Consider the following 55678-nt stretch of genomic DNA (forward strand, 5'->3'; position numbering starts at 1 on the left):
TAGACCGGCGCGAACGCCGACACCGCGAACTGCGGCACCACCAGCAGCGCGCTCGCCCCGTGCACCCGCCAAAGCGTCGCGTGCCGGTACGGCGACGGCGGCTTCTCGCCGGAAACCGGGGCGGGCGGGCGCGGCGGGTCCGTCACCAGCCACGCCACCAGCAGCGCCACCACGATCGCCAGCCCGGCCGGCAGCAGGATCGCCGCCCGGAAGCCGAAGTGCGCGGCCAGCGGCGGCAGGCCAAGGGCGGCCACGCCCACGCCGAGCGGCTGGGCCGTCTGGCGGATCCCCATCGCCACGCCCCGCTCGGACTTCGCGAACCAGCCCATCACGACGCGACCGCTCGCCGCGTTCACCGAAGCCGTACAGGCGCCGGCGGCCAGAAACACCCCAAAGAGCAGCCCGACCGGGTGACTCCCCAACCCGGCGTACACCAGGAGTAACCCTGAGACGCCCAAGCCGAGGGCCATGACGAGGCGCTCCCCGTAACGGTCCGCAGCCGCGCCCCACACGATCAGGGTGAACAACAACCCGATGCTGGGCGCCGCGACGACCGTGCCGGCTTCGGCCAGCGTCAGCCCCTCGGCGGCCCGCATGGCCGGGACCAGGAACGGGATGCCGTACAGGAACGAACAGCTCGCCGTCTGCGCCGCGAGGCCGAGCGCGAGGATGAGCCAACGTCGTCGACTGACATGCTGCTCGCTCGCGACCTGCGCCATCTTCGTCACCGTCTCAAATAATGAGAAGTTATTCCTACATAGTGAACGATAGTTGGCACGGCTAAGGACCGCAAGCGAGTTGCGGTCCGAAGCGGGAGGGTCAGGTCAGCGCGGCGTACCCGGGCTTGATCACGTCGTCGATCAGCGCGAGCCGGGCATCGAAATCGATGAACGCGGATTTCATCGCGTTGATGGTGAACCAGCGGAAGTCGGCGATACCATAGCCGAACGTCTCGTGCAGCGCGGCGAATTCGCTGGTCATCGTGCATCCGCTCATCAGCCGGTTGTCCGTGTTCACGGTCACCCGGAAGCGCAGCTTGGCGAGCAGCCCGATGGGGTGCTCGGCGATCGAGCGGACCGTGCCTGTTTGGACGTTCGACGTCGGGCAGATCTCCAGGGGGATGCGGCGGTCCCGGACATACGCGGCCAACCGTCCAAGGTGGACCGTGCCGTCCGCGTCGGTCTTGATGTCCTCGGCGATGCGCACGCCGTGCCCGAGCCGCTCGGCGCCGCAGTGCTGAATCGCTTCCCAAATGGACGGCAAACCGAATGCTTCACCCGCGTGAATGGTGAAGTGCGCATTGTTCTGCCGCAGGTATTCGAACGCGTCGAGATTGCGGGTCGGCGGGAATCCGTCCTCGGGACCGGCGATGTCGAACCCGGCGACGCCGGCGTCGCGGTAGCGGACGGCCAGGTTCGCGATCTCGAGCGCCCGGGCGTGCTGGCGCATCGCGCAGAGCAACGTCGCGACGCGGATGGTGCCGCCGTTCGCGGCCACCCGGCGGGTGCCCTCGGTGAACCCCGCCTGGACAGCCTCAACCACCGCATCGAGTGACAGTCCGCGTTCGACGAACAACTCCGGTGCGTAGCGCACCTCCGCGTAGACGACACCGTCGGCGGCCAGGTCCTCCACCGCCTCCGCGGCCACCCTGACCAGCGCTTCCTCCGTCTGCATCACCCCGCAGGTGTGCGCGAAGGTCTCGAGGTAGGAAACGAGGGAGCCGGAGTCGGCCGCACGGCGGAACCAGGTGCCCAGCTCGGCCGGGTCGGTGGTGGGCAGAGCGGCGTAGCCGGTCGCGTCGGCGAGCTCGGCGACGGTCGCCGGGCGCAGGCCGCCGTCGAGGTGGTCGTGCAGCAGCACCTTGGGCGCGCGGCGGAGTGTCTCGGTGGGCAGAACAGGGCTTTCGTCAGGCATCCCCCAACGGTAACCTCGTTGTCATTCCCCTACATGGCCGTAACTCTCCGGCTCGGGCTAACCCTCAGCGTCGAGGATCATGTCCCGAATCGGCCATCCGGGGGCAGCCTGCGCAATAGCCTCTTCACGGGGGCCATACAGACAGCAATTTTTGCAATCGATAAGCTTCGTGGCACGTCCCTCCATTTCCCCGCCGACGAAGGACACACAGCAGTGACCACTGACAACCACATTGCCGCCCCGTCCTTCGACCGGATGCGCAACATGCTGGTGCGCGCGGCCGAAGTGCGTGAGAGCGAGCAGCAGCAGATCTTCGACGCGCTCGACGACATCTACGCCCGCCTCGCGCCGGTGGACTCGCTGGGCGCGGTCCGCAAGCGGCTGTCCGAGATGCCCGACCGCACCGAGGTCAGCGTCCTGGCCGAGCGCCTCGACGAGACGATGTCGCGCCTCGAGGCCCAGGACGCGGCGATCGCCGCCCTGACCCGCGCGGTCGAGAGCATCGTCGACAAGCTCGCCAAGCCCTTCGCCCAGCTCGACGGCCGCCTCGACGGCGTCGCCGCGCGCTTCGAGGGTGTCGCGGGCCGGATGGACGGGCTCGAGGACAAGCTCCAGAACATCCACCGCCGGCTCGACGAGCTGGGCGGCCACCTCGACAAGCAGGACGCGAAGCTCGACTCGCTGCCGCAGTCGGTGCACGGCCCGGTCCGCGAGCGGATCGAGCAGGCCGAGGCCACGCTGCGCGACCGCGTCGACCACGCCGACCACGAGCTGCGGAACAAGATCGACGAGCTGAGCCGCGTCACGCAGGAGCGGGTCGGCGAGCTGGGCCGCACGACGCACGAGCGGATCGACGCCAACACCGAGGCGCTCAAGGTCGCGCTGACCGAGACCGGCGAGATGGTCGACGCGTCCGACCGGCTGGAGAACCTGGGCAACCGGCTCGAAACGGTCACCACCCGCCTGGACGACCTGGCCGGCCGCCTCGACAAGGTGGAGGACGGCTTCCTGTCCGGCATCGGCGACCTCGACGGCGCGCTCAAGAGCGGCCTGGCCAAGGTCGAGGGCACGCTGTCGAAGCAGCCGGACACCGACTCGGTGGACACGCTGGTCCGCAGGAGCAACGACGAGAGCGTCCGCCGCATCGGCGGCCAGCTCGACGAGGCGATGGCGACGTTCGCGGAGCTGATGCTCGGCGGCGGCCCGGCGGTCCAGCAGATCGCCCCGCCCCCGCCGGCCCCGCGCCAGCCGCGCCGCAGCTCCCGCAACGGCCGCGCCCCCAAGCCGGCCGACGTCAAGGCGAAGCCCGAAGGTTCGGAAGAAGCCACGGAGTAGGACCCACGCGTGAAGAGGCCCCCGCCGGATCCCGGCGGGGGCCTTCTCGTATCGGCGTGATCCGGCTTCCGATGTCACTCGATCAGGTGATCATCTTCGCGATGAGCGTCACATCGCCGCTAACTCCGGATCGTCTCCACGACGATCGGGCCCGGCTCGGGTGCCGCATCAGCGATCGAGAAGCCGCCTTCGAGGGCGGCCAGGGCCGCAGGGACCGCGTCGGGGGTGTCCGTGTGCAGCTCGAGGAGCGGGTCACCGGCCGACACCCGGTCGCCCGGCTTGGCCAGGCACAGAATGCCCGCCGCGGCCTGGACCGGGTCCTCCTTGCGGGCTCGTCCGGCACCCAGCCGCCACGCCGCGACACCCACCGCGTACGCGTCCAGCGAAGCCAGCACCCCCGAAGAAGGCGCGACGACCGTGTGGACGTGCGCAGGAGAAGGCAACGGCGCCGCAGGGTCGCCGCCCTGGGCCGAGATCATCCGGCACCAGACCTCGTACGCCTCCCCCGACGCCAGCACCGCCGCCGGATCGGCGGAGATACCGGCGAGAGCCAGCATCTCGCTCGCCAAAGCCACCGTCAGCGAGACCACATCCCCGGGGCCACCGCCCTGGAGCACCTCGACCGACTCCGCGACCTCCACCGCGTTCCCGACCGCCCGGCCCAGCGGGACGTTCATGTCGGTCAGCAACGCCGTCGTCGGGACGCCGTGATCGGCGCCGATCGAGGTCAACGCAGAAGCCAGCGAGCGGGCTTGACCAAGCGACTTCATGAACGCGCCCGACCCGAACTTCACGTCTAGGACCAGCCCCGACGCGCCCTCCGCGATCTTCTTGCTCATGATCGAGCTGGCGATCAGCGGGATCGACTCCACGGTCGACGTGACGTCCCGCAGCGCGTACAGCTTCTTGTCCGCCGGTGCCAGCCCGGATGTCGCCGCGCAAACCACCGCGCCGACGTCTTCCAGCTGCGCCTGAATTTCCGAAGTGGACAGTGCGGCCCGCCAGCCCGGGATCGACTCCAGCTTGTCGAGCGTCCCGCCGGTGTGCCCGAGCCCGCGGCCGGACAGCTGCGGCACCGCCGCGCCGCACGCCGCCACGAGCGGCGCCAGCGGCAGCGTGATCTTGTCGCCGACCCCGCCCGTCGAGTGCTTGTCCACCGTCGGCCGCGAGACGTCCAAAGACAGCCGCTCGCCCGACGCGATCATCGCGCGGGTCCACCGCGAGATCTCCGCCGAGGTCATCCCGCGCAGGAAGATCGCCATGGCCAGCGCCGACATCTGCTCCTCGGCGACCTCACCGCGGGTGTAGGCGTCGACGACCCAGTCGATCTGCTCGTCGGACAGCGTGCCCCCGTCCCGTTTCGTCCGGATGACGTCGACCGCCGCGAACGTGCTCACGGCAGGTCGTCCGGACCGAAGGCGTCCGGCAGGACGTCGGACATCGGCAGGATCCCGCTGGGCGTGTCCACCAGGCACGAAGACCCGCCCAGCTCGAACAGGATCTGCCGGCAGCGCCCGCACGGCATCAGCAGGTCACCGGCACCGGACCGGCAGGCGACGGCGACCAGGCGGCCGCCGCCGGACAGCCGCAGCTGCCCGGCCATCGTGCACTCGGCGCACAGTCCCAGCCCGTAGGAGGCGTTCTCCACGTTGCACCCGGTCACGACCCGGCCGTCGTCGACGATCCCGGCCACCCCGACGTGCAGGCCCGAATAAGGCGCGTAGGCGTGGGAAGCCGCCTCGATCGCCCGGGAACGCAGCGCGTCCCAATCCACAGTAGACACTCAGTCCTCACCCCGTCGGTACGGCTGCCCGTCGGCCTTCGGCGGCCGCAGCCGCTGCGAAGCCACCGCGAGCACGATCAGCGTCACGAAGTGCGCGGTGTACGGGATCAGGTCCGACGGCAGCGTGTCGTTCGACCAGTAGATCGCGTACAGCACACCCGCGCCGACGACGCCGAGCCCGGCCGCGATCCACTGCCGCCGGAACAGCTGCACGACGACGATCACGGCGACCAGGATCACCGCGCCGTACAGCAGCGCGAGCACCGCTTCGCCGCCGCCGGCCAGCTGGAGGCCGTCCGCGTAGCCGAACAGCGCCGCGCCGCCGAGCAGGCCGCCCGGGCGCCAGTTGCCGAAGATCATCGCCGCGAGACCGATGTACCCGCGGCCGTTCGTCTGGTTCTCCAGGTAGTCCGCGCCGCCGCGCAGCAGCACCAGCGAGGCGCCACCCATGCCGGCGAACGCGCCCGAGATGATCACGGCGACGTACTTGTGCAGGTAGACGTTCACGCCGAGGGACTCGGCCGCCACCGGGTTCTCGCCGCACGAGCGCAGCCGCAGGCCGAACCGGGTCTTCCAGAGCACCCAGAAGCTCACCGGCACCAGGATGATCGCCAGCATCGTCAGCGGCGCCACCTCGGTGACCAGCCCGCGCAGGATGCCGGCGACGTCCGAGATGCCGACGCGCTGCTGCTTCTCCAGGTCGCCCAGCCAGTCCGAGAGGAACGTGGCCGAGTAGGTGTCGAACTTCGGCACCACCGGCGACTGCCGCGGGTTGCCGGAGATCGGCGCGAAGATCAGGTTGGCCAGGTACTTCGTGACGCCCAGGCCGAGCAGGTTGATCGCGACACCGGAGACGATGTGGTTGACGTTGAACGTCACCGTCGCCACCGCGTGCAGCAGCCCGCCCAGCGCGCCGAACACGATCGCGGAGATCAGGCCGGTCCACACGCCGCCGTTGTACGAACCCCAGGCCGCGCCCCAGGTGCCGAGGATCATCATGCCCTCGAGCCCGATGTTGACCACGCCCGCGCGCTCGGCCCAGAGGCCGCCCAGCGCGCAGAGCAGGATCGGCAGGGCCAGGCGCAACGCCGTCGAAGCGGTGTTGGACGACGTCAGCGCGGCGACGCCGGTGGAGTACGACGCGGTCGAGATGACGGCGATGGCGACCACGGCCCAGATGACCCCGCGCAGCCAGCCGGGGATCCGGCCCCGGCGCTGACGCCGCACCGGCATGGTCGAGCCGGATTCGGGAGCGACGTCGGTGATCACACCGCACCCCCTTCGGCGACCGAGGAACCCTTGCGGCCGGCGAGCGCGCGCCCGACCCGGCGTTGTTCGGCCGCGAGGTCGGCCCGGCGCACGATCTCGTACGCCACGACGACCGACAGCACGATGATGCCCTGCATGATCGTCGCGATCTCCTTGGACACGTTGATCTGCTCCAGCGACACCGCGGAGGTGTCGAGGAACGCCCACAGCAGCGCGCCGAGCGCGATGCCGCCGGGGTGGTTGCGGCCGAGCAGCGCGACCGCGATGCCGGTGAAGCCGTACATCTGGGTCGCGGTGATGCCGTAGGTGTAGTCGCGGCCGAGCAGTTCCGGCATGGCGACCAGGCCGGCGACGCCACCGGAGAGCACCATCGCGATCAGCGTCATCTTCTTGGCGTTGACCCCGCCCGCGGCGGCCGCGGTGGTGGACTCGCCGGACGCCTTGAGCTCGAAGCCGAACCGCGTGCGGTTGAGCATGAACCAGTAGGCCGCGCCGATGATCGCGGCGATGACCACGAACCCGAACAGCGTGCCGGAGCCGAGCGGGATGCCCGGGATCCGGCCCGACGGCTCGATCACGCGGGTGCCGATGTTGTTGCCGGTCTGGACGCCGAACTGGTCGGCGTTGATCAGGTAGGCGATGATCCCGGCGACGATCGCGTTGAGCATGATCGTCGAGATGACCTCGCTGACCCCGCGCGTCACCTTGAGGACCGCCGGGATCGCCGCGTAGGTCATGCCCGCGACGATCGCGACCAGCAGGATCGCGAGCACGTGGATGACCGGCGGCAGCTTCATCGCGCCGCCGGCGATGGCGGCGACTACGGCGGCGAACCGGTACTGGCCCTCGACACCGATGTTGAACAGGTTCATCTGGAAGCCGATGGCCACCGCGAGCCCGGACAGGTAGTAGACGGTCGCCAGGTTCACCGTGTCGACCGCGGTCGAGCCCTTGAACATCTGGCTGATCATCGTGCCGTAGGCCTGCAGCGGGTCCGCGCCCGAGATGATCAGCGCGATCGCCGACAGCAGCACGGCGAACACGATCGCCAGCAGCGGCGGCAGCAGTTTCGTGCGCCAGGAAGTCACTCTTCTTCACCCTCCCCGGCGCCGGTCATCGCCGAGCCCAGGTCCTGCGGCGTCACGGTGGCGGGGTCGGCCTCGCTCACGAGGCGCCCGCGCAGCATGACCCGGATCGTGTCGGACAGGCCGATCAGCTCGTCGAGGTCGGCGGAGATCAGCAGCACGGCGAGGCCGGCGGCGCGGGCCTGGCGGATCTGCTCCCAGATCAGCGCCTGCGCACCGACGTCGACGCCGCGGGTCGGGTGCGAGGCCACCAGCAGCACCGGCCGGCCCGACAGCTCGCGTCCGACGATCAGCTTCTGCTGGTTGCCGCCCGAGAGCGCCGCGGCCGGGACGTCGATGCCCGGCGTGCGGACGTCGTAGTCGCGGACGATCCGCTCGGTGTCGGCGCGGGCGCCCGCGATGTCGAGCAGCTGGCCCTTCGAGACCGGCTCGCGGGTCTGGTAGCCGAGGATCCGGTTGACCCACAACGGTTGCGTGAGCAGCAGGCTGTGCCGGGTGCGGTCCTCGGCGATGTAGCCGATGCCGGCCTCGCGCCGGGCGAGGGTGCCCGTCTTGGTGATGTCCCGGGCCCGCCCCTCGGCGTCGACCAGCTCGATCGTGCCGCCGGTCGGCTTCCGCATGCCCATGATGGTCTCGACGAGCTCGGTCTGGCCGTTGCCCTCGACACCGGCGATGCCGAGCACCTCGCCCGCGTGCACGGTGAAGGTGACGTCGTCGAGCGCGTTGCGGTCCGAACCCTCGGCGCCGAGCGTCAGCCCGGTCAGGCGCAGCACGTCCCGGTCGGTGACGGTGGACTCGCGGGTCTCGGGGCTGGGCAGCTCGGAGCCGACCATCATCTCCGCGAGCTCGCGGGAGGTGATGGTCTTCGGGTCGGCGGTGCCGACGGTGGTGCCGCGCCGGATCACCGTGACGGTGTCGGCGATCGCGCGGACCTCGTCGAGCTTGTGCGAGATGAACAGGAACGTGTAGCCGCCGGCCTTCATCTCCCGCACGGTCCCGAAGAGCGCGTCGACCTCCTGCGGGACCAGTACCGCGGTCGGCTCGTCGAGGATGATGATCTTCGCCCCGCGGTAGAGCACCTTGACGATCTCGACGCGCTGGCGGTCGGCGACGCCGAGTTCCTCCAGCAGCGTCTCCGGCTCGGCGTGCAGGCCGGTCCGCTCGGCGAGCTCGGCCAGCCGCGCGCGGGCGGCGCGGCCGATGCCGTGCAGGCCCTCGGCGCCGAGGAAGACGTTCTCGCCGACGGTGAGGTTGTCGGCGAGCATGAAGTGCTGGTGCACCATGCCGATGCCGGCGCGGATGGCGTCCTGCGGGTTGCGCAGCTTCACCTCTTCGCCGTTGATCGCGATGGTGCCCTCGTCCGGCGGCTGCATGCCGTACAGGATCTTCATCAGGGTGGACTTGCCGGCGCCGTTCTCGCCACAGATGGCGTGCACCTCGCCGGCGGCGACGGTGAGGTTGACGTCGGAGTTGGCCACCACGCCGGGAAAGCGCTTGGTGATCCCGGTCAGCTGGACGGCGGGGGCGCCCCGGTCGGGGACGGCCTCGGCCGGGGCCTCGGCTGTGCTCATGGGTGGGAGAATTCCGTCTCTCGTGTAAACGCGTGAGGGGCCCGGAGGAAAAATCCTCCGAGCCCCGACGCGCACTGAGTTACTTCTGCGGCTTGTCCGAAACGGTGACGGCACCCGAGATGATCTGGGCCTTGTAGCCGTCCAGGACGTCCTTGATGTCGTCGACCTTGCCACCCGAGGTGGCGTAGCCGACGCCGTCGACCTTGAGGTCGAACCGCTTCGGCAGGCCGCTCAGGTCGCCCTTGGCGACGGCCTGCACGTAGTCGAACACCGCGACGTCGACGCGCTTGAGCATGGACGTGATGATGACGTCCTTGTCGGCTTCGACGGTCTTCTGGTTGTACTGGTCGGAGTCGACACCGATGGCCAGCGCGTTGCCCGCCTTCGCGGCGTCGAACACGCCCTTACCCGAGGCACCGGCGGCGTGGTAGATGACGTCCGCGCCCTTGGCGATCTCGGCCGCGGCCTTCGCGTTGCCCTTCGGCGGGTCCTGGAACCCGGAGAAGTCACCGGCCGGGGTCAGGTACTCGTCCTCGATCTTGATCTTGGACGAAACGGTCTTCGCGCCCTGCAGGAAGCCGGCCTCGAACTTCTGGATCAGCGGGGTGTTGACACCGCCGACGAAGCCGACGTGGCAGTTCTTGCTCTTGTACGCGGCGGCGACGCCGGCCAGGAACGAGCCCTGCTCCTCGGCGAAGACCAGCGGCGTCACGTTCGGCAGCTGGATCGAGTCGTCGTCGACGATGGCGAACTTCGTGTTCGGGTACTTGGCCGCGACGACCTTGACCGACGGCGCGTAGGCGAAGCCGACCGCGATGATCGGGTTCAGGCCCGAGGAGGCCATCTGGTCGAGGCGCTGCTGCTTGGCCGACTCGGCCTCGCTGGCGGAGGCGGTGCTCTCGCTGACCGTCGTCACGCCGAGGTCGGACTTCGCCTTGTCGGTACCCGCGGCGGCGGCGTCGTTGAACGACGCGTCACCCCGGCCGCCGACGTCGAAGGCCAGGCCGATCTTCAGCTTGCTGCCGTCGACCTTCGCCCCGGCCGCGGTCGAGCTGCTGGCGGCGGCGGGCGCGGCCGGCGGCTTCTGCGCGGTGACGCAGTCGGAACCGCCCGTCGAGGCCGCGGTGTTGTTCGAGCTGTTACCACCGCCGGAATCCTTGGCGCACCCGGCCAGGGTGAGCACCCCGGCCATGGCCGCGGCGGCCAGCGCGGTTCCACGCATGCGACGCAACGTGTGTCTCCCTCCCCGCTGATCCAGCGGATGGTCAAGGGCACGACCCGGCCCTACTGCCGGGTCGACCGCCAGACCGTACCCGCCGGACCGGAAGGCGCCATAGGAAAGGCACGCTACGTAACACAAACGTTTACTCACGAGTCGCGCGCGCGACGAACTGGACACCCACCGTGATCAAATGACCCACGCGGTGTCGCTTTCGGTCGAGTCCCGGGCGACGGGACGGCCGAAATACCGGTCAACGTGACTCAGTGTGGCAGGCCGACCGAGGAGTGGACTACTCCGATCACCCCTTGAGACGAAGGGCCTTCCCCGCCTTCCGAATCGTTCCAGTGCCCCGTCCCCGCCCGTGCCCACCCGATCGAGCGTCAGCCGGACGAGCGAGGGCGCCGCGAGGGCCCCGCCGCGTCCACAGTGGACGCAGCGCGCTGTGACGGCGCACACAATCGGTGTGTACCCAGGTGTCTGGTCCGTCACAGAGAGGAACCCGGAGGTGAGCCGTCCGTCGGGGGCGGGTCTAGCATCCTTTTCATCCACGCTCGATGACCCTCGATCTCGGCATTGCCGCCGTAGCCGTCCCAGGTGGACGACGACGATGGTGCGGACCTCACGGTCAGGCGGGCACATAGTCAGACGTTGGAGGCCGTTCACCGATGTCCACCACGGCGAGCACCGCCCCAGAGGCGGCGGCGAGCGATCGGGCGGGTGCCTCACGCCGGCAGGGGACCTTCTACCGGGGCGACCCCGGCATGTGGTCCTGGGTGCTGCACCGCATCACCGGCGTGCTCACATTCTTCTTCCTGTTCGTCCACGTGCTCGACACCGCGCTGGTGCGCGTGTCGCCGAACACCTACGACCAGGTCATCGAGACGTACAAGACGCCGATCGTCAACCTCCTGGAGGTCGGCCTGGTCGGCGCGGTGCTGTTCCACGCGCTGAACGGCGTCCGCGTCATGCTGGTCGACTTCTGGTCGAAGGGCCCGAAGTTCCAGAAGACGATGCTCTGGGTCATCGGCGTGGTCTGGGTCGTCGTGATGGTTCCGGGTGCGTTCTTCATGCTGAAGCGCACCGCCGAAATGCTCTTCGGGGGTAACTGACATGGCCGAGTCGCTCACCCTCGACAAGCCGCGTTCGCCGAAGCGCCCCGCGGCGCGCCGGAGCAACTTCGAGCTCTACAGCTGGCTGTTCATGCGGATCTCCGGGATGGCGCTGATCATCCTGGTGCTCGGGCACCTGCTGATCATGAACATCCTCGACGGCGGCGTGCACCGGATCAACTGGGGCTTCGTCGCCGGCCGCTGGGCCTCGCCGTTCTGGCAGTTCTGGGACCTGCTGATGCTGTGGCTGGCCGAGATCCACGGCGGCAACGGCCTGCGCGTCATCATCGACGACTACGCCCGCAAGGACAGCACGCGGTTCTGGCTGAAGATCCTGCTCTACGTCTCGATGGTGCTGATCCTGGCCGTCGGCACGATGGTGATCTTCACCTTCGACCCGAACATGCCCGCGACCTGACAACAGCGTCCGACTCGGAGACTTTTCCATGCAGTTCCACAAGTACGACGTGGTGATCGTCGGCGCCGGCGGCGCCGGGATGCGCGCGGCCATCGAGTCCGGCCAGCGCGCCCGCACCGCGGTCCTCACCAAGCTCTACCCGACCCGGTCCCACACCGGCGCGGCCCAGGGCGGCATGTGCGCCGCGCTGGCGAACGTCGAAGAGGACAACTGGGAGTGGCACACCTTCGACACGGTCAAGGGCGGCGACTACCTCGTCGACCAGGACGCCGCGGAGATCATGGCCAAGGAGGCCATCGACGCGGTGCTCGACCTGGAGAAGATGGGCCTGCCGTTCAACCGGACGCCCGAGGGCAAGATCGACCAGCGCCGGTTCGGCGGCCACACGCGTGACCACGGCAAGGCCGCGGTCCGCCGCGCCTGCTACGCCGCCGACCGCACCGGCCACATGATCCTGCAGACGCTCTACCAGAACTGCGTCAAGTACGGCACGGAGTTCTTCAACGAGTTCTACGTGCTCGACCTGATCCTGTCCGAGGACGACAACGGCAACCCGGTCGCGTCCGGTGTCGTCGCCTACGAGCTGGCCACCGGCGAGCTGCACGTCTTCCAGGCGAAGTCGATCGTGTTCGCCACCGGCGGCGCGGGCAAGATCTTCAAGACGACGTCGAACGCGCACACCCTCACCGGTGACGGCCTCGGCATCATCTTCCGCAAGGGCCTGCCGCTGGAGGACATGGAGTTCTTCCAGTTCCACCCGACCGGCCTCGCGGGCCTCGGGATCCTCATTTCGGAAGCCGTCCGCGGCGAGGGCGGGATCCTGCGCAACGCCTCGGGTGAGCGGTTCATGGAGCGCTACGCCCCCACCATCAAGGACCTCGCGCCGCGCGACATCGTGGCGCGCTCGATGGTGCAGGAAGTGCTGCAGGGCCGGGGTTGCGGCCCGAACAAGGACTACGTCGTCCTCGACGTCACGCACCTGCCGGTCGAGGTCCTCGAGACCAAGCTCCCGGACATCACCGAGTTCTCCCGGACCTACCTGGGCGTCGACCCGGTGAAGGAGCCGGTGCCGGTGTTCCCGACCTGCCACTACGTGATGGGCGGGATCCCGACCAACGTGCACGGCGAAGCGTTGCGGGACAACGAAAACGTCATCCCGGGCCTGTACGCGGCCGGCGAGGTGGCGTGCGTGTCCGTGCACGGCTCGAACCGGCTGGGCACGAACTCGCTGCTCGACATCAACGTGTTCGGCCGCCGCGCCGGCATCGCCGCCGCGGAGTACGCGCTGGCGCACGAGCACGTCGAGCTGCCTTCGGACCCGACGAAGCTGGTGGAGGAGCAGCTCGCGGGCCTGCTGTCGGAGCACGGCGACGAGCGCGTCGCCGACATCCGCAAGGAAATGCAGCAGACGATGGACTCGCACGCGTCGGTGTACCGGACCGAGGACACGCTGAAGCAGGCGCTGACCGACGTCCAGGCGCTGAAGGAGCGGTACCAGCGGATCACGGTGGCGGACAAGGGCAAGCGGTACAACACCGACCTGCTCGAGGCCGTCGAGCTCGGCTTCCTGCTGGAGCTGGCCGAGGTGCTGGTGGTGGGCGCGCTGGCCCGTAAGGAGTCCCGCGGCGGCCACGCCCGCGAGGACTACCCGACCCGCGACGACACGAACTTCATGCGCCACACCATGGCTTACAAGGAGGGCACGGGGCTGTCTTCGGACATCCGGCTCGACTACAAGCCCGTGACCTTCACCCGCTACGAACCGATGGAGCGGAAGTACTGATGACCACCGCTACTGCCGAGTCGGATGTCGCCGCTTCCGACGAGCACACCCCGATCACGGTCACGCTGAAGATCTTGCGGTTCAACCCGGAGGTGGATTCGGAGCCGCACTGGGAGTCCTACGACGTGCCGGCCCAGCGCACCGACCGGCTGCTGAACCTGCTGTTCTACGTCAAGGACTACATCGACGGCACGTTCTCGTTCCGCCGGTCGTGCGCGCACGGCGTGTGCGGGTCCGACGCGATGCAGATCAACGGCATCAACCGCCTGGCGTGCAAGGTCCTGATGAAGGACCTGCTGGAGAAGGACGGCAAGAAGACCACGATCACGATCGCCCCGATCAAGGGCCTGACGACGTTGAAGGACCTCTACGTCGACATGGACCCGTTCTTCGAGGCGTACCGAGCGATCAAGCCGTACCTGATCACCTACGGCAACGAGCCGACGCGCGAGCGCATCCAGTCCCAGGCCGACCGCGACCGCTTCGACGACACGACGAAGTGCATCCTGTGCGCGGCCTGCACATCGTCGTGCCCGGTGTACTGGAACGACGGCTCGTACTTCGGCCCGGCGGCGATCGTCAACGCCCACCGGTTCATCTTCGACTCGCGTGACGAGGGGTCGGAGGAGCGCCTGGACATCCTGAACGACGCCGAAGGCGTGTGGCGCTGCCGGACGACGTTCAACTGCACGGACGCCTGCCCACGAGGAATCCAGGTGACGAAGGCGATCCAGGAAGTGAAGCGCGCACTGCTGTTCAAGCGCGTCTGAGTTCCCACGAGAAAGGCCCTCCGGCGATTCCGCCGGAGGGCCTTTCTGTTGTCCAGGAACAGGCAGCCGGCAGCGCAAGAGGACAACGACGTCACCAGACCTCCCCCGCCCCTCATCCCTGCCTTCTGTTGGCCGCCGATCGGGTTTGTCAAGGCACGCTTTCCCGCCTTGACAAACCCGAGCGGCGGCCGAAAATCCGAACGGAGGGGCGGGGGAGGTCGGACCCGCCGCTTGGCACGGCAGAGCTGAGTTGCGGCAGAGTTGAGTCGCGGCAGAGTTGAGTCGCGGCAGAGCCTCCCCAGGGCTAACCAGCGGCAGACCTCTGCCGTGGCAGAGCAAAGCCGTGGCAGACCTCTGCCGCGGTAAAAGACAAAAGATTTGTCCTCGCCGGACGGGCAGGCTCCGGGATGACCACTTTCTTCGCTGCCACCTCCCGTTCGAGAGGTGGGCCGCTGGGTGGTCATCCCGTCGCCTGAACGAGGCCTATCACTTTGAGCCGGGCCCGCAATGTTGCGTCGCTGTCTCGCGGTGCGCTCTGTGTTGCGGGCCCGGCTCAAAGTGATTTGACGGCCTCAGGCGACGGGATGACCACCCTGCTCCTTTGCTTTGTTGCGTCAGCGGACCGCGTCCAGGGCGTCCACCAGGCCGTGGCCGTAGTACGAATTGTTCTTCGCCGGTCCTGTGCACTCGGTCTCCGTGGCCGTGCACTTCACCACGTCCGCTTCACCTTCGAGGATGCGAGTCAGCAGCCAGGGCGGTGCCCCGCGGAACCGCGACGCCAGCAGCGCCGCCACGCCCGCCGCGTGCGGCGACGCCATCGACGTCCCGCACTTCGAGCCGTACTGGCCGCCGAACACCGTTGATGACAGGGGGCACGCCGGGCCCGCGCCCTCCGGTGGGGTCTGCGAGAAGTCGCCGCCCGGGGCCGTCACGTCGATTTCGCCGTAGTTGCTGAACGACGACTTCGTGCCCGCGTAGCCCACCGATGACACGTTCAGCACCCCGTCGATCGACTTCGGGAGGATGCCGCACGTCGAGTCCACCGGGTGGGGGCGGTTCGGGTCCGTTGTCTGCTTCGTCGTGTCGAAGCCCGAGTTGCCCGCCGCGGCCACGTTCAGCACGCCGTGGTGCGTCGAGTACTCGATCGCGCGCCGGACGGCTTCGTACGCGGCCGCGTCACCCGCCTCGTGCGAGCAGAAGAACATGCCCGGGTCGACGTAGTAGCTGTTGTTCGTCACCGGGAAGCCGTGCTCGGCCGCCCACACGAAGCCGCAGACCGCCGACTCCGGGAAGATGTAGCCGTCGTCGTTGACGACCTTCACCGAGGCCAGCCGCACGCCCGGGGCGATGCCCGTGAAGCCCGCCGCCGGGTCCTTGCCCGCGATCGTGCCCGCCACGTGCGTGCCGTGGTCCGACGTCGTCGGGGCCCAGGACGCCGGGGTCGGGTCCGGCGCGCCCGTCACGCAGCCCGCCGAGGCACGGGGGTCCACCGCGTTGCGCAGCGCCGGGTGCGTCGCGTCGATGCCCGAGTCCAGCACGCCGACCGTCACCGAACGGCTGCCCTGGTAGATCTTGTTCGCTTCCGGCGCGTGGATCGCCTTCATGTCCCACTGCTGGGCCGACAGGTCACCCGCGGCCGCCGTCGAACGCGTGTCCTCCAGCGTCCGGACCGCGCCCAGGGAGCGAGCGGCGACGGCGGAACCGGCCGAAGCCACGTCCCTGCCGCCCGAGTAGGCCCGGTAGACGCCGATCTTCTGCTGGAAGTCCGCGTTGCGCGAGCTGGCGATCGCGACACCGATCGGGGCGTAGTAGGCCACCTTCGTGCCGCACTTGGCCGCCAGTTCCCGGTCGACGGCCGACGCGCGGGTGCCCGGCTGGTACGTCACGACGTAGGTGTAGGGCGTGCTCGTCGTGTCGCAGGCGACCGGCGCGGCCTCCGCGGCCGGGGCCGCCGCGAACAGGCCGCCTCCGACGGCCAGCACCAGCGGGGCCGCCATTCGACGTAAACGGGACATTCCACCTCCAGAGTCAGTGGCGCCAACCTAAACCGGCCCCCGGAACCGCGCCACCGACCAAAGTCAGGAGGAGACCCGCGAAGCGGCTCGCAACCCGCGCCAGCCCAGCACGCCGATGATCGTCCCGAGGACGAACGACACGACCGTCAGCACGGCGTGCACCACGAAGTAGGCGGTGGGCGAGCCGTCGGGGGCCCAGGCCCGGTCGCTGTCCCACAGGTTCTTGGCGAAGGTGATCCAGATGATCCACGACCACACACCGAAGACCAGCAGGAACAGCGAGGTGCCGCGTGACATGCGCATGCCCCTGAGTATGCGATGCGGGCCGCGGCGCTAGATTGCGTGGGTGCACTCCGTTGTCTCCCGGTCGCTCAAGGTCTTCACGACCACGCTCGCCGCCGCCCTCCTGGCCCTGAGCACCCCGGCGCTCTCGGCCGCGGCGCCGCAGCCGGGCCAGTGCGCGAACCACCAGGCTCCCCCGCCGCCGGTCGACACCTCGGAGAAGCCGGCGCCGGGCAAGCAGGTCCCGCCGCCGCTGGCGGTGCCCGCGGTCCCGGTCGGCGGTGACCGGATGGCCGAGTGCGGCCTGATCACCCCGAACGGCGCGCTCAACCCGCCGGACGGCAACACCGCGGCGTCGTGGCTGGTCCAGGACCTCGACACCGGCGCGGTCATCGCGGCGAAGGACCCGCACGCGCGGCAGCGGCCGGCGTCGCTGATCAAGACGCTGCTCGCGCTGGTCGTCGTCACCCAGCTGAAGCCGCAGCAGGTGATCGTCGCGACGAAGGAGGACGCCGAGCAGGAGTGCACCTGCGTCGGCCTCGTCGCCGGCGGCCAGTACACCGTCGACCAGCTGCTGCACGGCCTGCTGATGCACTCGGGCAACGACGTCGCGCACACGCTCGCCACGGCGCTCGGCGGGGTCGACTCCGCGGTGGGGAAGATGAACGCGCTGGCCGCGAAGATCGGCGCGCTCGACACGCGCGCCGCGACGCCGTCGGGCCTGGACGGCCCGGGCATGTCGACCTCGGCCTACGACCTCAGCCTGATCTTCCACTACGCGATGAAGCAGCCGGAGTTCGCGCAGGTCGTCGCGACGAAGAACTTCGAAATCCCGTCGGTCGGCGGCAAGCCCGCCATCCCGATCTGGAACGACAACAAGCTGCTCGGCGTCTACCCCGGCTTCCTCGGCGGCAAGACCGGCTTCACCGACGACGCCCGCCACACCTACGTCGGCGCGGCGCAGCGCAAGGGCAAGCGGCTCGCGGTCGTCATGCTGCGCGCCGAGCAGAAGCCGACCAAGGTCGTCGACCAGGCGGCGAAGCTGCTCGACTACGGCTTCGCGCTGGAGGACGACCACGCCGCGCCGGTCGGCCAGATCACCTACCAGGCGCCGGCCGCGACGTCGTCGGGCAGTAACCCGTCCGTACTGGCCGACGGCGGTACCGGCAACAGCGGCACGTCCGCGGCCGCTGCGGCGGCGAAGGAGGACCCGTTCGGCGTCACCGGCTGGATCATCACGCTGGTGGTGTTCCTGCTCATCGTCGGCGGGTTCGTCGTCGGGCACCAGCGCAAGAAGGCCGCGGGCTAGCGGAAACCGGGCCCCGGCTCCGGCGTCACCCGATCGGTGGCGATCTCGCCGCCGCAGTGCCGGCAGGCCACGACGGCGTCGGCGAGCTCGCCGCAGTCTTTGTGCCGCAACCGGATCGGCGGTCCTTCGGGACCGGCGAGGTACCGATCGCCCCACTGCATGAGCGTGACGACGGCGCCGAACAGCTCCCGCCCGGCCGGGGTCAGCACGTACTCCGGCACCGGGTCGACGCGGTCGAGCACCCCGGCGTCGACGAGCGTCTTCAGCCGCGCGGACAACGTCGGGCGCGGGATGGCCAGGTTGCGCGCGAACTCGCCGTAGCGGCGCACGCCGAAGAAGGTTTCGCGCAGGATGAGCAGGCTCCACCGCTCGCCGACCAGGTCGAGCGCGCGGCCGACCGAGTCCGCCGTGAACCGGTGGCTGAGGCCGGTCACAGCTGGTCCGTCCGGGCCGGGACGCCCAGCAGCAGCTTGCCGGGCAGTTCGTAGCTGGCCGCGTTGACCTGGAAGTGGGCGGTCGCGGTGTGGGCGTCGCGGAACCGGCGCTGCAACGGCGAAGTCTCGTAGATCGCCGCGCCGCCGCCGAGGTCGTACATGCTTTCGGCGACCTTCGCGGCAGTGCGTGTCACGTGCGTGGCGGCCAGGCGAAGACCCAGCTTGAGCGCGTCCGGCACCGGTTCGGTGCCCTGCGCGGCCCGCCAGGCGTCGTCGATGCTGCCGTAGAACAGCAGCCGTGCCGCGCGCAAGGCCGCCTCGGCCTCCGCGACGGCGGCCTGCGTCGCCGAGCGTTCGGCCAGCAACCGGCTGGAGCCCATCGGCTTGCGCGTCGAGGCGAGCTCGACGAGGTCGTCGATCGCGCCGCGGGCGTTGCCGAGCGCGGCGGCCGCGACCGACAGCGCGAAGAAGCCGAAGAGCGGGAACCGGTGCAGCGCCACGGCGTCCGGCGGCGGGCCGCCCATGACGGAGAAGACGCGGTGCTCGGGGACGAACAGCTCGTCGGCGGCGCAGTCGTGGCTGCCGGTGCCGCGCAGCCCGTTGGTGTGCCAGGTGTCGAGCACTTCGAGTCCGGCCTTCGGCAACGCGGCGACGTACAGGGCGCCCTCGTGCACGAACCCGGCGAAGAGCCAATCGGCGTGCGGAATGCCGCTGCAGAACGCCCACCGGCCGGTGACGACGTACCCGCCGTCGGCCTTCCGCCCGGTGCCGCGCGGCGCCCAGACGCCGGCGGCGACCGTGCGCGGGTCTCCGAAGACCTCCTCGGCGCACGTCCGCGGGGCGTACGCCGAGAGCAGGCTGCTCGTCATGGCGATCGAGACGCACCAGCCGGCCGAGGCGTCCCCGCGCGCGATCGTCTCGGCCGTTTCGAGGCTGACGGCGGGCGGCGCTTCGGGACCGCCGAGGTGACCGGGGACGCCGGTCCGGAACAGCTGCGCGTCGGTCAGCTTCGCGACGAGTTCGGGCGGCAAGGCCCGCTCGCGTTCGGTGACCGGGGCGAGGGTCCTGGCGAGGGCGGCACACTCGCGGGCGGCGTCCAGCAGCACGAAACCCCTCCGGTTCAGATTTCTTACCGGTTCAGTTTCTTTACTGTCGCTGCCGGTGTCAAGGTTTCCGGCGCCCCAGCCAGGCGAGCAGCGCGCCGGCGCTGAAGGCCCCCGCGACGGCACCCAGGCCCGGCCCGCGTTGCACGGTGACGTTCTGCTCGAGCAGCACCGGCGGCGGAGGCGCGATGACCGTGCGCTGGTTTTCCTTCGCCGTCGCCGTCCACGCGGTGATGAGCAGGAGGAAGCGGGAGACGAGGTTCGCGAAGACGAGCAGCCCGATGACCGGCCCGAACAGCGCGGCCGACGGCGACTTCGTGACGCTGGCCAGGTAGATCGACCCGACCTGCTGCAGGATGACGAACCCGACGGCGGCGACGACGGCGCCCTTGACGGCACTGCGCAGCGCCACCTGTTCCCGGGGCAGGCGGGCGATCACCCAGATGAAGACGAGGGTGTTCGCGGCGAGGCCGAGGATGATGGTGGCCCCGCGCAGCAGGACGACGGCCCACGTGGCGTGTTCGAGCCCGACGAGTTCGAGCAGGAACTGCCCGACCCCGCTCCCGACGGCGGTCAGCGCGAAGGAGACGACGAGGGCGACGCCGAGCCCGATCAGCGCGAGCAGGTCCTTGAGCGTCTGCTTGACGATCGGCTGCGGCTGTTTTTCCTGGCCCCACTGCGCGGTGAGGGCGTCCCGCAGGTTCGACATCCAGCCGATGCCGGAGTAGAGGGCGATGAGGAGACCGAAGATCCCGATCCCGCCGCCGGAGTCGAGCGCGCCCTTGACGATGCCGTTGACGAGGTCCTTGAGGCCCTCGGGCACGGAGTTGTTGATGCCGTCGGTGATCTTGTGGATGATCGTCTGGTCGTGGTTGACGACGAGCCCGACAACGGCGAACGCCACCATGAACAGCGGAAAGACGGAGAGAACGCTGAAGTAGGTGATGGCGGCGGCGTAGTGGTTGCCGTAACGCTCGGTGAAGGCGTCGTTGGCCCGGATGAGGTGATCGAGCCACGGGTACTTCCGCCGCAACCGCGGAAGCAGCTTTTCCTTCTCTTCGTTCGCCACCGTGAAACGCTAACCACGGCCTCGGCACCCCGCAACGCGAGCGGCTCAGGTGAGGGAGGCGACCCGGGGGCTGGGTCGCTCCTGGGTTGTCCACAGCGCCGGTCGGTTGTGGAGAACCGGGTCGATCCGGGCCGGGAAAACGAGGTTTGTCGGGGGGTGCCGATAAACTGGACTTGGGCACGCCCCCCTGGGAGTGGCGGGGGCTGCTTTCGGGGCCGATGGGGTGCTCTCGGGGCCTGCCCACAGCCGCACATCCTGGGGAACCCGGCACTGGTTCACGACAGTCGGAAGCTCGGGCCGCGCACCACACGGACCGAGGTGCGTTCGCGCCGCCGCCAGCGCTATCTCCCGGGCCAGCGGACCGGCTTCGCCCGGATTCGTGCGCCAGCCGCCGAGCATGGCGCGGATGCGGTCCACGTCCGGCGCGAGGGCCGGTGGGTGGTCGTCGGCGTAGCGCCGGGCGAGCGTCGACTTGCCGCTGCCCGGCGGGCCGTTCAGGAGGATCGGCTTCACCGCACCGGTGACAGGAACCCGATCCGCTGGTACGTCTTCGCCAGCGTCTTCGACGCCACCTCGCGGGCGCGTTCGGCGCCCGCGGCGAGGACCTTGTCGAGCTCGGCGACATCGTCCAAATAGGACTTCGCGCGCTCCTGGATCGGGGTCACCCACTCGACGAAGACCTCGCCGAGGTCCTTCTTGAGGTCGCCGTAGCCCTTGCCCTCGTACGCCGCTTCGAGGTCGGGGATCGTGCGGTCGGTCAGGGCCGAGTAGATGGTCAGCAGGTTCGAGACGCCCGCCTTGTTCTCGGTGTCGAACTTGACCTCGCGGCCGGTGTCGGTGACCGCCGAGCGGATCTTCTTCGCCGAGCGCTTCGGGTCCTCGAGCAGCTCGATGATCCCGTTGACGTTCGACGCCGACTTGCTCATCTTGGCCGTCGGTTCCTGCAGGTCGTAGATCTTCGCGGTGTCCTTGATGATGTACGGCTCGGGCACCACGAACGTCTTGCCGAGCCGGTTGTTGAAGCGCTGGGCGAGGTCGCGGGTCAGCTCCAGGTGCTGGCGCTGGTCCTCGCCGACCGGCACGGCGTCCGCCCGGTACAGCAGGATGTCCGCCGCCTGCAGGATCGGGTACGTGAACAGGCCGACGCTGGAGCGGTCGGAGCCCTGCTTCGCCGACTTGTCCTTGAACTGCGTCATCCGGCCGGCCTCGCCGAAGCCGGTCTGGCACTCCAGGACCCAGCTCAGCTGCGCGTGCTCCGGGACGTGGCTCTGCACGAACAGGGCGCTGCGCTCCGGGTCGATGCCGATGGCGAGCAGCTGCGCGGCCGAGACGCGGGTGCGCTGGCGCAGCACCTTCGGATCCTGCTCAACCGTGATCGCGTGCAGGTCGACCACGCTGTAGAACGTCTCGTGCGTGTCCTGCAGCTTGACCCACTGGCGCAAAGCGCCGAGGTAGTTGCCGAGGTGGAACGAGTCGGCGGTCGGCTGGATCCCGGACAGGACCCGCGGGCGGCGCTCTGCTGCGACGGTCTGCTCTTCGGACACGTCAGGATTCTTCCAGGCCGGGACCACCGGCGGGCGCCGAGGGCCCTCAGGCGTGCGGGCGCTGGGTGAGGAACGGGCGGGTCGGCGTCGCTTCGGGCTCGCCGAGGACGGCTTCGGCCATCGCCGTCACCGGGTCGGGGACCTCCGGCACGGCGGGAGCAGCCTCCGCCAGCCGGGTCTTGCGGCGCTGGCGCAGCACACCGAGCGTCATGCCGACGATGCCGAGCGCGACCGCGACCAGCCCCACCGGGCCGAGCAGGCCGAAGGTCTCCGCGTTGGCGTCGGCCCGCGCTGTCGTCGTGACGGCGGCGAACGCGTTGCCGCCGCCGGCCAGGAGCAAGCCGGCCGGGACGAGCGCGACCACCACGGCCGCGCGGGAACCGCGCAGGGTGGACCGCAACAGGGTTCGACCTGGGTTGCGCACCGGAGTGCCTCCCGCGAGTAACGCTCACCCATCCGAGTGAGACGTTGCGTGCTACTGGTCAGAAAACTACCGAGCGTGTCAAGACCTGTCGGTTCTGATCAACTCGGACACGAGGGTAGCGCTCATTCCGTAATACGCTCCGGGGGCCCCTGCGGTTCACTTCGACCACCCGGTTGAGTGAGACGACTACCACGCGGAGTAGAGCGTGTCCCGAGTGTGTCCGATCGGGTGTCACCCGTTCTCCGCAACTCCGCTCGCGCTGCGACGTGCTCGCGCCGGGAGACCGCTCACCGGATAGTGGTCAGCCGAGCTCGCGGGGAAATCGATGTCGTACGTGGCGGTGACGGGAGCGTGGTCGGACCACCGCTGGTCGTAGGCGGCGGCTCGTTCGACGACGACGTCGACCACCTTTTCGGCGAGGCCCGACGTGGCCAGCTGGCAGTCGATGCGCCAGCCGGAGTCGTTGTCGAAGGCCTGGCCGCGGTAGGACCACCACGTGTACGGGCCGGGGCCGTCCGGGTCGAGCCGGCGCTGGACGTCGGTGTAGCCGGCCTCGGTGTAGACGCGGCCGAGCCAGGCGCGTTCTTCGGGCAGGAAGCCGGAGTTCTTGCGGTTGCCGCGCCAGTTCTTCAGGTCGACGGTGTCGTAGGCGATGTTCCAGTCCCCGACGACGACGGCTTCCCGCCCGCCCGCGGCGGCTTTGGCCCGCAGCTCGCCGAGGTAGGGCAGGAACGCGGTCATGAAGCGTTCCTTTTCGTCCTGGCGTTCGGTGCCGACGTCCCCGCTGGGCAGGTAGAGACTGGCGACGACCACGTTCGGCAGGTGCACTTCGAGGTACCGCCCGCTGTCCTCGAACTCGGGCTCGCCGAAGCCGATCCGCACCTCTTCGGGCTCGACGCGGCTGTAGACGGCAACGCCGTTGCGCCCCTTGAGGGCCGACGGCGCGTGCACGAAGTACCACCCATCGGGTTCGGTGACGGCCGAGGGCAGCTGGCCGGCTTCGGCCCGCACCTCCTGACAGGCGACAACGTCCGCCCGGGTGGCGCCAAGCCACTCGACGAAGCCCTTCTTGGCGGCGGCCCGCAGGCCGTTGACGTTCACGGTGGAGACGGTCAGCACCCGCGGAACGCTACCGCCCAAGGCACGGCGGCCGAGGCAGCGGGCCCAGCGGCCGAGGCAGCGGGCCCAGCGGCCGAGGCACCGGAGTAGCCGGTGCGAGCCGCCATCCCGGCCCGGGCTTCACCCGCACAGCAACCCACGCAGCAACCCACTCTGCGGCCACCCGGCGCCGGTTCGCCACGGATCTCCCCCTCGCGCTCCGACCCCCGTCCGAGCGCGGTCCCCGGGCTCGATCCCCGCCGACCCGACGCAATACGCCACACACCCCGCCGCCCGGGCCACCCACGTCGACCCGCGAGACTCCCCCTGGAGACCCCGCGGACACCCGCGGCCCGCACCGCGATCCAGTTGTCGCCCGCCCCCGGACGTTCCCTCCTCCCCGGCGACCCAACGGTCGCCACCTGCGGTTTGCCGGTGATCACTTCTACCACCCACCACCGACAAAAACGTGGTCGAGGAAACGGCCGGACCCTCCGCGGGGCCGACCGGGGGATCGTCCAGGAGATCAGCAAGCGGAGCCGGCGACGGGCTGGGTGAAAGCCGCGGCCACCCATTTGTCGTCGGCCACCTTGCGGAAGCCGTTCTGCACGCCCGGAACGGCGTCGAACTGGGCGTCACGCAGGTACTTGCCGACGATCTTCGCGTTGCCGTCGGCCGACTCGCGGGCGTTCAGCACATCCGCGGTCACCGTCACCTTGCAGCCGGTGGCCGAAGCTCCCGACGCCTGCTTGCCCGTGTTCATGGCGTACACGATGACGACCAGGACGAGCGCGCCCAAGATGAGCAGAGTCTTCTTCGACATGCCTTCCTCCAACCCGCGAGCCCGTCCCCACGCCAAGGGTAGGCAATCCTTTACCCGAACGGACAGCGCCGGACGCACCAACCACCCGGAGGCGCCAGCGGCTCACGCGGAAGGTGACAACGCGTGAGCAAACGGACGCCCCCTCCCCGGCGAACCGGGAAGGGGGCGTCCGCAGGAAGCAACTCAGCCCTGGGCGATCTTCTTCGCCAGGTTGTCGTCCAGCGTCGCGAGGAACTCCTCGGTCGTCTGCCACGGCTGGTCCTTGCCGATGAGCAGCGCGAGGTCCTTCGTCATCTGGCCGCTCTCGACGGTCTCGACGACGACCTGCTCCAGCGTGTTCGCGAAGCCGATCAGCTCCTGGTTGCCGTCCAGCTTGCCGCGGTGCTCGAGGCCGCGGGTCCAGGCGTAGATCGACGCGATCGGGTTGGTCGACGTCGGCTTGCCCTGCTGGTGCTGGCGGTAGTGCCGGGTCACCGTGCCGTGCGCGGCCTCGGCCTCGACGGTCCGGCCGTCCGGCGTGCGCAGCACCGACGTCATCAGGCCCAGCGAGCCGAAGCCCTGCGCGACCGTGTCGGACTGCACGTCACCGTCGTAGTTCTTGCACGCCCAGACGTAGCCGCCCTCCCACTTCATCGCCGCGGCGACCATGTCGTCGATCAGGCGGTGCTCGTAGGAGATGCCCTTGGCGTCGAAGTCGGCCTTGAACTCGTTCTGGAAGATCTCCTCGAACACGTCCTTGAACTGGCCGTCGTAGGCCTTGAGGATGGTGTTCTTGGTGGAGAGGTAGACCGGCAGGCCGCGGTCCAGGCCGTACTGCAGCGAGGCGCGCGCGAAGTCCTCGATGGACTTCTTGAAGTTGTACATCCCCATCGCGACGCCGCCGCCCTCGGGGAACTGCGCGACCTGGAACTCCATCGGCTCGGAGCCGTCGTCCGGGGTGTAGCTGACGGTCAGCTTGCCCGGGCCGGGGACCTTGAAGTTGGTCGCCTTGTACTGGTCGCCGTGGGCGTGGCGGCCGATGATGATCGGCTTCGTCCACGTCGGCACCAGCCGCGGGATGTTCCGGATGACGATCGGCTCGCGGAAGATCACGCCGCCGAGGATGTTGCGGATCGTCCCGTTCGGGGACAGCCACATCTTCTTGAGGCCGAACTCTTCGACGCGCGCCTCGTCCGGGGTGATCGTGGCGCACTTGACGCCGACGCCGTGCTTCTTGATCGCGTTCGCGGAGTCGACCGTGACCTGGTCGTCGGTGCGGTCCCGCTCCTCGATACCCAGGTCGTAGTAGTCCAGGTTCACGTCCAGGTACGGGTGGATCAGCTTGTCCTTGATGAACTGCCAGATGATGCGGGTCATCTCATCGCCGTCGAGTTCGACGACGGTGCCCTGGACCTTGATCTTGGCCATGAGCAGCGGTGCTCCTTCCGCGGATCTTCGCGTTCTTCTCTAAGTCTCGCCGGTAGCGGTACAAGCGTACTGCTTTACCGAGCTGGATGGTTCCAGTAGTGGCCGGTATCAAGTCTCCACCCGCTGTTCGTGGCGCTGGTCACCGGGCGGGTGGCCGATCCGACCGTTCGCCGAGCGATCGTCGCGTCCGGGCGTGAACCAGGGCACGATGCCACCCGTGAATCCATCGAGCGGGAGGTGACGGCCATGTCGACCCATCGGTACGCCGACTACGAAGACGACTACGAGAACGACTACCAGGAGTCCGGCGACCCCGCCGACGGGCTCGGCGAACGGCCGCGCCGGGGGGCCGCGCACGTGGTCAGCGCGCTCGGCGGCCTCGTGCTCACCCCGGTCGCCCTCGGCCTGCTGAGCTGGGGCGGGCTGCGGCAGCAGCAGCTGGTCCAGGCCACGCTGAGCACCAACCGCGACGCACTCGGCATCGCGCTGCTGGCCGGCGGGGCGATCCTGCTGCTGGTCGTCGCGGCACTCGGCGCGCTCTCGGCGGCCGGACCGATCCTCGGCGGGCTGATCTACGGCGTGCTGCCCGGCGTCGCCGCGATGGCCGTGCCCGAGTGGGGGTTCCGGCTGGTCAACCTGATGCCGAAGAGCGACATCGCCTACGGCGTCATGGACTTCCTCTTCATCGGCGGCCTGCTCGGCGTGGGCTTCCTGCTGGTGGGCAGCGGGCTGGCCGCCGCGCTGGTCCGGCGGCGGCGCGAGGCGTGACCCACGCCGGTGGCATCATCGGCGGATGGGACTGTTCACCGTCGCGGAAGCGCGCGACGAACTGGCGCGCCTGCGGCCGGTCCTCGACGAACTGGTGCGCGTCCGCGCCGACGCCGCCGAGCTCGCCGCGTCGCTGCGGCCGGGTGGGCGGGCCACCGGGCTGGGCGGCCTGCCCGAGTGGAAAGCGGCCCAGGCCCGCCTCGACGACCTGATGACGACGGTCCAGCGCACCGGCGCCGAGCTCAAGGGGTTCGCGCCGCTGCTGGTCGACTTCCCGGCCGAACTCGACGGCACCGACGTCCTGCTGTGCTGGCTCGAAGGCGACCGCGAGCTGGGCTGGTACCACCGCGCCGACCTGGGGTTCGCCGGCCGCCGCCCGCTGAAAACCGCTGGTGGGCCCAGCTAGGTTGGGTTCGTGAGCGACGAATCCCGGGCCGCCTTCTTCGACGGCACAGCCGAACGCTACGACGAAGACCCGTTCCACGCCTCCGTGGCCGAAGCCCTGGTCGAGCCGCTGCCGTCCGGGCCGGAACTCGTGCTGGACGTCGCCACCGGGACGGGCTTCGCGGCGTACGCGGCACTGAAGCTGAACCCGGCGCGGGTGCTGGCTGTCGACGTGGCGCCGGCCATGGTCGCGCGGGCCGAGGCGAAGGCACCCGCGCAGGACCCCGGCGGCCGGATCGAGTGGCGCGTCGGGACGGCGGTGCCGATGCCCGTCGAGGACCACACGGCGGACGTCGTGCTGTGCGCGTCCTCGCTGCACTTCCTGGGGGCGGCCGCGTTCGCGGACTGGCTGCGGGTCCTCCGCCCGGGTGGGCGCCTGGCGTTCTCGGTGGTGTCCGGGGCGCGGTTCCAGCCGTCCGGCGGGTTCGCGGAGTACGTGCCGAAGGACCTCACGTTCCCGACCGCCGAAGCCGAGGCGGCGGCGTTGGCGCACGGCTTCGCCGACGTGTCGGCCCGGACGTTCGCCGTCGACACCGGCGACCGGATCCGGAGCGTCTTCCTGGTGCACGCGACGGCCCCGTGACTCAGGCGTGAAAGTGCACCTCGCCGCGGGTGGCGGGGCCGTCCGGGCTGCCGCAGTGCTGAACGAACGTCACGTCGGCGTCGGTCGTGCGGCCGTCGGCGTCCTTGTCCAGCCGGTCGATCGTGAAGTCGGCGTACGCCTCACTGCAGACGTTGCCCATGGTGTAGACGAAGATCCCCGGCGTGGCCTGCGCCTCGTCGCTCTGCCCGCGGAACCGCGCGCCGGTGTACGTGCCGGTGTGCAGGGTCTCCCCCACCGGTGCGCTCAGCTCGACGGTCAGGTACTTCAGCCCTGACGAGACGTCGATCCAGAGTCTGCCGCTGGTGGACTCGAAGACGGCGATCTCGTCGCCCGGCGCCGCGTACTGGGCACTGCCCTCGAGCGGCCAGGCGCCGGCCTCGGAGGTGTAGGCGACCGTCTGCAGCGGGTCCGCCGAGGCGACCGGCGCGAGCGCCGCGCCCAGTCCGGCCGCCGCCGTCAGGACCACGCACGCACGACGAAGTGGACTCACGGAACCTCCCCATCCCGAGCCGCCCTCCGCGGCACTGACGATCATGCTGCCAGTTCACCCCGGCGGGGGATAGAGCCGTTCGACTCAGCGGTGCAGTGAAGCTCCCTTCAGGATCTTGTCCACGCCGTTCTTCGGCCCGTGCACCGCCAGCCCGGCCAGGGCCAGCTTCTCCCCCGGCACCGCCCGCACCGCCGCGCGGTTGTCGGCGTCGTTGCCGGTGTGGAACAGCTCGTCCGTGAAGATCGAAAACCGCAGGCCGCGGCCCAGTGCGCGGCCGTGCGCGGCGGTCAGGACGGCCGCCGTCCCGGAGAAGACCAGCACCGGCTGGCCGAACATCGGCAGGTACTCGGTGCCGTCGGCGTCGGCGTAGGGCTCGCCCATCAGCTCGGGCGTCACGTGGGCGATCCCGCTGACCAGGAACGCGGTGACGTTCAGCCGCTGCCAGGACGCCAGGTCGTCGCGGAGCAGGACGGCGATCTTCGTGTCGAAGGAACTCATGCCGGTCACGATCGCCCGGGCGCGACGTCCGCGTCTTGTACGTTCTTGACATGGCGGACGTCGAAGCCTGGCGACCGGCGGTCCCGGGGATCGCCGAGGTCTTCCACGCGCGCTTCACCACCCACGCCTACCCGCTGCACACGCACGACACGTGGACGCTGCTGATCGTCGACGACGGCGTCATCCGCTACGACCTCGACCGCCACCACCACGGTGCCCTCGGGACGGCGGTGACGCTGCTGCCCCCGAACGTCGCCCACGACGGCCGCGCCGCGACCAGCCACGGCTTCCGCAAACGCGTGCTCTACCTGGACACGCCGGTGCTGGGCGACGATCTGATCGGCGCGGCGGTCGACCGGCCGAGCCTCGCCGACGCCCTCCTGCGCACCCGCATCCACCAGCTCCACGAGTCCCTCGCCGAACCGGGCGACACGCTCGAGGCCGAGAGCCGGCTCGTGCTGGTGGCCGACCGCCTGCGCACCCACCTGGGCCGCCCGGTTTCGCACCCGCCGAAGCGAGGCCTCGCCGACGACCTTCGCGACCTCCTGGACGCGCGCCTGCCGGGAGCGCTGACGCTCGCCGAAGCGGGCGAGACGCTCGGCGCCCACCCGGCGTACCTCGTCCGCTGCTTCGGGGCGCGGTTCGGCCTGCCGCCGCACCGCTACCTCACGGGTCGCCGGGTGGACCGCGCCCGCCGTCTGCTGCTCGACGGCACGCCGGCCGCGCACGTCGCCGCCGCGGCCGGGTTCGCCGACCAGGCCCACCTGACCCGCCACTTCAAGCGCTACCTGGGGACGACGCCGTCCCGCTACGCGAAAACCCGGTGACGGCGTCGTCACGATCCGGATACGGGGTTTCTCGCCAGGCTCGGCGGCCTGCGGTTCCGGTCGTCGTCCCGCGCTGGTCGAGTGGATCCGGGCCGCGACGGCACGGCCCGGCGGCGGTCGACCCTCGGCTGGGTGATGTGGGTGCTGCTGTTCGGCGTCGGCTTCCTCGCCATCGGCGGCGAGTGGGTCCGGATGTGGCAGTCGGAGAAGTGGAACGGGCTGCAGCCGGCGCTGCAGAACTTCCTCATCGCGTGGGAGGCGCTGAGCGCACCTGCCGGAGAAGCAGACTGTGTCAAGATGACGGCATGCTGCGCGAACTGCACCTGACCGGCGACCCGGCGGCCGACAAGCTGCTGAACGACGACCCGTTCGCCCTGCTCGTCGGGATGCTCCTGGACCAGCAGTACCCGATGGAGCACGCCTTCGCCGGCCCGCGGAAGATCGCGGACCGGATGGACGGCTTCTCCCTGGCGAAGATCGCCGCGACCGATGTCGAAACCTTCGTCGAGATGTGCGTGGTGCCGCCGGCGATCCACCGCTACGGCGGCTCGATGGCCCGTCGCGTCCACGCGCTCGCGCAGCACATCATCGAGACCTACGACGGCCGCACCGAGGGCATCTGGCTCGACGGCCGTCCGAAGCCCGACGGTCCCGAAGTCCTGAAGCGGCTGAAGGCCCTGCCGGGGTTCGGCGAGCAGAAGGCCAAGATCTTCCTGGCCCTGCTGGGAAAGCAGCGCGGCATCACCCCGAAGGGCTGGCGCGAGGCGGCCGGCGCGTACGGCGACCGCGGATCGCGCCGGTCGATCGCGGACGTCACCAGCGCCGAAACCCTCGCCCAGGTCCGCGCGTTCAAGAAGGCCGCCAAGGCCGCGGTGAAGGCCGACTAACCACACCCAGACGCGCAGCGGCCCGAAGGCCGCGCGCCGGGCCGGTCCCGAGAAGTCGGACAGGGGTCGCACTCCGGGGTACGGGTGCGGCTGGTCCACGCCCGCGGGCCGAACCCCACGCCGCACACCGGATCGCACCAGGACGCGTTTCCCGCGACCGTCCACTCGAGACTTCTCACAGCAGCCCGGCGAGCTTGTACAGCACCAGACTCCCGGCCACCGCCACGTTCAGGCTGGCGCCGGTGCCGACCATCGGGATCTCGACGACGCTGTCGAGCAGGTCGAGGGCCTCGGGCAGGATCCCGGTCTGCTCGTGGCCGAGCACGGCGATCGTGCGGCCACGGGCGGCGGGCAGGTCGCCCAGCCGGACCGCCTCCTCGGCCAGTTCCACCCCGACCACCTTCGTGCCCGCGGCCCGTTCGCGGGCCAGCCAGCCCGGTGGGTCGTGCACCCAGTGCACGCATGCCGGACGCCGCAACGTGTTCCCCCTCCGCAGCGCTTCGGGCACCCACGGGAACCGCGGCACGGCGAGGCACGCGCCGACGGCGTCACAGGTGCGCAGAAGGGTGCCGAGGTTCACGCCGTGCAACGGCCACAGCGGGGCGGCCACCAGGTGGCCCCAACAGGGATGTGCCTTGCCGCGCCGGGCCTTCCGCAGTTCTCCTGGCGTGCGGACCCGGACCGAAGGGCTCACCGGCGCCGAGGCGCGGCGCCTCCGAATTCGCTGATCATGCCCGGAGTCTAACCCGTTCGCGGGGTCCACGGGACCGGATTCCGCTCCTACCCTGGACACGGAGGTGAAGCCCATGCACGCAGGAGTAGGAGACGAAATCCAGGTGCACGGCCGGACCGTCGGAGCGGCCGAGCAGCGCGGCGAGATCCTCGAAGTCCGGGGCCCCGACGGCGCCCCGCCCTACCTGGTGCGGTTCGCCGACGGGCACGAAGGGCTCGTCTACCCCGGGCCGGACTGCGAAGTCCAGGCCCACGCCGATTAGACCGCCACCGGTTCCCGAGGCTCGCGGACCCGCCCCCACGCCGAGCCCACCAGCAGCAGGGCGACGAGGGTCAGCGCGGCCGCGACCTCGGGCAGCAGCAGCGGCCCACCCGAAGCGAGCACCGCTCCCCCGACGACACCGGACAGGCCGACGCCGAGGTAGATCGCCGACGCGTTGAGCGAGAGCACCAGCCCCGCGTGGCCCGGCGACAGCTCGATCAGGCGGTGCTGCACCGGCGGGTTGAACGACCACGTCGCCAAGCCCCAGACGAACAGCGAGATCCCGGCCGCGATCGGTGTCACCGTCGTCAGCGGCAGCAGCGCCATGACGGCGGTGATGGCCACGGTCACCACGAGCAGCGGCGCCCGCGAGCCCCAGCGGTCGGTCGCCCGGCCGCCCGCGAAGTTGCCGATCGCGCCGCCGACGCCGTAGCAGAAGAGCAGGACCGTCACCGTTGTCCCGTGCACGCCCGCGGTCGCGGCCAGCAGCGGTGACACGAACGTATAGACCATGAACGCGGCGAGGCAGGCGAGCACCGTCGTGGCCAGCATGACGAGCACCCGCGGGTCGCGGCCCGCGGCGAACCGCTCGGCCAGGCCCACGCGCGGCGGCGCGGCCACCGTGGGCAGCGCGAACCGCACGGCCAGCGCGCTGACCAGCGAGAACACCCCGACCAGTGCGAACGCCGTCCGGTAGCCGAGGTGCTGGGAAATGAGACTCCCCAGCGGGACACCGAAGATGAGCGCGACCGTCAGGCCGCCGAAGACCAGCGCGACGGCGCGGCCGCGGCGCTCCGGGGTGGTCAGCTCGGCCGCCACGGCGCTCGCCGCCGGGGTGAACACCGCGGCGCCGACCGCGGTCACCACCCGCGCGACCAGCAGCGAGCCGTAGCCGGGCGCCAGTGCGGCGAACAGGTTGCCGGCGCCGGTGACGGCGAGCGCGGCGACCAGCAGCGTCCGGCGTTCCCAGGTGCCGGTGGCGGCGGCGAAGAGGGGCGAGCCGATCGCGTACGCGATGGCGAACGCGGTCACGAGCTGCGCCGCGGCCGTGGCCGAGACGTGCAGCTCGCCGGTCAGCGCGGGCAGCAGCCCGGCGACGATGTAGCCGCTGGTCCCGACGCCGAAGGCGCCGAAGGCGAGGACCGAGATCCTCGAAGGAGCAGGTGCGGACATGGGTTGAGCCCCCAAGCGAAGCAGGGATTGGTTCGACGAACGTCGTAGTTCGATGGTCACCGTACTACGTCGCCGCGGGAATTTCGACAGGCGTCGTACAAGTCGTACAATGGCCGCATGGCCAAGACCGACACGCTGCCTCCGATCGCCCACCCGGCCCGGGAGGAGATCACCGTCGAAGGCGTGCTCCGCGCCCTCGCCGACCCCGTGCGGCTGGCCATCGTCCGGCAGCTCGCGGCCACCGATCAGGAGATCGCCTGCGGCGGGCTCACGGTTCCGGTGACCAAGTCCACACTCACCCACCACCTGAGCATCCTGCGCCAGGCCGGCGTCGTGGCCGGCCGCCAGGAAGGCACCACGCGGTTCAACTCGTTGCGGCGCAACGATCTCGACACGCTCTTCCCCGGCCTGCTCGACGGTGTCCTGGCCGCTCGGCACTGATTTCCGCGGCCCCCGTGTGGATCGTCACCCGATATCGGGATGACAACCGGGCCCCTCGCTTGTTGGACTGTGCGTAGGCAGCTCACGGCGCTGGGGCCGATCGGCTGTCTTTCTTTTTGCCCACTTACTGAACCGATCCAGATAGTCCGGCTCAGTAATCGTTTACCCACCCAGGAAGGAGTGCCGTGCCCGTCGCGCTGCTCGCGCTCGCCATCGGAGCTTTCGGCATCGGAACCACCGAGTTCGTCATGATGGGCGTGCTGCCCCAGGCGGCCGCCGACTTCGGCGTCGACATCCCGACCGCCGGCTACCTCATCTCCGCCTACGCCCTCGGCGTCGTCGTCGGCGCCCCCCTGCTCACCGCGGTCGCCGTCCGGCTGCCGCGCAAGACCATGCTGCTGGCCATGATGGGCCTGTTCACGCTGGGCAACGGCCTGTTCGCGCTGTCACCCAACCAGGAGTTCGGCGTCGCGTTCCGGTTCCTCGCCGGCCTGCCGCACGGCGCGTTCTTCGGCGCCGGGGCCGTCGTCGCCTCCAGTCTCGTCGGCCAGGGCCAGCGGGCCAAGGCCGTGTCGCTGATGTTCCTCGGCCTGACCCTGGCGAACGTCATCGGCGTGCCGCTGGGCACCCTGCTCGGCCAGCAGGTCGGCTGGCGCGCCACCTTCGCCGTCGTCGCCGTGATCGGGCTGGTCGCCGCCGCGGCCATCGCGAAGCTCGTGCCCCACCAGGGCAAGCCCGCCGAGGCGTCGCTGCGCAACGAGCTCGGCGCGTTCAAGCGCCCGCAGGTGCACCTCGCGCTGGCCATCGTCACGTTCGGGCTGGGCGGCGTGTTCGCCTGCCTGTCCTACATCACGCCGATGCTGACCGACGTCGCCGGCTACTCGCCGTCCAACGTCACACTGCTGCTGTCGCTGGCCGGCGTCGGCATGACCATCGGCAACCTGCTCGGCGGCCAGCTGGCCGACCGCGCGCTGATGCCGGGCCTGTACGCGGCCCTGTTGTCGCTGGCCTGCGTGCTCGGGATCTTCACGATCACCGCGCAGGGCAAGGTCGGCGCGGCCATCACGATCTTCTTCGTCGGCGTCGCCGGGTTCATGATCGGCCCGATGATGCAGGCACGGATCATGGAGAAGGCGGGCGGCACTCCGTCCCTGGTGTCGGCCGCCGTCCAGTCCGCGTTCAACATCGCCAACTCGATCGGGGCCTACCTCGGCGGGCTGGTGATCGCGGGCGGGCTCGGCCTGGTCGCCCCCAACTGGGTCGGCGCCCTGCTCGCGGTGTTCGGCCTGACCCTGGCCGTCGTCTCGGGCACGTTGGACCGTCGCGAAGCGAAGGCCGAACGCCGGGAGCTCGCCCTCGCGTCCTGACCCGAGCGCCCCAAGTGGCCTTGGTTGCGTCTGACGCAACCAAGGCCACTTCGGGGCGCTTCAGGAGCCGAGCGGGCCGCCGACGATCGTGAGGGCCACGTACAGCACGGCTGCGGCCAGCGAAGTGAACGTCACGACGTCGACGAGCCTGCCGCGGATCGCGAGCAGGCCCGCCCTCGCCGGCGGCAGCACCGCCCGCAGCACCGCGGCGAGGAGGAGCGCGGCGCCGATCAGCGCCGCGCCCTCCCGCCAGTGGTACTGGAAGATCCGCAACGCGGCGACGGCGACGACCAGCAGCACCACCGCGAACGGCAGCTGGGCGAACCGGTCCGGCCCGCTCCGGCGGTCGTGGACGTCCCGCCGGTCCTCGGTCATCGTCATCGGCCCTGTACCGAGCGTTCCGCCGCTTCGACGACGTTGCTGACCAGCATCGCCCGGGTCATCGGGCCGACCCCGCCCGGGTTCGGCGAAATCCAGCCGGCGACCTCGGCGACGCCCGGGTGGACGTCCCCGGTCAGCTTGCCGTCCACGTGGGACACGCCCACGTCGAGCACCGCGGCGCCCGGGGCGACCATGTCCGGCGTGATGATCCCCGGCACGCCGGCCGCGGCGACCACGACGTCGGCGCGGCGGACCTCGGCGGCGAGGTCGCGGGTGCCGGTGTGGCAGAGGGTGACGGTGGCGTTCTCGCTGCGGCGGGTCAGCAGCAGGCCCAGCGTGCGGCCCACGGTGATGCCGCGGCCGACGACGGTGACGCGGGCGCCGTTCAGCTCGACGCCGTGGCGCTTGAGCAGCTCGATGATCCCGTACGGCGTGCACGGCAGCGCGCCCTGCTGGCCGAGCACCAGCCGGCCGAGGCTGACCGGGGCCAGGCCGTCGGCGTCCTTCTCCGGGTCGATCCGCTCCAGCACGCGGTTCGCGTCCAGGTGCTTCGGCAGCGGCAGCTGCACGATGTAGCCGTGGCAGGCCGGGTCGGCGTTCAGCTCGTCGATGACGGCTTCGAGCTTCTCCTGGGTGATGTCGGCCGGCAGGTCGCGGCGGATCGAGTTGATCCCGATCTTGCCGCTGTCGGCGTGCTTCATGCGCACGTACGAGTGCGACCCGGGGTCGTCGCCGACCAGGACAGTGCCGAGGCCGGGCGTCACCCCCTTCGCGGCGAGGGCCGCGACGCGGGGTTCGAGCTCCGCGAAAATGGCGTTCTTGGTGGCCTTGCCGTCGAGAATCTTCGCCGTCACGGTCCCCATTCTGGCAAAGCGACCCCCGCGCGTCGCTTCCAGGCGCGGCTGGTCGCAGCCCGTAGAGTGCTCGCTACCCCACTCGGTCCAATCGCGACGATGACCGCGATCAAGCTGTGATCTACTGCACGTCGCATCACCCGAGGTCAGGCGCGGTGCCACCGGGTGAAGCGGCGGCAAAAACCCCATGCGGGGTGCACTCGCGCGCGCGAGCAGTCAAAATGTGCGGGTGGCACAACCGACGACGCAGCTGAACGCGACCGAGCAGGACACCCTGGTCAAGCAGATCGGACTTGCCCTGCTCCGTGCCGCCCCGCGCGACTGGCGCAAGGTCACCGCGGAGTACCGAGCCGTCGGCAGGTACCACGAGCTGACCGGCGAGATCGTGACCGAGGACGGCACGGTGCACGAGTGGCTCGCCACCCACGACATCGCGACCCTGTTCGGCCGGCTCCGCGGCGGCATGTACCGCGACGGCCGCGGAACGTGGTTCAACGCGCGCTACCAGCTCGACCACCCGTCCAGCTACAACCTCGAGTACAACCGCGACGAGCCGGTGTGGAACCTCGCGCCGCCGCCGCAGGCCTACTCCGACGAGCTGCGGATGTTCCCGCGCACCGAGGACAACGTCCCCGAGTGGCTGATCCGGCGGATGTCCGGGCTCGGCCCGGAGCAGCCGGGGCCGCACTTCCGGATCGCCCGGATCTTCGACACCGTCGGCCCGGCGGGCCGCCCGGTGATCAACCGGCCCGACCTCGAGGTCGACGAGCAGGACCGGCTCCTGGAGTACCTGGAGCACGCCCCGCTGGTGGTCCCCGAGCGCGGCTACGACATCGACCGGCTGGCCGCGACGCCCGAAGCGACCGTCCCGGTCGCCTTCCACAGCGACGGCCAGTGGATCTGGCCCGCCGCCGTCAACTTCTACCTGCACAAGTACGGCGTTTCGCCCGAACCGGACCTGGTCGAGCACGTCCGCGCGGTCGGCTTCACGCTGCCGCCGGTGGACGAACCGACGCTGCAGGCCGCCGCCGCGTACCTCACCCGCGGCAACCAGCCGCCGCCGCAGCAGCAGCGCCCGGCCGGGCCGCCGCCCCAGGGCCTCGCGCCCCAGGGTCCGCCGCCCCAGGGTCCGCCGCCGCAGGGCCTGCCGCCGCAAGGTCCGCCGCCGGGTCCGGTCCAGCAGCAGGCGCCCGCGGGGCCGCCGCCCGTCGCGCCCCCGCCCGCACCGCCGCAGCAACAGCAGCACCAGGAACCGCCGGCACCGGTGGAGGCGCCGCTCGCGGCGCAGTCCCCGGCCGAACCGGAAGCGCCGGCCGAAGAGCACGAATACGCCGAGGACGCCCAGTACGCCGAAGAGGGCTACGACGAGCAGGAGTTCGACGACCGCTTCGCCGAAGAGGACCACCAGTACGGCGAAGAGGAGTACGCGCAGCAGCCCGGGCACGCGGCCGGGACGAACGGCTCCTCGCCGGAGCCGGGCCGGGTGCCCGACCTCGAGGAGACCGCGGAGTACGTCCCCGACCAGCCGATCGGGCAGGAGCAGCCGCCGCGTGACGGCGAGCCGTTCCCGCGTCGCGAAGGCGAGCACGCCGCGTTCCAGGCCCCGCGGGAGGACGAACACGCCTTCCAGGCCGAGGCCGAGGAACCGGCGGGCCACCAGGCGGAGGAGCCGTTCGATTCCGGTCCGGCCGACGAGGCCGGGCACGCCTTCGACACCGGCCAGGCGGACGAACCGGCCCACGCCTTCCAGACCGGGCTGCCGGCACGGCACGACGAGGACCCGTCGCACGCGGCCTTCCAGCCATCGCGCCACGAAGACGAGCACGCCTTCCAGCCCGGACAGCAACCGGACCACGAGGACGAGCACGCTTTCCAGCCCGGGCAGCAACCGCAGCACGACGACGAACCGTCGCACGCCGCCTTCCAGCCGCCGCGCCACGAAGACGAGCGCCCCTTCCAGCCGGCGGCCCGTGCGGAAGACGAGCCGTTCCAGCCGCCCCGGCGGGAGCAGCAGCCGGCGTTCGACCCGGGCCCGCCGACGATGATCACCCAGCCCGAGGTGCCGGGCGTGCTGCCGGTGCCCGAGCCGGCCCCGCAGCCCGCCGCCCAGGCCGAACCGCCCCCGCGTCCGGGCCGCCGGGCGCTGCGCCGCGAGACCCCGGACCACCCGGTGCTCGCCGGCCTGCAGGCCAAGCTGGACGAGCTCGATGTGCCCGAGAGCGGCTACAAGCTGGGCGCCCCGGCCGAGCACGGGTGGAGCGTCGAAGAGGTCGAGGACGGCTGGCGCGTCGGCTGGTACGACGGCAAGCTCAGCAACCCGGCGGTGTTCGGCGACGCCGAAGACGCGGCCGCGTTCATGCTCGGCAAGGTGCTGCTCAACCCGGAGGGCCACCTGCCCGCCGAGGAGCCGCCCGCGCCGGAGCCGGAGCCGGAGCCGGAACCCGAGCCCGAACCGGAACCGGCGCCGCAGCGGGTTGTGGCGACCGTGTCGCCCGAGATCGCGACCGGCTCGTACGCGGTCCGCAAGCCCGAGCCCGTGCCGCCGCAGGAACAGACGGCGTTCACCAGCGCGGAGGAGCTCTTCGGCGACCTGGACGACGACGAGCCGCCGGCCCCGCCGCGCCAGCCCGTCCCGCCCGCGCCGGTGCCCGCCGGGCCGCCGGTGGCCCAGCAGGCGGGTCCGCCGCCCGCGCCCCCGGCGCCGCTGCGGCGTGAACCGCCGTCGGCGCCGACCGTCCTGGCCCCGGTGCCGCAGGGTGCGCCGCCGGTGCCGCCACCTGGCCCGGCCGCGCCGCCCGTGCCGCCGCGCCGGGAGGAACCGGCCCGCCCGGCCGTCAACGGCGGTGGGGGCGGTGGAGGCGGTGGCCAGCAGCAGTGGCCGATCGGCCCGCTGGCCGGCGAGCCGCCGCTGACGCTGTTCCGCGGCAAGGAGCTGCGCGAGCTGCCCGCGGGCAGCGAGCTGGACCGCTTCGGCGGCCCGAACGGAAACCTGACGTATGCGGCGGGCACGCCGTTCGCCGAGCGGTCCCTGGTGCCCGAGTGGGTGAACCGGCCGTACCACGTCTACCGGGTGCAGCGGCCGCTGGAGACGTTGGCCGGCGTCGCCATCCCGTGGTTCAACCAGCCCGGTGGCGGGTCGGCGTACCTGCTGCCGGCGTCGATCGAGGAACTGCTGGCCGAGGGCGATCTCATCGAACTCGACCCGGGCGAACCCCCGATCGACTGAGTTCCGCTTCGAAGGCCCCGGCGCTGCCGGGGCCTTCGTCGTCTCAGCGGATGACCAGCCCGTGGGCGGCGGCGAAGGCGATGGCGGTCTCGACGTCGACCTCGGCGCCCCGCAGATCCGCCTGGACCAGGGCGTTCGCGTCGAGGCGCGCGCCGCGCAGGTCGGCGCCCTCGAGCTTCGCGCCCTGCAGCCGGGCGCCGGTCAGGTCGCTGCCACGCAGGTCGGCGCCGGTGAGGTCGGCTTCGGTCAGGTTGGCTTCCCGCAGCCGCAGGCCGGACAGCCCGAGCCGGCGCAGCCGCGCCTTCGCCAGCGACGCCAGGGAAAGATCGCATTCGGTGAGCGCGATCCCGCCGAACCCGCTGTCGGCGAAGGACGAGCCGAGCAGCGAGCACGACGTCCAGCGGCTTTCGGCGAGCACCGTCCGGTCGAAGGTGCACGAGCGGAAGGCCGAGGCGTCGTGGCGCGAGCGCGAGAGGTCGGCTTTGCCGAACACGCAGTCGTCGAAGGTGCAGCCGCGGGTCCGCAGCCCGCTCAGGTCCGCCCCGGTGAAGTCGCAGCCGGTGAACCGCCGCTTTTCCCACCACTGCCCGGACAACACCGCTTCGCGGTAGTCCTCCCCCGTCTCCAGCACGGGCCCCAGGGTGCCACACCCGCGGCTAGAGCTTCACACCCTGGACGTAGTTCATCGCCTCGACGTACTCGGGCAGCTGCGCGCGGCGTGCCATCTCGGCTTCGTCCAGGTTCTCGAGACGCGTTTGGATCCACCACAGGTTGCCGAAGGGGTCCCGCACCCGGCCGACGCGGTCGCCGAAGAACAGCACGGTCTGCCGGGTGACCTCGGTCGCGCCCGCTTCGACCGCGCGTCGCTGCGCTTCTTCGCTGTCCGGCACGTAAAGCCGCAGGAACGCCGGAGTCTCCGCCCAGCCGTCCGGCGAGTCGAACGCCATTACGACGGCGTCGCCGATGCGCGCCTCGGCGTGCCCGATCCTGCCGTCTTCGCCCACGATCCGGGCGAGTTCTTCGGCGTCGAAAGCGGCCTTCAGGAAGTCGAGCAGACCGGCGGTGTCGCGCCCGATGATCCACGGCGTGACCGTCGTGTAGCCCTCGGGGACCGGGTTGACCATGTTTCCTCCTCGGTTCGTCGCGGCCGACCGTACGATCGAAATAGGCCGGTTCCTGACCGCTGCATACTGGGTTGCATGGGAGTTCCGCTGCGGCCGGTGGCGGCCCGGTCGGTGTACCGCGAATTCGCGCCGCCGCCCGCGATCGCGGACGTCGTCGCGTGCGGCTGGCACGGGCGCACCGGCTGGGCGCGGCCGCTGCGCGTGCTGCCCGACGGCTGCGCGGACCTCGTCTGGGACGGTGCGGCGCTCACCGTGGTCGTCACGGTCGGCGCTCCCCTGCGGCTGTGGGTTCCCGCCTCGGCCACCCGCGTCGGCGTGCGGCTGCGCTGCGGTGCCGCGGCGGCCGTGCTCGGGACGGCCATCCCGGACCTGCCCGCCGTTGTCGGGCTCGGCGAGCTCTGGGGCGCGGACGCCCGGCGCGCCGAAGAACAGCTGGCGGCGGCCGATCCCGTCGCCCAGCGCGGAATCCTCGAAACGCTCGTGGCGCGGCGGAACGCGCAGCCGGATCGGCGGGTGCTCGCCGCCGTGCACGCCCTCGGCGCGACCACCCGCACGTCCGACGTCGCCGTGGGGCTCAGCGAACGCGCGTTGCGGCGGCACTTCGTCCACGCCGTCGGGGCCGGCCCGAAGCAGCTGCACCGCGTCCGCCGGTTCCAGCGGTTCCTGCGTCTCCTCGAGCCACTCGCGGCCGGGCGGGTGTCGCTGGCCGGGGCCGCCGCCGATCTCGGGTACGCCGACCAGTCCCACCTCGGGCGCGAATGCCGCCGCCTCTCCGGTTCTTCGCCCGCCGCGCTCGTGCGGGTGGCCGAAAAGTTCCAGACACCCGCGCCGCCCGCGCGCCATGATCGAGCGCATGTTCCGAGTCACCATCGCCGTGCGCTGTGACGACATCGACGCCAACGGCCACGTCCGCGGCCCGGCCTACCTCGCCTACGCCGACCACGCGCGCTGGGCGTGCCTGCGGGCCGCGGGAATCGACCCGGCCGGGCTGGCCGCGCGCCGGATCGGCCCGGTCAACCTCGAGACGACCGTCCGGTTCCACCGCGAGCTGCCCCCGTCCGGCGAAGTCGCCGTCAGCTGCGATTTCCGTTGGGGCACCGGCAAAACCTCGCGGGTGACGCAGGAGTTCCACACGCCGGACGGCACGCTCGTCGCGTCGGTGACGTCGGTGTCCGGCCTGCTCGACCTCGACCGGCGGCGGCTGCTGCCCGATCCCGGCGCGTACTGGCGGGAGCTGGCCGCGCGCCCCGAGCTGCTCGGCCTCGGCCCGAAAACCGCGTGAGTTCGGCGAAGCCGGTCTCTACGGTGACGAGATGCCCGACCAGCACTACACCGACGCCGGCCTCGCCGCGCTGTACGACGCGATGAACCCGCGGCAGAGCACCGGCGACTTCGCGTTCTACCTGCCGATGATCATGGCCGCCGGGGCCGTCCTCGACGTCGGGTGCGGCACGGGGTCGCTGCTGCACTGGGCGCGCGAATCCGGCCACGAAGGGCGGCTCGTCGGGCTCGACCCGGCCGAGGGCATGCTCGGCCAGGCCCGCCGCCGCGACGATGTCGAGTGGGTGCACGGCGATTTGTCGACTGCGGCCTGGGACAGCGAGTTCGACTTCGCGGTGATGACCGGGCACGCGTTCCAGGTGCTCCTGACCGACGAGGAAGTGCGCACGGCGTTCGCGGCCGTCCGCCGCGCGCTGCGCCCCGGCGGCCGGTTCGGCTTCGAGACGCGCAACCCGGCCGCCCGCGGCTGGGAGCGCTGGACGCCGGCGCAGGTCTGGGAAGCCGGCGACGTGCGGTCGTGGAACGACGCCGGGCCGTTCGAGAACGGGTACGTCCGCTTCACGACGACGTACGAAAGCCCTCGCTGGGAGGCACCGCGATACAGCGAGAGCACGTTGCGCTTCCTCGACGTGCCGGCGCTTTCGCGGTTCATCGAGGAAGCCGGGCTGGTCGTCGACGAGCAGTACGGCTACTGGGACCGCACCCCGGTGACCGGCACGAGCCCCGAGATCATCACGATCGTCCGGCGTCCCCTCACCGGAAGTCCCGCGACTTCGCCTTGATGCGCATCGGCAGCGGCTCGACGCGGTGGGCGAGCACGCTGACCACGCCGTCGGCCTTCTCCACCACCCCGCGGATCAGCAGCGCCGGGCTGCTGCGGGCGACGCGGTGGTAGCGCTGCCACAGGCCGAGCGTGCAGATCACGTTGACCATCCCCGTTTCGTCCTCGATGTTGAGGAAGGTGACGCCGCCCGCGGTCGCCGGGCGCTGCCGGTGCGTGACCGCACCGCCGACCAGCACGCGCGCGCCGTCGTCGAGGTCGGCCAGGCCGCTCGCCGGGACGACGCCGAGCTCGTCGAGGCGGTCGCGGATGAACTCGGTCGGGTAGCTGTCCGGCGACACCCCGGTGGCCCAGACGTCCGCCGCCGCGACGTCGAGCCCGTCCATCCCGGGCAGCACCGGCGCCGGCGCGCCGAGCAGGCCGGGCAGCCGGTCCGGGCGTTCCCCGGCGACCGCACCCGCGGTCCACAGCGCTTGACGGCGATCCCCGCCGAAGCCGGTGAACGCCCCGGCCGTGGCGAGGGCCTCGATCTGCGGCGTGGTCAGCCGCACGCGGCGGGCGACGTCGGCCATGTCGCGGTACTCGCCGTGCTCCGCCCGTTCGGCCACGATCCGTTTCGCGAGGTCCTCCCCGATCTTCCGTACGGTGCTCAGCCCGGTGCGGACGTCGTGGAACTTCCCGGTGCCCGGCTCGAGGGTGGCGTGCGGCAGGCTGCGGTTGATGTCCGGGCCGTGCACGGTGACGCCGTGCCGCCGCGCGTCGGCGACCAGCGACTGCGGCGAGTAGAAGCCCATCGGCTGCGCGCGCAGCAGGCCCGCCAGGAACGCGTCCGGGTGGTAGAACTTGAAGTAGGCACTGGAAAAGACCAGGTGGGCGAAGCTCAGCGCGTGACTCTCCGGGAAGCCGAAGTTCGCGAACGCCTTGAGCTTGCCGAAGATCTTCTGCGCGAGGTCGTCGTCGACGCCGTTCGCGGCGGCGCCTTCGAGGAACCGCTGCCGCAGCCGGTCCATCTTCCGGTCCGACCGCTTCGACCCCATCGCGTGCCGCAGCTGGTCGGCCTCGGCCGCGGTGAAGTTCGCGACGTCCAGGGCGATCTGCATCATCTGTTCCTGGAACAGCGGCACGCCCTTGGTCTTGTGCAACGCTTTTTCCAGCAGCGGGTGGTCGTAGGCCCACTTCTCGCGGCCCTGCTTGCGGCGGATGTACGGGTGCACCGAGCCGCCCTGGATCGGGCCCGGCCGGATCAGCGCGACTTCGACGGCGAGGTCGTAGAACTCCCGGGGTTGCAGCCGCGGCAGCGTCGCCAGCTGGGCGCGGCTCTCCACCTGGAAGACGCCGATCGCGTCGGCGCGGCACAGCATGTCGTAGACCTTTTCGTCGGCGAGGTCGAGCTCGGCGAGGTCGACCGTTTCGTCCTTGTACTCCGCGACGAGGTCGATCATGTAGTGCAGCGCGGACAGCATGCCGAGGCCGAGCAGGTCGAACTTGACCAGCCCGGCGGCGGCGCAGTCCTCCTTCTCCCACTGGATCACGCTGCGGCCGGCCATCCGCGCCCACTCGACCGGCACGACCTGGCTCACCGGCTCGGCGCACATGACCATCCCGCCGGAGTGGATGCCCAGGTGCCGCGGGAAGTCCTCGAGCGCGAAGGCGAGCTGGAGGACTTCGTCCGGGATGTCGTGGTCGTGGTCCTTCTCGGTGTTCTGCAGCGAACCCCAGCGGTCGATCTGCTTGCTCCAGGCGTCCTGCTGGCCCGGCGAGTAGCCCAGCGCGCGGGCGGCGTCGCGGACGGCGGACCGGGCGCGGTAGGTGATCACGTTCGCCACCTGGGCGGTTCTCAGGCGGCCGTGTTTCTCGAAGACGTACTGGATGGCCTCCTCGCGGCGATCGGACTCGATGTCGAGGTCGATGTCGGGGTAGCCGTCCCGGTCCGGGGCGAGGAAGCGCTCGAAGAGCAGTTCGTAGGCGACGGAGTCGACCTTGGTGATGCCGAGCGCGTAGCAGACGGCCGAGTTCGCGGCCGAGCCGCGGCCCTGGCAGAGGATGTCGTGGTCGCGGCAGAACCGGACGATGTCCCAGACGATCAGGAAGTAGCCGGGGAAGCCGAGCTCTTCGATGATGGCGAGTTCGTGCTCGATCTGCTCTTTGGCTTTTTCCTCGTGCGGCTTGCCGGCGAAGCGCTCCTTCGCGCCTTCTTCGGTCAGCTTCCGCAGGTAGGTGGTTTCGGTGTGGCCCTCCGGGACGTCGAACGGCGGCAGCTCGGGGGCGATCAGCTTCAGCGGGAACGCGCATTCCATGCCGAGCAGCGCGCTGCGCCGGACGGCGCCGGGGTACCGCCGGAAGAGGACGTCCATTTCGGCGCCGCTGCGCAGGAACGCCGTCCCGGCGGCGGGCAGCCAGCCCTCGAGTTCGTCGATCCCCCGCCGGGCCCGGATCGCGGCGAGGGCGTCGGCGAGCGGGGCGCGTTCGGGCCGCGCGTAGTGGGCGGCGGTGGTGGCGACGGTCGGCAGGCCGAGCTCGTCCGCGAGCTGCGTCAGGAGGTCGTTGTGGGTGCTGTCGAGCGGCTGCCGGTGGTCGGTGAGCTCGACGTAGACGTTGTCGTGGCCGAAGCGGTCGGTCAGCTCCTTGAGCTTCCGGGCGGCGGCCGCCGGGCCGTGCGTGACGAGGGCTGAGCGCACCGCGCCTTTGCGGCAGCCCGTCAGCACCACGCACTGCCCGGCGACCTCCTCGGCGACCGCACCGAGGTCGTAGCTCGGCCGTCCCTTTTCGGCCTGGTGGTGGATCTGCCCGGCGGTGATGGCGCGGCAGAGGGCCCGGTAGCCCTGGTCGCCGCGGGCGAGCAGGAGGAGGTGCTCGCCTTCCGGGTCGGGCACGCCGTTCTGCGGACTGGGGAGGCCGAAGCTGAGCTCGGTGCCGAAGACGGTGTCGACCCCGAGTTCCCGCGCGGCCTCGGCAAAGCGCACGACCCCGTACATGCCGTCGTGATCGGTGAGCGCGATGGCGTCCAGCTGCAGGCGCGCGGCCTCTTCGACGAGCTCCTCGGGGTGGCTGGCCCCGTCGAGGAAGCTGAAGTTGGAGTGGCAGTGCAGTTCGGCGTAGGGAACGCGGACGGTCTCGGCGCCGTCGTCGTTCCGCCGGGTGGGGAGGTCCTCGGGCCGCCGGTAGCCGTCGCGGTGCCGGCTCCAGGCGGGGCTGTCACCGTGATCGCCGGGCGGGAGCCCGCCGGCGAGGGTCCGGGCGAGGTCCTTCCACCGGACGGGTGGGTTGTTCCAGCCCATTCACCGACTCCCGGGCTGATCACGGCGCCGCTGTTCGTCGCCTTCGGCGGCGCGGCGGCGACGGTGCCAGTTGGTGGGGTGGTTCCAGCGGGAACGGGCTTCGGCTTCGGTCATGGGGGCCGGTTCCGGCTTGCGGTTCGGCTCCGTGCTTTGGCTGCGGCGGTCGGCAGTGGGGTCGGCCCAGCGAACCTCGGCGCCAGTCATCGAGCTGGCGGTTCGATCGCGGCGGTCGGCGGTGGGGTCGGCCCAGCCAACCTCGGCGCCGGTCACCAAGCCCGAGTCGGCGGCTCGATCGCGGCGGTCAGCGGCGGGGTCGGCCCAGCGAACCTCGGCGCCAGTCATCGAGCCCGAGTCCGAGGCTCGATCGCGGCGGTCAGCGGCGGGGTCGGCCCAGCCAACCTCGGCGCCAGTCATCGAGTCTGCGGCTTGATCGCGGCGATCAGCAGTCGGATCGGCGGCGGTCACGCGCCCCGGCGCCCGGCGATCCGCGTTCGTCGGGTGGTTCCAACGCGAGCGGGCCTCGGCGTCGCTCATCCGGCCTGCGTCCGGCTCCGCGGGGCGGGTCCAGCGCAAGCGGACTTCGACCCCGCTCATGCGGCAGCCGTTCTCCCGCGACGGGCGCGGCACCGGGAGCACGATCACCGGGCAGACCCAGTCGTCGTCGGCGGGCGTCACCGGGAGCCGGCCGCGGACCGTCCACCGGTCGGGCATGGCGGCCTGCTCCTCCGACGCGGGCTCGGGGATCTCGCGCAGCCACTCGCGCTCCTCCGAGGTCCCGTCCGGTGTCGCCCCGGGCTCGGCCCGCAGCCAGTCTCGCAGCTTTCGTGCGTAGTCCTCGTCCATGCTCAGTCGTACACTCCCTCGACCATCCACAGTGGATTTTCCGTGCCCGCGCAGTGCACCAGCACCGCTTCGGGCGGTCCGTCGCCTTCGCCGGCCAGCACGAGCTGCAGCCGCGCCCGTCGCGGGCCCGGCCGCCGTCGGTCGCCCGCCAGCGGCCACGGCCCCGCCCACGCCACGATCTCCCGTCCCGCCGCGCCGGCGATGCTGAGCCGCCGCGGCGTCGACGTCAGCTGGTCACGAGCGGTGATCCCGACCGCCCGGCCGTCGTCGTCGAAGATCTGCGCCGGCACCGGACGGGCGAGGACCGTCGCCGGCGACGGGGACGGCAGCCGCCCCGGCCAGGTCGCCTCCGGCGGCGTCGTCCGCTCGCGCGGGTCGCCCCACGGCACCAGCCGGACCCGGCCCGCGGGGTCGCGGCCGCCGTCGAGCATCGGCGTGACCACGCTTTCGGGCCCGAGCAGGCCCTGGACCCGCACGAACGCCCGGGCCGCCCGCTCGTCGGCCTCGTCCGGACCGCCGTTGCGCCAGAGGTCGAGCTGCAGCGACCGCCCTTCGACGACCTCTTCGGGTTCCAGCCGCAGCCGCACCACACCGGACGTCGGACGTTGTCCGGGTGCGGCGCGGAGCCAGCCCTCGAACTGCCAGCGCACGCGGTCGGCCACGCCGGCGGGCGTCAGCGGTTCGGCGCACCGCCACGCCCGCCCGAGGTGTTCGCCTTCGTCGGTGACGGCGTAGATGCCGAGCCGCGTGCAGGCGAGGCCGTGCCCGGCGAGGGCCGCGCAGAACCGCGTCGCGAGCCCCTTGGCCAGGAACGCGGCGACGTCGACGCGTTCGACGACGGGGTCGAATTCCTCGGCGAGGGAAAGTTCGGGCGGTGGCCGCCGACGCAGCGGAGGCCGTTCGGAACGGCCGCGCGCCAACCGGTGCGCGAGCAGCCCGGCCGCACCGAAGCGGTTGGCGACGTCCCGTTCCGGCAAGGCGGCGAACGCCCCGAGCGTCTTCAGCCCGAGCCGCCGCAGCAGGTCGACGAGCTCCGCACGGTCGGCACCGGGCTGGTCGAGTTCGGTGACCGGAAGCGGAGCGAGGAACTCGGCGGCCCGCCGGGGCGCGACGAACTCCCCGCACCGCGCGGCGAGCGTCGCGGCGAAGAGCCCCTCGGCCACCCCGACCTGACACTCGACCCCGGCCGCGGCGGCGACCTCGTCGAGAAGCCGTTCGACGAGCGCGTGTTCCCCGCCGAAGTAGGAGGCGGCACCGTCGACGGGAACGGCGACGAGCCCGGGCCGCACGACCTCGACCCCGACGACAAGCCCTTCGACCACTCGCGCGACGCCTTCGAAGAGCCGGGCGTCCCGCCCATCATCGGCGGCGAAGACGGCGAGTTCGGGACAGTTCGATTGGGCATCCCGCCGCCGCATCCCCCGCCGCACGCCACTCCGCCGGGCAACGGCGTTGCAGGCAACGACCCGGTTGGCACTGAAGACGCCAACGGGCCGGTCGGCGGCAACCCTGTTGAGGGCGGCAGCCGCGACGGCGGGCCAGTCCGGGCACCACAGGACGAGCATCCGGGCAGGGGTGTCGGTCGTGCCGCGTTGGGCTGGGACGGTCATGTGCCCTCCCGGTCCCGGCCACCGCGCGCAGCCGGGCGCGGGTGAAGGAGCGGTCGACTCCCGTGATTGAAGGGTCGACTCGCGTGATTGGAGAGTCGACTCGCGTGATTGAAGGGTCGACTCCCGTGATTGGAGAGTCGACTCCCGTGATTGAAGGGTCGACTCGCGTGATTGGAGAGTCGACTCGCGTGATTGGAGAGTCGACTCGCGTGATTGGAGAGTCGACTCGCGTGATTGGAGAGTCGACTCGCGTGATTGGAGAGTCGACTCGGGTGCGCGGTAGGGCGAGCCGAAGTGCCAAGCGGTCGCCTCGTGTATTCGAAGGGGCGACACGCGTGACTGGAGGGGCGACACGCGTGATTGGAGGGTCGACACGGTGTGGGGCGCTGGGGTGGGGTCATGCCGTGGCCTCGCGGAGCGAGGGCGCGGGGAGCGCGGGGGTGACCTGGCCTGCGGAGTCCGGGAGATGGAGCTCGGTGGTGGTCGGGCGGGCCGCCGCGCCACGGCCGTGGGCTCGGACCCGCGCCCGGCGGGACTCGAGGTGGCCGTAGCCCTGGGACGGACCCGACCAGGCCTCACGACGGCACGACAGCTCCACGTCCGCGCCCGGCCACGCGCCCGCTGCCAGCAGCACCGCGCCGCGGTGACGGGCGCGGGCCGACAGCCGCCGCGCCATGGCCGGCTGGAGCGTCTCGGGCTGGACCGCCACCACGTCGACGCCGTCCAGCAACGCCGCCACCACCGCCGGAAGGTCCGCTCCCGGGTGTGGGACCAGCGCCAGCCGGGTCAGGTCCACGCCGTACTCGGCCGCCGCCGCCAGCCCCAGCGACGGCATGCCGACCACGGCCGCCCACGACCCGGCGGCGCCGGCCCCCGCCAGCAACGCCAGCAGCAGTGACGTCCCCCCGTGGACCGCCACCGTGCTCCCGCGCCGGAGCCCGGCTTCGGGCAGCAGCCGGGCGAGCGCCGGGACGACCGGGAGCACCCTTCCCGCCGCCCTGGCGCGCTCGGCCCGGGCCCCCACCCGGCTCGCCGTGCTGACCCCGGGCAGGGCCGCCAGCCGGGCCACCGGCGGCTCCACCACAGCAGTCACCGCACGCACCTCCCCACCACGGACTGGGCCGGCCGTCGGGCCTCTCCCAAGAACACGACCGACGGCACTGGTTCGCCGCGGGGAAGGCGGCGGTTCTAGGTCGAACAGGTGTTCGACCTAGAACCAGTCAACCGCGAACCACCGGAGGTGTCAAGTCACCCACTCGTGGCCTACGCGGCCTGGAAAAGCCAGCGCGCAGGAGGGCCACAAACACTCGGGCGGCCACCTCGTCCCCAGGCGACGTGCGCGGAATCCCGGCCCGGCCGCCGCGCGGGTTCACCCCGCCACGGTAATGAAGTTGCCCGCACCCCGGCCGGTCACTAGACACACGAGCGTGGAGCCCATCGACGCCCGCCCCGAAGACGTCCCGGAACTGCTGGTCCTGCAGCGCTGCTGCTGGGTCCAGGAAGCAGTCCTCAACGACACCCTCGACATCCCCGCGCTGCACGAGACCCTCGAAGACGTGCGCGACTGGACGAAGACGTGGTCGGTGTGGGTGCTCCGGGCCGACCACCGGCTGGTCGGCGCCGTCCGCGCCCGGCTCGACGGCGACAGCTGGGAAATCGGCAGGCTGATGGTCGCGCCGGACCTCGCCGGGCGCGGGTTCGGCAGGCGGCTGCTCGCCCACGCCGAAGCGCACGCGCCCGCCGGAACCCGCCGGTTCGCCCTCTTCACCGGCGCGCGCAGCGCCCGCAACATCGCGCTGTACCAGCGGGCCGGCTACCGGCTCACCGAGGCGCCCGCGGCCTCCGGCCACATCCGCGGCGCGGTCTACCTGGAGAAGGACGTCACGCTGCGCGAAAAACCCGGTCCGGCCGCCTGACGCTGCGGCGTCAGGCTAGATTCCCCGGTGGACTTCGGGGGTGACGATGACCGGACCGCGGAGACGGCCGAAGCTGGCGATCGTCGGTGTGCTGGTGGCGGCGGCCGCGACGGCCTGCGGGGTGCCCGGGGCCACGGCCGCGGCCCCGGCACCGACGACCATCGGCGCGGAGTGGCGCTCGTTCCGCGCCGACGTCACCGGCATCCGCCCCGGCTCCGACGACCACAGCCTCCTCGTGCAGATCGCTCTGCCCGGCAAGGACCCCGGCTGCGTCCGGGAACCGCGGATCGAACAGGTCGTGGAGGGCAAGACCGACATCCGTGCCGACGTCGTCTACTCGACCCGTCCCGCGGCGGGCGGCTGCCAGGACAAGGTGTCCGGACAGCTGCGGCTGACGACGGCGGAGCCGATCGCGGACCGGACGGTCATCCTCAACGCCGACACCGGCAACGCCTGGCACAAGCTCGGCGCGGGCTGGAGCCACTGCGACAGCCGGGGCACCTGCGCCCCGCCCGCCGACCACTGCGACCCCGCGTGGATCGGCGCCGCGGTGTCCGCCGCCGGCGCCGACAGCCCGGGCACCACCCGCGCCTGCGACCCGGCCTGGCTGGTCCTGGACCTGCGGAAGCACCAGGGCGAGCCGCCGTCCCGCACCGCGTTCCGCTGGAGCGACGCGGGGTGGACGTCGTTCACGCAGGCGCGGACCGCCGGCTGCGCGGAAATCCTGGCCGCCGAACGGAAGTTCCCGGTCGCGCTCTGCCGGACGCTGCCCGCGCCCGCCTAACGCGGCAGCTTTTTCACGACCTCCGCGGCCACCGCCTGCACGGCGGCGTCGGTCTCTTCCTGCGGCATCGGCGAGTTCGAGAAGAACCCCTTGTCCCAGCCGGACACTTCCACCGTGACGACGTTCGTCCCCTTCAGCACGTGCACCTCGGCGCCGCTGAACGCGCTCTTCGTGACCAGGTGGACGAGCGCCGCCTTCTCGCCGAGGCCGCGCACCTCGATCGGGGCCGTTTCCGGCCGCGTCGGCATGAAGTTGTCCCTCGCCTGTTGCCGCGCGCCTGCTCCGGAGTACTCGACGACCCGGACGCTCATGGTGGCGTCGCGGACGTTCTCGCCGGGTCCCGGCTTGAACCCGCAGCCGACCTGCTTCAGCCCGGGCAGCGGCGACGACGTGCTGACCGGGCTGGTGCCGGCGAAGCTCGGGAAACCCGCCTTGTCCAGCACCGCCGCCGGGACCTGGCACTCGGCGGGCACCGGCGCCGAGGACGGTGCCGCGCCGGTGCTCGCGAAGTAGTCGCTCGCGAAGATGCCGAGCGGGATGCCCGCGCCGAGCAGCACCACGACACCGCCGACGATCCCCAGGATCAGCCCGGTCCGCTTCTTCTTCGGCGGCGGCACCGGCGCGCCGTACCCGGCGGGCGGGTAGCCGGGCGGCGGGTAGCCCGGTGGCGGATACCCGGGCTGCGGCGGATAACCCGGCTGCGGCGGGTACCCGGGCTGCTGCGGGTGGCCCGGGTACCCCTGCTGACCTCGGCCGTACGGCGGTTGCTGCATCGAGCCCTCCCTCTCGAAGCGCGGGTCAGTGCGCGAAGTGCCGCGTCCCCGTCAGGTACATGGTGACGCCCGCCTTCTCCGCGGCCGCGATGACCTCGGCGTCGCGGACCGAGCCGCCGGGCTGCACGATCGCGCGGACCCCCGCCTCGACCAGCACCTCCAGGCCGTCCGGGAACGGGAAGAACGCGTCCGACGCGCCGACCGAACCCTTGGCCCGCTCACCCGCGCGGGCGACCGCGAGCCGCGACGAGTCGACCCGGTTGACCTGGCCCATGCCGACGCCGACGGTGGCGCCGTCGGCGGCCAGCAGGATCGCGTTCGACTTGACCGCGCGCAGCGAGCGCCACGCGAACTCGAGGTCGCGCAGCGTCTGCTCGTCGGCCGCGGTGCCGGTGGCGAGCGTCCAGTTCGCCGGGTCGTCCCCGTCGGCGTCGATCGCGTCGGCGGTCTGCAGCAGGACGCCGCCGGAGATCGGGCGGAACTCGATCGGCGACGCCGGGGCCGCGGGCAGCTTCAGCAGCCGCACGTTCTTCTTGCGCTGCAGGATTTCCAGCGCTTCGGCGTCGAAGTCCGGGGCCAGCACGACCTCGGTGAAGACCTCGGCGATCTGCTCGGCGGCCTCGCGGCTGACCGGCCGGTTCGTCGCGATGACGCCGCCGTAGGCCGAAACCGGGTCGCAGGCGTGGGCCTTCCGGTGGGCCTCGGCGACGTCCGCGCCGACCGCGATGCCACACGGGTTGGCGTGCTTGATGATCGCGACGGCGGGCTCGCTGAAGTCGTACGCGGCGCGGCGCGCGGCGTCGGTGTCGACGTAGTTGTTGTACGACATGGCCTTGCCGTGCAGCTGCTCGGCGTGGGCCAGGCCGGGCCGCTCGCTCTTGTACAGCGCGGCCTTCTGGTGCGGGTTCTCGCCGTAGCGCAGGACGTCGGCGCGTTCCCAGGTGGCGCCGAGGAAGTCCGGGAAGCCGGCGTCGGCAGCGGCCTCGTCGGGGGCGTACGCGCTGGCGAACCACGAAGCGACAGCGGTGTCGTACGCCGCCGTGTGCGCGTACGCCCGGGCCGCGAGGCGCTTGCGGTCTTCGAGGTCGAAGCCGCCTTCGGCGACGCGCTCGAGCACCCAGCCGTAGCGGGCCGGGTCGACGACGACCGCGACGCTGCCGTGGTTCTTCGCCGCCGCGCGGACCATCGCCGGGCCGCCGATGTCGATGTTCTCGACGCAGTCCTCGAAGCTCGCGCCGGAGGCGACGGTCTGCGCGAACGGGTACAGGTTCACGACCAGCAGGTCGAACGCCGCGATGTCGAGCTTGCGCAGCTGCTCGACGTGGTCGGGGTTGCCCTGGTCGGCCAGCAGGCCGGCGTGCACGTTCGGGTGCAGCGTCTTCACCCGGCCGTCCAGCGACTCCGGGAAGCCGGTGACCTGCTCGACCGGCGTGACCGGGACGCCGGCGTCGGCGATGGCCTTCGCCGTCCCGCCGGTGGAGACGATCTCGACGCCGGCCGCGTGCAGGCCGGTCGCGAGGTCCAGGAGGCCCGCCTTGTCCGAGACGCCGATCAGCGCCCGGCGGACCGGGCGCCGTCCCAGGTCAGTGCTCACGAAATGTCACCTTTCGTCCGTCCACGGTGCAGCCACCGCGGCCGAGTCGCTCGATCGTTTCCACCAGCAGCCTGCGTTCGACGGCCTTGATCCGTTCGTGCAGGACGTTTTCGTCGTCGTCGCTTTCCACGACGACCGCCTCCTGGGCGATGATCGGCCCGGTGTCGACCCCGGCGTCCGCGAAGTGCACGGTCGAGCCGGTGACCTTGACGCCGGCGGCGAGCGCGTCGCGGACCGCGTGCATCCCGGGGAAGGACGGCAGCAGCGCCGGGTGCGTGTTGATCACCGTGAACCGGCCGAGGAACTCACTCCCGAGGATCTTCATGAACCCGGCCGAGACGACCAGGTCGGGCCGGTACGCGGCGACGGCCTCGGTCAGCGCCTTGTCCCACGCGGCGCGGTCGGGGTAGTCGGCGACGCGGACGGTGAACGACGGGATGCTGAGGCGCTCGGCGCGGGAGAGGGCTTCGATGCCGGTCCGGTCGGTGCCGACGGCGACGACCTTGGCCGGGAAGCCGGACCGCCCGGTGGCGTCCAGCACCGCCTGCAGCAGGGTGCCGGAGCCCGACGCGAGCACGACGAGCTTCACCGGGGTGGGCAGGTCCAACCGTTGAGACAGAGCGGGCTCCTTGCCGCGGGCGGTGCGCAGCCGGGCGCACGGCGCTTCACCAGGTCACGTAAACCCTAACGGTCGCCCTCGGCCGGCTCGACGTCGCCGCAGGTCTCGGTGCCTCCGGTCACAGCGTCACCGGGTTCCGGAGGTGCGGCCAGGCCGAGTTCGGCGTCGGCCTCGGCGTCGAACTGCGCATCCTCGGCCGAGATCCGCCGGTCCTCTTCGGACCGCTCTGCGGCGGCTTCGAGCTCCTCGACGGCTTCGGACGCTTCTTCGGGGTCGATGTCGTCGGCGTCCTGGAAGGCTTCGTTGTCTTCGAGCGCTTCGGGCGGCGGCGCGGGTGGCTCGTGCTCGCCGGCGAAGAACGCGACGAACGAACCCGGGATGACGATCCAGCAGAACGCGACGACCGAGGCGACGCCGACGGGCACGCTCACCGGGTCGAACGGGCCGTTGCCGAGCCGCCCGCCGGCCAGTGTGCCCAGCACGACGCAGCCGAGCGCGACGACGGCGCCGGCGACCGCCACCGCGCGGATGCGCTGTCCGGGATCGGCGTCGGCCTTGCGCAGCGTCCAGCCGGCCAGCGCGCCGGCCGCCGCGGGCAGCACGAGCAGCGCCGGCCACCAGGCCGCGTGGTGCTCGGGCAGGCCGCCGAGCAGCGGGACGGCGGGCACGGCCCCACCGCGGTAGCCGAACATGCCGACGCTCAGCGGCCCGATCGAGAACCCGGGCCCGGTGATGAAGGACAGCGCAGCCGCCACGGCGTTCGGCAGGTACAGCAGGGAAAGCACGAAGAGCCCGAGACTGGTGCCCAGCCCGGGTTCGTAGGTGTCGGACACCGCCCGCCACGACAGCCCGGTCGCAATGGTGAACACCGCGGCCCCGCAGGCCACCAGGACAGCGAGGCTCATCGCGCCGGCGCGCAGCCCCCGCAGCGCGAGCGGGTCGAGGCGGTCCGCGACGACGTCCGGCAGCCCGCACGACCGGGCGATGCCCGCGCCGGAGGCCGCGGCCGCGAACAGGCCCGGGACGAGGAACGCCGCGATCGGGTTCGCCGTCACCGCCGAGCCCTTCGCGCCGAGTGCGACGGCGAGCCCGGACACCGCGTGCACGCCGGTGATCGTGATCAGCACCGGCCGGCCCTCGCGGAACGAGCGGCAGCCGAGGCGGCGGGCGGCACCGGCCGCCGTCCGCGCGGTCATGGCGACCACGCCCAGCGTCGGCAGGAGGGGCAGCATCCCCAGCGGGTGGCCGCCGAGGCCGAGGCGCACCTGGTGCGCGGCGAGCCAGCCGGGCCCGGCGGCCCGCAGCACACCGGTGGCGGAGAAGGCCGGGTGCCCGGCGGTGAGGGCGATCAGCGCCAGCACGGTCGCGACGGCGGCGTAGCCGGTGACCAGCGGGCCGAGGGCCGCGGCGAGCAGCACCCGCACCCGGGACGCCGGGACGGGGGCGACGCCGGCTTCGGGCTCGCCCACCGCTTCACCCGGCGGCTGGGGGTCGTCGGTGAGCACGTCCATGATCCGCACCCTGACATCCGGACTGCTCCGTCCGGGTGAGCCACGCCGCCGCCGGACGAGGTGGCTCACCCGGTCGGGGCACCGTGGACGCAAAACACCCGCTGTGACACCGAGTGTCACAGCGGGTGGTCGAGAAGAGGTGGCTGCGTCAGTTCGACTTGCCGAAGCCGCCGGGCGGGGTGCCCGGGTTCTCCGGCGGCGGCTGCTGGAAGAACTGGCCCTGCTGCGGGGCGTACGTCGTGGCCTGCTGCCCCGGCGGCGGGGTGGTCGAGGGCGGGTTCGGCGAGCCGTACTGACCCGCCTGCGAGAACGGCGCCGACGCCTCACCGCCCGGCGCGCCCGGTCCCGGACCGTGGCCCGGCTGGCCGAACTGCTGGCCGGACTGGCCGTACTGCTGCTGCTGGCCCGGCTGGCCGTACTGGCCGCCGTAGGACGGTGCGGCGGGCTTCGGCGACGGCGGCTTGATGACGTCGTGCGCGATCAGCAGCGCGCCGACCGCGACCAGCATCTGCAGGATGCCCAGGATCAGGATGACGGTGACGATGCCGGGCGAGGTCTGCATGCCGACCAGCGTGTCCAGGACCTCGAGCGCGCCGAGGACGCTGAACAGCGCCGCGAACGGCAGCGTCCGCGGGCCCTTCGGCAGCGCGTGCATCGCGGCGAGCAGGCCGCCGCCCAGCAGGAACGTCCCGCCGAGGCCGACTTCGCCGTTGTCGGAGAAGCCGAGGAAGTACTGCACGAGGCCGAGGCCGGCGACGACCAGGGCGAGCAGCAGCGGCAGGTTCTGCGTCAGGCCCGCGGCCCCGGAGGGCGCCTGGTGCGAGTGCGGCGGCTGCTGCGCCG

At 71.4% G+C, this 55678-nt stretch carries 56 protein-coding genes and 1 pseudogene (2 of these 57 cut by a window edge); 21 read left to right on the forward strand and 36 right to left on the reverse strand.

From position 1 onward, the window contains the following. Window positions 1-719 carry the 5' portion of an MFS transporter gene (locus tag ACLJOU_RS20305; RefSeq protein ID WP_410569333.1) on the reverse strand. Its footprint begins 478 nt before the window's first position, so only the first 719 of its 1197 coding nucleotides appear in the window; it begins with the start codon at window positions 717-719; the stop codon falls past the left edge of the window. Window positions 720-819: 100 nt separating this feature from the next. Beyond that, a complete protein-coding gene (locus ACLJOU_RS20310; RefSeq protein WP_410569214.1) occupies window positions 820-1914 on the reverse strand; it encodes an adenosine deaminase in 1095 nt (364 codons plus the stop codon). Between the two features lie 213 nt (window positions 1915-2127). Between ACLJOU_RS20310 and ACLJOU_RS20315 the strand changes: the two genes are divergently transcribed. Continuing rightward, window positions 2128-3249, forward strand: a complete 1122-nt coding sequence (locus ACLJOU_RS20315) for a PA containing protein (RefSeq protein WP_410569215.1) — start codon at window positions 2128-2130, stop codon at window positions 3247-3249. Window positions 3250-3368: 119 nt separating this feature from the next. Here the strand turns inward: ACLJOU_RS20315 and ACLJOU_RS20320 are convergent, their stop codons facing one another. The 6 genes from ACLJOU_RS20320 to ACLJOU_RS20345 form a co-directional block, all read right to left on the reverse strand. Beyond that, window positions 3369-4646, reverse strand: a complete 1278-nt coding sequence (locus ACLJOU_RS20320; protein ID WP_410569216.1) for a thymidine phosphorylase — start codon at window positions 4644-4646, stop codon at window positions 3369-3371. After that, window positions 4643-5032 (reverse strand): cytidine deaminase, encoded by a 390-nt coding sequence (locus ACLJOU_RS20325; protein ID WP_176173152.1) that lies wholly within the window; start codon window positions 5030-5032, stop codon window positions 4643-4645. Before ACLJOU_RS20325 ends, ACLJOU_RS20320 begins: the two co-directional genes overlap by 4 nt. Then, window positions 5033-6265 (reverse strand): ABC transporter permease, encoded by a 1233-nt coding sequence (locus ACLJOU_RS20330; RefSeq protein WP_410569334.1) that lies wholly within the window; start codon window positions 6263-6265, stop codon window positions 5033-5035. 32 nt (window positions 6266-6297) lie between these two features. Further along, a complete protein-coding gene (locus ACLJOU_RS20335) occupies window positions 6298-7389 on the reverse strand; it encodes an ABC transporter permease (protein WP_410569217.1) in 1092 nt (363 codons plus the stop codon). Then, window positions 7386-8957, reverse strand: a complete 1572-nt coding sequence (locus ACLJOU_RS20340) for an ABC transporter ATP-binding protein (RefSeq protein ID WP_410569218.1) — start codon at window positions 8955-8957, stop codon at window positions 7386-7388. Before ACLJOU_RS20340 ends, ACLJOU_RS20335 begins: the two co-directional genes overlap by 4 nt. Window positions 8958-9036: 79 nt before the next feature. Next, window positions 9037-10179, reverse strand: a complete 1143-nt coding sequence (locus tag ACLJOU_RS20345; protein WP_410569219.1) for a BMP family lipoprotein — start codon at window positions 10177-10179, stop codon at window positions 9037-9039. Window positions 10180-10844: 665 nt separating this feature from the next. Here ACLJOU_RS20345 and sdhC point away from each other — a divergent pair. From sdhC to ACLJOU_RS20365, 4 genes are read left to right on the forward strand one after another with little or no spacing between them, the layout of a single operon-like run. Further along, complete coding sequence (gene sdhC, locus ACLJOU_RS20350; protein WP_410569220.1) at window positions 10845-11288, forward strand: succinate dehydrogenase, cytochrome b556 subunit; 444 nt, start codon at window positions 10845-10847, stop codon at window positions 11286-11288. 1 nt (window position 11289) lies between these two features. Next, window positions 11290-11706 carry a succinate dehydrogenase hydrophobic membrane anchor subunit gene (locus ACLJOU_RS20355; protein WP_410569221.1) on the forward strand — a complete coding sequence of 139 codons (417 nt, stop codon included), beginning with the start codon at window positions 11290-11292 and terminating at the stop codon, window positions 11704-11706. Window positions 11707-11734: 28 nt separating this feature from the next. After that, window positions 11735-13489 carry a succinate dehydrogenase flavoprotein subunit gene (gene sdhA, locus ACLJOU_RS20360; RefSeq protein ID WP_410569222.1) on the forward strand — a complete coding sequence of 585 codons (1755 nt, stop codon included), beginning with the start codon at window positions 11735-11737 and terminating at the stop codon, window positions 13487-13489. Next, window positions 13489-14259: a succinate dehydrogenase iron-sulfur subunit gene (locus ACLJOU_RS20365; RefSeq protein ID WP_410569223.1), complete on the forward strand. Its 771-nt coding sequence runs from the start codon at window positions 13489-13491 to the stop codon at window positions 14257-14259. The genes sdhA and ACLJOU_RS20365 overlap by 1 nt, the downstream gene beginning before the upstream one ends. 614 nt (window positions 14260-14873) lie before the next feature. Here ACLJOU_RS20365 and ACLJOU_RS20370 read toward each other — a convergent pair. Both ACLJOU_RS20370 and ACLJOU_RS20375 read right to left on the reverse strand, forming a co-directional pair. After that, on the reverse strand, window positions 14874-16274 hold the full coding sequence (locus ACLJOU_RS20370) for a S8 family peptidase (protein ID WP_410569224.1): 1401 nt from the start codon (window positions 16272-16274) through the stop codon (window positions 14874-14876). Between the two features lie 63 nt (window positions 16275-16337). After that, on the reverse strand, window positions 16338-16577 hold the full coding sequence (locus ACLJOU_RS20375; protein ID WP_410569225.1) for an SCO4848 family membrane protein: 240 nt from the start codon (window positions 16575-16577) through the stop codon (window positions 16338-16340). A 43-nt stretch (window positions 16578-16620) separates the two neighbouring features. Between ACLJOU_RS20375 and ACLJOU_RS20380 the strand changes: the two genes are divergently transcribed. Beyond that, complete coding sequence (locus ACLJOU_RS20380; protein WP_410569226.1) at window positions 16621-17865, forward strand: D-alanyl-D-alanine carboxypeptidase family protein; 1245 nt, start codon at window positions 16621-16623, stop codon at window positions 17863-17865. Here ACLJOU_RS20380 and ACLJOU_RS20385 read toward each other — a convergent pair. The 9 genes and pseudogenes from ACLJOU_RS20385 to ACLJOU_RS20425 all read right to left on the reverse strand — a co-directional run bounded on the left by ACLJOU_RS20385 (window position 17862) and on the right by ACLJOU_RS20425 (window position 25767). Continuing rightward, a complete protein-coding gene (locus ACLJOU_RS20385; protein WP_410569227.1) occupies window positions 17862-18299 on the reverse strand; it encodes a winged helix-turn-helix transcriptional regulator in 438 nt (145 codons plus the stop codon). The two genes, ACLJOU_RS20380 and ACLJOU_RS20385, sit on opposite strands and share 4 nt — an antisense overlap. Next, on the reverse strand, window positions 18296-19405 hold the full coding sequence (locus ACLJOU_RS20390; RefSeq protein WP_410569228.1) for an acyl-CoA dehydrogenase family protein: 1110 nt from the start codon (window positions 19403-19405) through the stop codon (window positions 18296-18298). Before ACLJOU_RS20390 ends, ACLJOU_RS20385 begins: the two co-directional genes overlap by 4 nt. Window positions 19406-19463: 58 nt before the next feature. Next, window positions 19464-20471 carry an inner membrane protein YhjD gene (gene yhjD / locus ACLJOU_RS20395; RefSeq protein WP_410569229.1) on the reverse strand — a complete coding sequence of 336 codons (1008 nt, stop codon included), beginning with the start codon at window positions 20469-20471 and terminating at the stop codon, window positions 19464-19466. Window positions 20472-20786: 315 nt separating this feature from the next. Then, window positions 20787-20984 (reverse strand): annotated as a pseudogene (locus ACLJOU_RS20400) (AAA family ATPase); the annotation flags it as partial. Beyond that, a complete protein-coding gene (gene trpS / locus ACLJOU_RS20405) occupies window positions 20981-22015 on the reverse strand; it encodes a tryptophan--tRNA ligase (RefSeq protein WP_410569230.1) in 1035 nt (344 codons plus the stop codon). The gene trpS and the pseudogene ACLJOU_RS20400, both read right to left, overlap by 4 nt. 46 nt (window positions 22016-22061) lie before the next feature. Next, window positions 22062-22415 carry a hypothetical protein gene (locus tag ACLJOU_RS20410; protein WP_410569231.1) on the reverse strand — a complete coding sequence of 118 codons (354 nt, stop codon included), beginning with the start codon at window positions 22413-22415 and terminating at the stop codon, window positions 22062-22064. 255 nt (window positions 22416-22670) lie between these two features. Beyond that, complete coding sequence (locus tag ACLJOU_RS20415) at window positions 22671-23558, reverse strand: exodeoxyribonuclease III (protein ID WP_410569232.1); 888 nt, start codon at window positions 23556-23558, stop codon at window positions 22671-22673. A gap of 505 nt (window positions 23559-24063) precedes the next feature. Beyond that, complete coding sequence (locus ACLJOU_RS20420; protein ID WP_410569233.1) at window positions 24064-24360, reverse strand: SH3 domain-containing protein; 297 nt, start codon at window positions 24358-24360, stop codon at window positions 24064-24066. A gap of 183 nt (window positions 24361-24543) precedes the next feature. Next, window positions 24544-25767 carry an NADP-dependent isocitrate dehydrogenase gene (locus tag ACLJOU_RS20425; RefSeq protein WP_410569234.1) on the reverse strand — a complete coding sequence of 408 codons (1224 nt, stop codon included), beginning with the start codon at window positions 25765-25767 and terminating at the stop codon, window positions 24544-24546. A 246-nt stretch (window positions 25768-26013) separates the two neighbouring features. On the opposite strand from ACLJOU_RS20425, the gene ACLJOU_RS20430 reads away from it, so the two are divergent. The 3 genes from ACLJOU_RS20430 to ACLJOU_RS20440 are packed head-to-tail and all read left to right on the forward strand — an operon-like array spanning window position 26014 to window position 27562. Beyond that, on the forward strand, window positions 26014-26535 hold the full coding sequence (locus ACLJOU_RS20430; RefSeq protein ID WP_410569235.1) for a hypothetical protein: 522 nt from the start codon (window positions 26014-26016) through the stop codon (window positions 26533-26535). A 25-nt stretch (window positions 26536-26560) separates the two neighbouring features. Beyond that, on the forward strand, window positions 26561-26941 hold the full coding sequence (locus tag ACLJOU_RS20435; protein WP_410569236.1) for a DUF2203 domain-containing protein: 381 nt from the start codon (window positions 26561-26563) through the stop codon (window positions 26939-26941). 9 nt (window positions 26942-26950) lie between these two features. Beyond that, window positions 26951-27562, forward strand: a complete 612-nt coding sequence (locus ACLJOU_RS20440; protein WP_410569237.1) for a class I SAM-dependent methyltransferase — start codon at window positions 26951-26953, stop codon at window positions 27560-27562. 1 nt (window position 27563) lies between these two features. Here ACLJOU_RS20440 and ACLJOU_RS20445 read toward each other — a convergent pair whose 3' ends face one another. Next, window positions 27564-28073, reverse strand: coding sequence for a hypothetical protein (locus tag ACLJOU_RS20445; protein ID WP_410569238.1), 510 nt, complete (start codon window positions 28071-28073; stop codon window positions 27564-27566). An 84-nt stretch (window positions 28074-28157) separates the two neighbouring features. Further along, window positions 28158-28571, reverse strand: coding sequence for a DUF2000 family protein (locus ACLJOU_RS20450; RefSeq protein WP_410569239.1), 414 nt, complete (start codon window positions 28569-28571; stop codon window positions 28158-28160). A gap of 50 nt (window positions 28572-28621) precedes the next feature. Here ACLJOU_RS20450 and ACLJOU_RS20455 point away from each other — a divergent pair, with 50 nt between their 5' ends. The 3 genes from ACLJOU_RS20455 (at window position 28622) to ACLJOU_RS20465 (ending at window position 30285) form a co-directional block, all read left to right on the forward strand. Next, window positions 28622-29398 carry a helix-turn-helix domain-containing protein gene (locus ACLJOU_RS20455; protein WP_410569240.1) on the forward strand — a complete coding sequence of 259 codons (777 nt, stop codon included), beginning with the start codon at window positions 28622-28624 and terminating at the stop codon, window positions 29396-29398. An 81-nt stretch (window positions 29399-29479) separates the two neighbouring features. Further along, window positions 29480-29725: a DUF2165 family protein gene (locus ACLJOU_RS20460; RefSeq protein WP_410569241.1), complete on the forward strand. Its 246-nt coding sequence runs from the start codon at window positions 29480-29482 to the stop codon at window positions 29723-29725. Continuing rightward, entirely contained in the window at window positions 29704-30285 is a 582-nt protein-coding gene (locus tag ACLJOU_RS20465) for an HhH-GPD-type base excision DNA repair protein (protein ID WP_410569242.1), read from the forward strand. Before ACLJOU_RS20460 ends, ACLJOU_RS20465 begins: the two co-directional genes overlap by 22 nt. Window positions 30286-30460: 175 nt before the next feature. Here the strand turns inward: ACLJOU_RS20465 and ACLJOU_RS20470 are convergent, their stop codons facing one another. Then, on the reverse strand, window positions 30461-30895 hold the full coding sequence (locus ACLJOU_RS20470) for a TrmH family RNA methyltransferase (RefSeq protein WP_410569243.1): 435 nt from the start codon (window positions 30893-30895) through the stop codon (window positions 30461-30463). Window positions 30896-31091: 196 nt separating this feature from the next. Between ACLJOU_RS20470 and ACLJOU_RS20475 the strand changes: the two genes are divergently transcribed. Further along, window positions 31092-31280 carry a DUF1918 domain-containing protein gene (locus tag ACLJOU_RS20475; protein WP_191312265.1) on the forward strand — a complete coding sequence of 63 codons (189 nt, stop codon included), beginning with the start codon at window positions 31092-31094 and terminating at the stop codon, window positions 31278-31280. On the opposite strand, the gene ACLJOU_RS20480 is transcribed toward ACLJOU_RS20475, so the two are convergent. Then, entirely contained in the window at window positions 31277-32452 is a 1176-nt protein-coding gene (locus tag ACLJOU_RS20480; RefSeq protein WP_410569244.1) for an MFS transporter, read from the reverse strand. The two genes, ACLJOU_RS20475 and ACLJOU_RS20480, sit on opposite strands and share 4 nt — an antisense overlap. Before the next feature lie 117 nt (window positions 32453-32569). Here ACLJOU_RS20480 and ACLJOU_RS20485 point away from each other — a divergent pair, with 117 nt between their 5' ends. Both ACLJOU_RS20485 and ACLJOU_RS20490 read left to right on the forward strand, forming a co-directional pair. Continuing rightward, window positions 32570-32893, forward strand: coding sequence for an ArsR/SmtB family transcription factor (locus tag ACLJOU_RS20485; RefSeq protein ID WP_410569245.1), 324 nt, complete (start codon window positions 32570-32572; stop codon window positions 32891-32893). A 185-nt stretch (window positions 32894-33078) separates the two neighbouring features. Beyond that, window positions 33079-34260: an MFS transporter gene (locus tag ACLJOU_RS20490; RefSeq protein WP_410569246.1), complete on the forward strand. Its 1182-nt coding sequence runs from the start codon at window positions 33079-33081 to the stop codon at window positions 34258-34260. A 60-nt stretch (window positions 34261-34320) separates the two neighbouring features. On the opposite strand, the gene ACLJOU_RS20495 is transcribed toward ACLJOU_RS20490, so the two are convergent. Then, a complete protein-coding gene (locus ACLJOU_RS20495) occupies window positions 34321-34641 on the reverse strand; it encodes a DUF3017 domain-containing protein (protein ID WP_410569247.1) in 321 nt (106 codons plus the stop codon). Further along, the gene (locus ACLJOU_RS20500; protein WP_410569248.1) at window positions 34638-35495 is read right to left on the reverse strand and encodes a bifunctional methylenetetrahydrofolate dehydrogenase/methenyltetrahydrofolate cyclohydrolase; all 858 of its coding nucleotides are present in this window, start codon (window positions 35493-35495) and stop codon (window positions 34638-34640) included. The genes ACLJOU_RS20495 and ACLJOU_RS20500 overlap by 4 nt, the downstream gene beginning before the upstream one ends. Before the next feature lie 223 nt (window positions 35496-35718). Between ACLJOU_RS20500 and ACLJOU_RS20505 the strand changes: the two genes are divergently transcribed. Then, window positions 35719-38721: a glycohydrolase toxin TNT-related protein gene (locus tag ACLJOU_RS20505; RefSeq protein ID WP_410569249.1), complete on the forward strand. Its 3003-nt coding sequence runs from the start codon at window positions 35719-35721 to the stop codon at window positions 38719-38721. A 43-nt stretch (window positions 38722-38764) separates the two neighbouring features. On the opposite strand, the gene ACLJOU_RS20510 is transcribed toward ACLJOU_RS20505, so the two are convergent. Together ACLJOU_RS20510 and ACLJOU_RS20515 are read right to left on the reverse strand one after the other, a co-directional pair. Then, the gene (locus tag ACLJOU_RS20510) at window positions 38765-39352 is read right to left on the reverse strand and encodes a pentapeptide repeat-containing protein (protein WP_410569250.1); all 588 of its coding nucleotides are present in this window, start codon (window positions 39350-39352) and stop codon (window positions 38765-38767) included. 25 nt (window positions 39353-39377) lie between these two features. After that, on the reverse strand, window positions 39378-39845 hold the full coding sequence (locus ACLJOU_RS20515) for a VOC family protein (protein ID WP_410569251.1): 468 nt from the start codon (window positions 39843-39845) through the stop codon (window positions 39378-39380). A gap of 75 nt (window positions 39846-39920) precedes the next feature. Between ACLJOU_RS20515 and ACLJOU_RS20520 the strand changes: the two genes are divergently transcribed. From ACLJOU_RS20520 to ACLJOU_RS20530, 3 genes are read left to right on the forward strand one after another with little or no spacing between them, the layout of a single operon-like run. Continuing rightward, window positions 39921-40730 (forward strand): helix-turn-helix domain-containing protein, encoded by an 810-nt coding sequence (locus ACLJOU_RS20520; protein ID WP_410569252.1) that lies wholly within the window; start codon window positions 39921-39923, stop codon window positions 40728-40730. Further along, window positions 40699-41127, forward strand: coding sequence for an acyl-CoA thioesterase (locus ACLJOU_RS20525; protein ID WP_410569253.1), 429 nt, complete (start codon window positions 40699-40701; stop codon window positions 41125-41127). Before ACLJOU_RS20520 ends, ACLJOU_RS20525 begins: the two co-directional genes overlap by 32 nt. Before the next feature lie 31 nt (window positions 41128-41158). Beyond that, window positions 41159-41908: a class I SAM-dependent methyltransferase gene (locus ACLJOU_RS20530; protein ID WP_410569254.1), complete on the forward strand. Its 750-nt coding sequence runs from the start codon at window positions 41159-41161 to the stop codon at window positions 41906-41908. Here the strand turns inward: ACLJOU_RS20530 and ACLJOU_RS20535 are convergent. The 4 genes from ACLJOU_RS20535 to ACLJOU_RS20550 form a co-directional block, all read right to left on the reverse strand. After that, complete coding sequence (locus ACLJOU_RS20535) at window positions 41880-45185, reverse strand: error-prone DNA polymerase (RefSeq protein ID WP_410569255.1); 3306 nt, start codon at window positions 45183-45185, stop codon at window positions 41880-41882. The two genes, ACLJOU_RS20530 and ACLJOU_RS20535, sit on opposite strands and share 29 nt — an antisense overlap. Then, a complete protein-coding gene (locus tag ACLJOU_RS20540; protein ID WP_410569256.1) occupies window positions 45186-46028 on the reverse strand; it encodes a hypothetical protein in 843 nt (280 codons plus the stop codon). Window positions 46029-46030: 2 nt separating this feature from the next. Beyond that, window positions 46031-47593, reverse strand: coding sequence for a DNA polymerase Y family protein (locus tag ACLJOU_RS20545; protein WP_410569335.1), 1563 nt, complete (start codon window positions 47591-47593; stop codon window positions 46031-46033). A gap of 442 nt (window positions 47594-48035) precedes the next feature. After that, complete coding sequence (locus tag ACLJOU_RS20550; protein WP_410569257.1) at window positions 48036-48731, reverse strand: hypothetical protein; 696 nt, start codon at window positions 48729-48731, stop codon at window positions 48036-48038. A gap of 334 nt (window positions 48732-49065) precedes the next feature. Between ACLJOU_RS20550 and ACLJOU_RS20555 the strand changes: the two genes are divergently transcribed. Both ACLJOU_RS20555 and ACLJOU_RS20560 read left to right on the forward strand, forming a co-directional pair. Continuing rightward, window positions 49066-49554: a GNAT family N-acetyltransferase gene (locus ACLJOU_RS20555; protein ID WP_410569258.1), complete on the forward strand. Its 489-nt coding sequence runs from the start codon at window positions 49066-49068 to the stop codon at window positions 49552-49554. Window positions 49555-49600: 46 nt separating this feature from the next. After that, window positions 49601-50338: a hypothetical protein gene (locus ACLJOU_RS20560; RefSeq protein ID WP_410569259.1), complete on the forward strand. Its 738-nt coding sequence runs from the start codon at window positions 49601-49603 to the stop codon at window positions 50336-50338. On the opposite strand, the gene ACLJOU_RS20565 is transcribed toward ACLJOU_RS20560, so the two are convergent. From ACLJOU_RS20565 to ACLJOU_RS20585, 5 genes are all read right to left on the reverse strand, one after another. Continuing rightward, the gene (locus tag ACLJOU_RS20565; protein ID WP_410569260.1) at window positions 50335-51111 is read right to left on the reverse strand and encodes a hypothetical protein; all 777 of its coding nucleotides are present in this window, start codon (window positions 51109-51111) and stop codon (window positions 50335-50337) included. The genes ACLJOU_RS20560 and ACLJOU_RS20565 overlap by 4 nt on opposite strands. Before the next feature lie 25 nt (window positions 51112-51136). Then, window positions 51137-52705, reverse strand: a complete 1569-nt coding sequence (purH, locus tag ACLJOU_RS20570; protein WP_410569261.1) for a bifunctional phosphoribosylaminoimidazolecarboxamide formyltransferase/IMP cyclohydrolase — start codon at window positions 52703-52705, stop codon at window positions 51137-51139. Further along, on the reverse strand, window positions 52695-53312 hold the full coding sequence (purN, locus tag ACLJOU_RS20575) for a phosphoribosylglycinamide formyltransferase (protein ID WP_410569262.1): 618 nt from the start codon (window positions 53310-53312) through the stop codon (window positions 52695-52697). Before purN ends, purH begins: the two co-directional genes overlap by 11 nt. A 77-nt stretch (window positions 53313-53389) precedes the next feature. Further along, window positions 53390-54844: a DUF6350 family protein gene (locus ACLJOU_RS20580; protein WP_410569263.1), complete on the reverse strand. Its 1455-nt coding sequence runs from the start codon at window positions 54842-54844 to the stop codon at window positions 53390-53392. 139 nt (window positions 54845-54983) lie between these two features. Further along, window positions 54984-55678: the 3' portion of a DUF5336 domain-containing protein gene (locus tag ACLJOU_RS20585; protein ID WP_410569264.1), read on the reverse strand. Its footprint extends 82 nt past the window's final position; 695 of the gene's 777 nt are visible here — the last part of the coding sequence; its start codon lies beyond the right edge, outside the window — the gene reads right to left on this strand; its stop codon occupies window positions 54984-54986.

The organism is Amycolatopsis sp. cmx-4-61 (assembly GCF_046548775.1).
Lineage (GTDB): Bacteria > Actinomycetota > Actinomycetes > Mycobacteriales > Pseudonocardiaceae > Amycolatopsis.

Excerpts from the sequence above, each read along its gene's own strand:
- ACLJOU_RS20310 (WP_410569214.1), bottom strand. The coding sequence starts at position 1,914 with ATGCCTGACGAAAGCCCTGTTCTGCCCACCGAGACACTCCGCCGCGCG.
- ACLJOU_RS20330 (WP_410569334.1), bottom strand. The coding sequence starts at position 6,265 with ATGCCGGTGCGGCGTCAGCGCCGGGGCCGGATCCCCGGCTGGCTGCGC.
- ACLJOU_RS20340 (WP_410569218.1), bottom strand. The coding sequence starts at position 8,957 with ATGAGCACAGCCGAGGCCCCGGCCGAGGCCGTCCCCGACCGGGGCGCC.
- ACLJOU_RS20345 (WP_410569219.1), bottom strand. The coding sequence starts at position 10,179 with ATGCGTGGAACCGCGCTGGCCGCCGCGGCCATGGCCGGGGTGCTCACC.
- sdhC (WP_410569220.1), top strand. The coding sequence starts at position 10,845 with ATGTCCACCACGGCGAGCACCGCCCCAGAGGCGGCGGCGAGCGATCGG.
- ACLJOU_RS20355 (WP_410569221.1), top strand. The coding sequence starts at position 11,290 with ATGGCCGAGTCGCTCACCCTCGACAAGCCGCGTTCGCCGAAGCGCCCC.
- sdhA (WP_410569222.1), top strand. The coding sequence starts at position 11,735 with ATGCAGTTCCACAAGTACGACGTGGTGATCGTCGGCGCCGGCGGCGCC.
- ACLJOU_RS20365 (WP_410569223.1), top strand. The coding sequence starts at position 13,489 with ATGACCACCGCTACTGCCGAGTCGGATGTCGCCGCTTCCGACGAGCAC.
- ACLJOU_RS20370 (WP_410569224.1), bottom strand. The coding sequence starts at position 16,274 with ATGTCCCGTTTACGTCGAATGGCGGCCCCGCTGGTGCTGGCCGTCGGA.
- ACLJOU_RS20375 (WP_410569225.1), bottom strand. The coding sequence starts at position 16,577 with ATGCGCATGTCACGCGGCACCTCGCTGTTCCTGCTGGTCTTCGGTGTG.
- ACLJOU_RS20420 (WP_410569233.1), bottom strand. The coding sequence starts at position 24,360 with ATGTCGAAGAAGACTCTGCTCATCTTGGGCGCGCTCGTCCTGGTCGTC.
- ACLJOU_RS20425 (WP_410569234.1), bottom strand. The coding sequence starts at position 25,767 with ATGGCCAAGATCAAGGTCCAGGGCACCGTCGTCGAACTCGACGGCGAT.
- ACLJOU_RS20430 (WP_410569235.1), top strand. The coding sequence starts at position 26,014 with ATGTCGACCCATCGGTACGCCGACTACGAAGACGACTACGAGAACGAC.
- ACLJOU_RS20435 (WP_410569236.1), top strand. The coding sequence starts at position 26,561 with ATGGGACTGTTCACCGTCGCGGAAGCGCGCGACGAACTGGCGCGCCTG.
- ACLJOU_RS20450 (WP_410569239.1), bottom strand. The coding sequence starts at position 28,571 with ATGAGTTCCTTCGACACGAAGATCGCCGTCCTGCTCCGCGACGACCTG.
- ACLJOU_RS20455 (WP_410569240.1), top strand. The coding sequence starts at position 28,622 with ATGGCGGACGTCGAAGCCTGGCGACCGGCGGTCCCGGGGATCGCCGAG.
- ACLJOU_RS20465 (WP_410569242.1), top strand. The coding sequence starts at position 29,704 with ATGCTGCGCGAACTGCACCTGACCGGCGACCCGGCGGCCGACAAGCTG.
- ACLJOU_RS20475 (WP_191312265.1), top strand. The coding sequence starts at position 31,092 with ATGCACGCAGGAGTAGGAGACGAAATCCAGGTGCACGGCCGGACCGTC.
- ACLJOU_RS20480 (WP_410569244.1), bottom strand. The coding sequence starts at position 32,452 with ATGTCCGCACCTGCTCCTTCGAGGATCTCGGTCCTCGCCTTCGGCGCC.
- ACLJOU_RS20485 (WP_410569245.1), top strand. The coding sequence starts at position 32,570 with ATGGCCAAGACCGACACGCTGCCTCCGATCGCCCACCCGGCCCGGGAG.
- ACLJOU_RS20495 (WP_410569247.1), bottom strand. The coding sequence starts at position 34,641 with ATGACGATGACCGAGGACCGGCGGGACGTCCACGACCGCCGGAGCGGG.
- ACLJOU_RS20515 (WP_410569251.1), bottom strand. The coding sequence starts at position 39,845 with ATGGTCAACCCGGTCCCCGAGGGCTACACGACGGTCACGCCGTGGATC.
- ACLJOU_RS20520 (WP_410569252.1), top strand. The coding sequence starts at position 39,921 with ATGGGAGTTCCGCTGCGGCCGGTGGCGGCCCGGTCGGTGTACCGCGAA.
- ACLJOU_RS20525 (WP_410569253.1), top strand. The coding sequence starts at position 40,699 with ATGTTCCGAGTCACCATCGCCGTGCGCTGTGACGACATCGACGCCAAC.
- ACLJOU_RS20530 (WP_410569254.1), top strand. The coding sequence starts at position 41,159 with ATGCCCGACCAGCACTACACCGACGCCGGCCTCGCCGCGCTGTACGAC.
- ACLJOU_RS20535 (WP_410569255.1), bottom strand. The coding sequence starts at position 45,185 with ATGGGCTGGAACAACCCACCCGTCCGGTGGAAGGACCTCGCCCGGACC.
- ACLJOU_RS20540 (WP_410569256.1), bottom strand. The coding sequence starts at position 46,028 with ATGGACGAGGACTACGCACGAAAGCTGCGAGACTGGCTGCGGGCCGAG.
- ACLJOU_RS20545 (WP_410569335.1), bottom strand. The coding sequence starts at position 47,593 with ATGCTCGTCCTGTGGTGCCCGGACTGGCCCGCCGTCGCGGCTGCCGCC.
- ACLJOU_RS20560 (WP_410569259.1), top strand. The coding sequence starts at position 49,601 with ATGACCGGACCGCGGAGACGGCCGAAGCTGGCGATCGTCGGTGTGCTG.
- ACLJOU_RS20565 (WP_410569260.1), bottom strand. The coding sequence starts at position 51,111 with ATGCAGCAACCGCCGTACGGCCGAGGTCAGCAGGGGTACCCGGGCCAC.